The organism is Arthrobacter sp. TmT3-37, from assembly GCF_054510835.1.
The window spans coordinates 1-54,251 of sequence record NZ_JBTNDU010000017.1 but is presented as its reverse complement, the minus strand read 5'-3'; the positions used below and the strand labels follow the sequence as shown (position 1 = coordinate 54,251).

The following is a 54,251-nucleotide window of genomic DNA, read 5'->3' as shown; positions in this document are numbered from 1 at the left end:
CACCGCCTGAGTCCCGCGCCCGGTACCGGTCCGGTCGCGGGTCCGGGTGCGGTACCGGTCCCGTCGCGGGTCCGGGTGCGGGTCCGGGTCCGGGTGCGGACCGTGTACCCGCGTGCCGGCCCCCCGCCCAGGAAAAGCACGGTCCGGCGGGCGTAGGTCCGGCCGGGCGGGGTACAAAGGGTACAGACACGGTACGAGCGGGCCCTTCCGCTCGCTCCGACGACCGGAAGAGGGAACGGACCATGGGATGGAAGCCGCGGCAGAGCGACCGCATGTACCGGTTCGTGGTGTACGCGGGCAAGACCGTCTTCGCGGCCCTCCGCCTGCAGGTCCGGGTCACCGGCACCGAGAACCTGCCGGACTCCGATCCCCTCGACGGGCGTTCGCGTCAGGCGGTGCCCGGGCACGGCGCCGTCGTCGCGATCACCCACTTCGGGTACCTCGACTTCGCCTTCGCCGAACTGGTCCTGTGGAACCATGCACGCATCCAGGCGCGGTACCTGATCTCCAAGCGTGCGGCGGACCACTGGTTCGTCAGCCCCTTCGTGTTCGGCCTCGGCCACGTGGTCACGGACCGGAAGGCGGGTGCCCAGGCATACGACGACGCCCTCGCGAAGCTGCGCGCCGGCGAGTACGTCGCGGTCCTGCCGGAGGCCGGTGTGTCCCGCAGCTACACCGTCCGCGAGCTCAAGACCGGCCCCGTACGGCTCGCCGCCGAGGCCGGCGTCCCGGTCATCCCCATCTCCGTGTGGGGAGCGCACAGGCTGCTGACGCGCGGCCACGGCTTCTCCGTCCGTCGGGCCTGGAAGTCCCCCGTCCGCGTCCACATCGGCCCTGCCATCCACCATGCGCCCGGGCTCGATGTCGCCGAGGAGACGGAGAAGCTGCGCCAGGAGCTGCAGGACGGCATCACGACGTGCATCGCCGACTTCCCGCTGACCCCCGGGCCGGGTGCCTGGTGGATGCCTGCGCACCTCGGCGGCAGCGCCCTGACCGACGCCGAGCGCGAGGCGGCCGACATCGCGGACAGGAAGGCCGGCCGGCACGACCGCGGCTGACGCAGCGGGACGACGGAGGGCCGCTCCTGGTCGCCGGACCGGGAGCGGCCCTCCGTGTCGTCGAACGGTCGCGTGGCGCCCGTGGTGTCCGGCCGCTTCCGGCGCTCAGGCCGTCGCGACCACCAGTGTCTCCGGTCCGGCGAGCCGGGCCGCGCCCGTCGCCAGCAGCGGTTCGACGACGGCGACCAGCGCCTCCATGGAGTCGTCGACCTCGAGCTGGATGGGGTACTGGTGCACGAGCATGGCGATCATGGTGGCGACGGCCGCCTGCTGCTCCTGCGGCGCGAGCGTCGTGTCGTAGCCGAGCAGGACGTCCGCCGGGTCGTCGGTCCGGGCCTGCGTGTAGCTGACCGCGAAGGCCGCGATGGCCCCGCCGTCGGCCTTCGGCCGGTCACGCAGCACGATCGCTCCGCCTGCTCCGCTCACATCGCCCAGGAACAGCTGCTGCGCGCGGCCCAGGCTGATGTCCGCGCGGTCCCACGCGTGCACGGACTCGTAGAAGGTCGCGAGCGCCCGCGTCAGTTCCACGGATCCGGTGGCCGCCTCCTCGAGCTGCGGGCCGGCGGCGTCGTCGAAGGAGGGGGCAGCGAGCGCCCCCGGCCCGACGACGACGAGCCGGGAACGCTGGAGGGTGCCGAAGCCGGTCGCCCGGGCGAAGGCGGCGCCCGTGGTCCCGGGGGTCACCTTCGAGCGCAGCGCCGTGACGCCCGACGGCGAGGCGGCCGCTTCGTGCTGGAGCATCGTGAGGAGTGTCGAGCCGACGCCTGCCCTGCGGTGGTCCTCGGCGACCTCGATGTAGCACCAGAGCCGGTCCGGGTGGAGCGCCGCGCCGTAGACGCAGCCGGCCGCGACCGGGATGCCCTGGTCGACCACGGTGATGCAGCGGTTCCACGGGCTGTCCGACGGCGTGCGGAAGGATCCGCGGAACTGCTCGGCCGCCGCCGACTCGGGCCCGCCCCAGAGCTGGATGAGCTCGAGGTCGTCCCCCTCCTGCCAGGCGCGGTATTCGAGGGCCATCAGGCTCCGATCAGGCGCGCGGCGAGGTATCCCTGCACCTGGTCGAGGGACACGCGCTCCTGGGCCATGGTGTCGCGCTCGCGGATCGTCACCGCCTGGTCCTCGAGCGTGTCGAAGTCCACGGTGATGCAGAACGGCGTGCCGATCTCGTCCTGGCGGCGGTAGCGGCGGCCGATGGCCCCGGCGTCGTCGAAGTCGATGTTCCAGCCCTTGCGCAGCTGCGCCGCGAGGTCCTTCGCCTTCGGGGAGAGGTCCTCGTTGCGGCTGAGCGGCAGCACGGCGGCCTTGACGGGGGCCAGGCGCGGATCGAGCTTCAGCACGGTGCGCTTGTCCACGCCGCCCTTGGCGTTGGGCGCTTCGTCCTCGGTGTAGGAGTCCACGAGGAAGGCCATGAAGGAGCGGGTCAGGCCGGCCGCCGGCTCGATCACGTACGGCGTGTAGCGCTCGTTGGTCGCCTGGTTGAAGTACCCGAGGTCGGTGCCGGAGTGCTTCGAGTGCGTGGAGAGGTCGAAGTCGGTACGGTTGGCGATGCCCTCGAGCTCGCCCCACTCGGAGCCGGAGAAGCCGAAGCGGTACTCGATGTCCGTGGTGCCCTTGGAGTAGTGGCTGAGCTTCTCGAGCGGGTGCTCGAAGAGGCGCAGGTTGTCGGCCTTGATCCCGAGGTCCGTGTACCAGGAGAAGCGCTGGTCGATCCAGTACCGGTGCCATTCCTCGTCGGTGCCCGGCTCGACGAAGAACTCCATCTCCATCTGCTCGAACTCGCGCGTGCGGAAGATGAAGTTGCCCGGCGTGATCTCGTTGCGGAAGCTCTTGCCGATCTGGCCGATGCCGAACGGCGGCTTCTTGCGCGCGGTGGTGAGGACGTTGTTGAAGTTCACGAAGATGCCCTGCGCGGTCTCCGGGCGCAGGTAGTGCATGCCCTCCTCGGAGGCGACCGGGCCGAGGAACGTCTTGAGCAGTCCCGAGAATTCCTGGGGTTCGGTCCACTGGCCCTTGGTGCCGCAGTTGGCGCAGGTGACGTCCTTCAGGCCGTTCTCCGGTGCGCGGCCCTTCTTCTCCTCGTACTCCTCCTCGAGGTGGTCCGCGCGGTAGCGCTTGTGGCAGGACAGGCACTCCACGAGCGGATCGCTGAAGACCTCGACGTGCCCGGAGGCCTCCCAGACCTGGCGGGGAAGGATCACGGCGGAATCGAGCCCGACGACGTCCTCGCGTCCGCGCACCATGGTCTGCCACCACTGACGCTTGATGTTCTCCTTGAACTCGGCACCGAGGGGTCCGTAATCCCAGGCAGAGCGGGAACCGCCGTAGATCTCCCCCGACTGGAACACGAAGCCGCGCCGCTTGGCGAGGGAGATGATGGGGTCGAGTGCTGACTTGGCTGCTGCCATGGGTTCTTCTCCAGTTCTGAGCAGGCCGCTGGGTGCGGTCCGCAGGTGGGGGTCGCGTGCACGGGCCGTCCACCCCTGCGGGGGCCGGAAAGCCACCCTGCAAGCCTACCGGGTCCGTCCTGCTCCGCACCGGCCCGTCTCGGCCGGCCCCTGCCTGCCCCTCCGGCCGGACGGACCGGTCGTCAGGGTCGTGTCCGCCGCGGCCAGGGCAGGGTGGTGAGGATGATCGCGCCGAGGGTCAGCAGCGTCCCGGCGATCGTGGCGAACACGATGATGGTGCCGGGAGCCGGGAACACCAGGTCCAGCAGCAGGGAGCCGACGAGCTGCCCGCCGATCATGCACAGGCCCGTGAGCAGGACGCCGAGGCTGCGTACGAGCAGCGCACCGAGCGCGATGAAGATGCAGCCCATGGGCCCGCCGAGGTAGTACCACCACTCGGACGGGAGGGGGTTGCCCGGGCCCGCGACGGCGACCTTGATGAGCCAGGCCGTCAGCAGCACGGCGGTGCCGGCGATGAAGTTCATCAGGGTGGCCGCGAGCGGCGTGCCGTAGTGGAGGGCCGCCGTGCCGTTCATGGCCTGCTGGAAGCTCATCAGGACGCCTGCGGCGACAGGGAGCAGGACGGGGACGAGCCACTCCGTCACCTCTCCGGCGGCACCGAAGCGCGGGGAGACGGCCCAGACGACGGACAGGACCGTCAGCACCACGCCGATCACCCGCATGGGCGTCGCGGCGCGCTTGCCGCCGGGTCCGATCCCCGCCCGGTCGACGAGGAGGCCGCTCAGTGACTGGCCCATGACGGCAGCGACGGTGAACAGGGCGACGCCGAGGATCCCGATGGTCAGCGACTGGGAGAAGACGAAGAAGGCGCCGATCGCACCGGCGGCCACGTAGTAGGGCGGGAAGCGGCGCTCGCGCACCGACGGGAGGATCTGGCGGGCTCCGGCCCGTGCGCTCGGGAGCACCAGCGTGAGGACCACCATCACCACGAGGCCCGTGCCGAAGCTGATCAGCGCGGCGGCGATGCCGTCGTCGAGCACGGTGCCGAGCGCTCCGTTGATCCTGCCCTGGACGGGGATGGCGAGTCCTGCCGCGAGGGCGAGGGGGAAACCGACGGCTGGGGGAAGCACACGCGCATCTGACACCCGTACAGCCTAGTAGCCGCCGTCGGGCATCATGGATGCATGACCGAGAACGCAGCCACCACCGAACTGTCCATCCGCGACGACATGATCCGGCTCGGACAGCTGCTCAAGCTCGCCTCGCTCGCCGAGGACGGCGTGGAGGCGAAGGCCCTGATCGACAACGGGCTGGTGCAGGTCAACGGCGAGATCGAGGAGCGCCGGGGCCGCCAGCTCCATCCCGGTGACACCGTGAGCGTCAACGGCGAGACGGTGCGCCTGACGAAGTCCTAGTACCGCCGGCCGGCCTGCTGGCGGAGCACCGCGCGGGCTCAGCGGCGCCCGAGGACCGTCATGCTCAGGAACTCGCGGACGTGGGCGAGCTCCTGCAGGTTGATGCTGTGGAACATGTTCGAGTAGAGGATCTTCGTCAGTTTCGTGTGCGTGGTCAGCCAGGCGTGCGTGAGGTCGACCATCTCCGGCGTGATGACCTGGTCCTCCTGGTCCCGGCCCCAGAAGAACTGCACGGGCGCGGCGGCCGCGTCGTCGTCGCGGAAGAATGCGTGGCCCTCGGACGGCACGATGAACCCCGAGAGTCCGACGACGCAGGCGAAGTCGCCGGGCCGGTGGCGCAGGAGCGACGTCGCGACGGCCATGCCCTGGGAGAAGCCCAGGAGGCTGACGCTGGAGTGGGAAGCCCGGACGGTGTCGAGCCACCGGGCCACGGCGGTGACGCTCTCCACCACGCGGTCGACCGAGTAGTCGGCCCCGCGAGACAGCGGGAACCACGAGAAGCCCGGCCCTTCAGCCTGCGGGGCTCGGACGGACGCCACGGTGAAATCGGCCGGAAGGTGGTCCGTCAGCCCCATCAGGTCCTCCTCGTTGGCCATGTAGCCGTGGAACAGGACGAGCAGCGGCGTGCCTTCCCGCTCGGACTCGGGCTTCGACCAGAGGACCACCGGATCCCAGGAGCTCGTGGAGGGCGCAGTCGTGCCGGGGGCTGGTTCAGTCATGGCTCCTATTTTGGCACGGTCCGCCCGGGCCACCGGCCGCCCGATCTGCGTTGGCGCCGGCTCCCCGACAGTTGGAGAATGTCGTGGTGAGCCCTACACCTGCTGCAGTCCCCGACTCCCCCGGGACCGATTCCATTCCCAACGGGGCCGGGATCGATCCGAGCCTGAACCCCGAGCCTCATCCCTGGCACCGCTACGTGGCCCTCGGGGACTCCTTCACCGAGGGGATCGGCGACCCCAATCCCGACAGTGTCGGGGGCAATCGTGGCTGGGCCGACCGCGTGGCCGAGGAACTGGCCCGGGGACAGACCGATTTCGCCTATGCCAACCTGGCGGTGCGCGGCCGCCTGCTGCAGCAGATCGTGGACCAGCAGGTGGAGCCCGCCCTGGCGCTGCGGCCGGATCTGGTCACCATCTCGGCCGGCGGCAACGACCTGCTGCGGCCCGGCGGCGATCCGGATGAGCTTGCCGAGCGGCTCGACGCCGTCGTCGCCACGCTCTCGGCGTCCGGCGCGACCGTCGTCCTGTTCACCGGACCCGACGTCCGGGAGACCGTCCTCGGCAGCATCCGGTCGAAGACGGCCATCTACAACGAGAACCTGCGGACCGTCGCCGCCCGCCACGAAGCGGTGATCGCGGACATGTGGGCGCTGCGGCAACTGCTCAACACCCAGATGTGGTCCTCCGACCGCCTGCACTTCTCGCCGCTCGGGCACCACACCATCGCCGCGATGGTCCTCGACACCCTCGCCGTACGGCATACCCTCGAGCCGCTGCATCCGAAGGAGCTCCCGGCCCGCACGTGGCGGGAGGCGCGGGCGGAGGACTTCGTGTGGGCCCGGGAGTACTTCGTGCCGTGGGTCCTGCGCAGGCTCCGGCACCGGTCGTCGGGCGACGGCGTCCTCGCGAAGCGGCCGGACGTCGCACCGATCTTCGGGCCGGGCATGCCGCCGGGTGCTGCGGACTGACCGCCGCCGGGCGGTCAGTCCCCGCGGCGGCGCAGCCCGTCGTTCCTAGCTGTCGAGGGAGACCTCACCGTTGGCCACGGCGTCGGCGCACGCGCTGAGGTCCGGCCCCGGCTTGAAGTCGACGAATTGCGGCTGCAGCTTCTGGAAGAGGAATTCGTAGACCTCGTCGCGGGACTTGCCGTCCATCGTCTCCACGGCCTCGCGGACCGCCCCCTGCAGCGCGCGGTCCGCGTCCAGCAGGATCTTGTCGCGTGCTTCCTGGTTCCAGCCAATGGTGCTCAGTTCCATGAACAGCTCCTCTTTCGACGTCGGTGGTCCCGGGACTTCGACCCGGGACCTGCCTGCCGCGAATTCCTAAGCAGGCTTACCTCCAAGACTAGGTGCCGGTCCGTGGAAACCCAACCGGTATCTGCTACCGGGTGTAGAAGGCGGCCCGGAGGTCCGCGTCGAGCTGGTGGATCTGCGTCAGGAAGGCGTCGTGGCCCACCGGTGAGGAGATCATGTGGACGGGCACCTCGCCCGGCAGCCCGGCGGCCAGGCGCCTCGACTGCACGGGGTAGTACAGCCGGTCCGAGTCCACGGCCGCGACGAAGAACTCCGCCGTCGCGGTCCCCAGGGCGTCGTCGAGCGTACCGCGGTCGCGCGCCGCGTCGTGGCTCATCAGCGCCTCGGTCAGGATCACGTAGCTGTTGGCGTCGAACCGGCCCACGAGCTTGTCCGCCTGGTGGTCGAGGTAGCTCTCCACCTGGTAGCGCCCGCGGTCGGCGGGCAGGACGGCGCCGAACGGCTGTTCGGTGTCCTGCTCCGCGCGACCGAAGCGCGCCTCCAGCTCGTGTTCGGAGCGGTAGGTGATGTGCGCGATCCGCCGGGCGATGCCGAGGCCCGCCTCCGGAGGGGCACCGTCGTAGTAGTCGCCGCGGCGGTAGGCGGGATCGAGCCGGATCGCCTGCACCTGGGCCTGGGCGAACGCTATCTGTTCGGCCGAACTGGCGGCGGTGCAGGCGATGACGGCGCAGCGCTGAACGCGCTGCGGATACATGAGTGCCCATTCGAGGGCGCGCGCCCCGCCCATCGAGCCGCCGAGGACCGAGTGCCACCGGCCGATGCCGAGCCGGTCGGCCAGCAGGGCCTCGGCCCGGACGGAGTCCCGGATGGTGATCAGGGGGAAGCGCGAACCCCACGGCGTCCCGTCGGGCGCGAGGCTGGCCGGCCCCGTCGAGCCGTAGCAGCCTCCCAGCATGTTGATCGACACCACGAAGTACCGGTCGGTGTCCACCGTGCGGCCGGGACCCACGAGCGAATCCCACCAGCCCTCCTCCTCCGAGTCGCCGCGTGCCACGTGCGAGCTGCCGGTCAGGGCATGCTGCACGAGCACGGCGTTCGACCCGTCCCGGTTCAGCCGGCCCCAGGTCTCGAAGGCGAGCTGCACGTCCGGCAGCGTGCCGCCCGTCTCCAGGGCCAGCGGACCGATCGGCGCGATGCGCAGGAGCCCGTCCCCCGGAGGGCGTGCGCCGTCGATCCCGGGGTGCAGCGGAGCAGGAGGGTAGGTCGTCACGAAGGGCTAGGCTCCTTTGGCGGCGCGGAAGCCCGCGTCGAGGTCGGCGAGGATGTCGGTGATGTTCTCGAGGCCCACGGAGAGGCGCACGAGGCCCGGGCGCACTCCGGCGGTCAGCTGCGCCTCCGCCCCCAGCTGGCTGTGGGTCGTGGACGCCGGGTGGATCACGAGCGAGCGCACATCGCCCACGTTCGCGACGTGCGAGTGGAGTTCCAGCCCGTCGACGAAGCGCTTGCCGGCCTCGAGTCCCCCGACGATGTCGAAGCTGACGATCGCGCCCGTGCCGTTGTTCCGCCCGTACTTCCTGCCGCGTTCGTACCAGGGACTCGAGGCGAGGCCCGCATAGGAGACGCGCTCGACGTCGTCGTGCCCCTCGAGCCACTCGGCGACGGCCTGGGCGTTCTGCACGTGGCGCTCCACGCGCAGGCTGAGGGTCTCCAGGCCCTGCGCGATGAGGAAGGCGTTGAACGGCGACACGGACGAGCCGAGGTCGCGCAGCAACTGGACGCGGGCCTTGAGGATGTAGGCGAGGTTCGCGCCGAGGGCGCTGCCGACACCGAGGTCCCGCGCGTAGACGAGTCCGTGGTAGCTCTCGTCCGGGCTGTTGAAGCCCGGGAAGCGCTCGGGGTACTGGGCGAAGTCGAAGTTCCCCGAATCGACGATGACGCCGGCGATGGCATTGCCATGGCCCCCGAGGTACTTCGTCGCGGAGTGCACCACGATGTCGGCGCCCCATTCGATGGGCCGGATCAGGTACGGCGTGGACAGCGTGTTGTCCACGATCAGGGGGATCCCGCTCTCGTGGGCGACGGCGCTGATGCCCTCGATGTTCAGGACGTCCTGCCGTGGGTTGGACACGACTTCCCCGAAGAAGAGCTTGGTGTTCGGCCGGACGGCGTCGCGCCACTGCTCGAGGTCGTCGGGGTCCTCGACGAAGGTCGTCTCGATGCCGAACCTCTTCAGCGTGTGCTTGAAGAGGTTGTACGTGCCGCCGTAGAGGCTCGGGCTCGCCACGATGTGGTCACCCGCCTCGGCGATGTTCAGCACCGCGAAGGTCTCCGCCGCCTGGCCGGAGGCCAGGAGCAGCGCGCCGACGCCGCCCTCGAGGCTCGCGATCCGCGTCTCCACCGCTTCCTGCGTGGGATTGCCGATGCGCGTGTAGATGGGCGCGAGTTCCGTCAGCGAGAACCGGTTCGCGGCGCTCTCGGCACTCGGGAAGACGAATGACGACGTCTGGTAGATGGGCAGCGCACGCGCTCCCGTGGCGGTGTCCGGCACCTGGCCGGCGTGGATCTGGCGTGTCTCGAAGGACCAATCGTCGGACATGGTGCTCCCTGTAGGAAGGGGCTCGGCCGGGTTCCGATGCTCCCGTCGGTGGACGCCGTTCCAGGAGACCGGGCCCGCAGGAGCCCGCGCTTGCACGGCGCCGGTGTGGCGCCGAACCTGGTCTTCACCCGGGGCACCCCACCGCGGTTGGAGGGTTGCCGGCCAGCAAGCCGGGGCTTCGTGCTGGCACTCATGACCTGCATTCATGAAAGCCCATCGGGGCGCATCCGGCAACCCGTGTGACCCTCCGTGAAGGAGCGGCTCACCCCCTTCTGCGGTCGGTCGAACGGGTAAGGCAAGCCTTAGTCGAGACGCAGATCACTTAGTGCCAAAATATCGGCATGCGCCTGGACCACGTCTCTTATGCCTGCGAACCCGATGGACTTGCTGCGACCGCCGACCGGATCTCGGCCAGGCTCGGCATGGAACCGGTGAAGGGCGGTGTGCACCCCCGCTTCGGCACCCGCAACATGATCTTCCCGCTGGTCAACGGCCAGTACCTGGAGGTCGTCGAGGTCCTCAACCACCCCGCGTCGGACAAGGCGCCGTTCGGCCAGGCCGTGCGGGCGCGTTCCGAGGCCGGTGGAGGCTGGATGGGCTGGTGCGTCGCCGTCGACGACCTGGGACCCTTCGAGGAGCGGCTCGGCCGCGGTGCGGTTCCCGGCAACCGCAAGTTCCCGGACGGCCAGGAGCTGACCTGGCAGCAGATCGGCATCAAGGGCCTCATCGCGGATCCGCAGGTGCCCTATCTGCTCCGCTGGGACGAGGGCACCGAGTCCCTGCACCCGTCGAAGGCCCGTCCTGCAACGGTCAAGCTGGACTGCCTCACCATCGCCGGCTCGTCCGAGCGCGTCACGGAATGGCTCGGCACGGAGGTCGAGGAGACGCTCGACGGCGTCCAGGTCCAGTGGATCGCACCCAACGGAACCCCGGGCATCATGTCCGTGACCTTCGAGACCGCCGACGGCCGGATCGAGATCTGACCTCCGCCGCGGACGCAGAAGGGACCGGACATGATGTCCGGTCCCTTCTGCTGTGTCGCTGCTGTGGTGAGGAGTGATCAGGCGTGGGTGTAGGTCAGGCAGTCCGCGGCCTCGGCGCCGGGGCCCACCTTGACGGCCGGGGCGCTGCACAGCAGGTCGTGGTTGTAGCTGCACTCGGATCGCTGGCACGCTCCGACGTGCGCGAGCATCTTGGGCAGTCCGCCGCTGATGGACGTGTCGATGAACGTGGCGCAGGACGCGTGTTCCTCGCTGCCCGACACGGTGATGGCGACGGCCGTGCAGCCGTCGTGGTTGAAGGAGCAGTTGTGGACGCTGCATTCAGAGACACTGGTGACGACGCTCATGATTCCTCCTGGCTGGTCCGGTGAGGCCCCGATCGGGGCCGCCACTTCGCTGAACGGACTCACGGTAACACCGCGTCCACCGGATAATTTAGTCATGATCGGCGTGCGCAATGACCGAAGGTAAGGCTTCGCTCAGGCGGTCACCCGCCGATCCCGATGGCGGGACCGAGCAGGGTGAATCCGACGAAACCCGTGATGTCGATGAGCGCGTGTGCCAGGACGAGCGGCATCACCCGACGGCTGCGCGTGTAGAACCAGGCGAACAGCAGGCCCATGAGCACGTTGCCGAGGAAGGGCCCGAACCCCTGGTACAGGTGGTAGCTGCCCCTCACGAGGGCGCTCGTGAGGATGATGGCCGGGGTCGACCAGCCGAGCTCCCGCAGCCGGAGGAACAGGTACCCCACCACGATGACCTCCTCGAGCACGGCGTGCCGGACCGCCGAGAGGATGAGCACGGGGATCGTCCACCAGTAGGTGTCGAGCGCGGCGGGCACCAGCGCGGTGGTGATGCCGAGCGCGCGGCCGCCGGCATAGACCCCGAGCGTGCCGATACCGATGACCGCCGCCAGGCCGATCCCGAATCCGATGGTGCGCAGGGGCCTCTCGAACGTGAGGCCGAGGCGTCGGAACGCCGAGACCCCGTGGCCACTGAGCAGGAACAGGACCAGGGCCACCGGCACCAGGGCGAAGAAGATTCCCAGCAGCTGGTAGGTGAGGTCGAAGTACTGCCGGTCGTCGAGCACCGGGTTCAGCGTGGTGGTCTGCGCGGCGAGGGGGCCGCGCGTCAGCTTCTCGGCCAGGCTCACGATCGCGTACACACCGGACTGTCCGAGGGACAGGCCGAAGACGATGAGCAGCTCGGCGGTGATGCGGCGCCTCGGGACGGGTGGCTCCGGGTGGACGGCACCGCCCGGTGCTGCTGGAGCGGACGGGGAGGACTCGGCAGTCATGGCGCTATCCTTCCAGCGGCGGCTGGTGATTCCCAGTCCGCGGACATCCGCCTGCCTCCCCTACCGCACGCGGCTCCCGGCCCGCCAGACGGCATGGACGAGCGGCATGCCCGGCCGGTATGCGAGATGCGTGGCCGAGGGCGCGTCCAGCAGTTGCAGGTCTGCACGGTGCCCGACGGCCAGGGAGCCGACCGCGCGCCGGCCGTCCTCGTCGTGGCCCGCGTGGCGCCGCAGCGCGAGCGCTCCGCCGAGGGTCGCGGCGCGGACCGCCTCCTGCACGGTGAGGCCCATCTGGAGGACGGCGATGGCCACGCAGAAGGCCATCGAGCTCGTGAACGACGTACCGGGGTTGCAGTTGCTGGCGATCGCGAGCTGCACGCCGGCGTCGAGGAGCCTCCGGGCGGGCGGGAACGGCTGGCGCGTGGAGAGGTCGCAGGCGGGCAGGCAGGTGGCCACCGTGCCGGGTTCGCCCCGCGCAGCGAAGCCGGCCCAGGTACCGGCGAGCGCCTCGACGTCGTCGTCGGTCAGGTGGTTGACGTGGTCCACGCTGGCGGCGCCGAACTCGACGGCGAGCGCGACGCCGTCGCCCGGTCCCAGCTGGTTGCCGTGCACGCGCAGGCCGAGGCCGGCTGCGGCGGAGGCGGAGAGCACGCGGCGTGACTGCTCGGCGGTGAAGGCTCCCCTCTCGCAGAAGACGTCGGCCCAGCGGACGTAGGGGCGGACGGCGTCGAGCATGGGCCCGCACACCAGGTCGGTGTAGTGGTCCGCGTCCTCCCCGCGCGGCACGAGGTGCGCACCGAGGAACGTGACCTCGTCGACGACGCCTGCCGCGATGCGCGCACTGCGCGCCTCCTGCTCGACGTCGAGCCCGTAGCCCGTCTTCGTCTCCAGGTAGGTGGTCCCGCCCGCCGCGGCCTCGGCGACCCGGGCCAGCAGGAGTCGCGTGAGGTCGTAGTCGCCGGCGGCACGTGTCGCGTCGACGGTGACGGCGATACCACCCGCGGCGTAGGACTCCCCCGCCATGCGGGCCTCGAACTCGGCCGTCCGGTCGCCGGCGAACACGAGGTGCGTGTGGCTGTCGACCCAGCCCGGGAGGCCTGCACGGCCACCGGCGTCGTGGCTCTCGTCGGCGGCAGGGGCGTGCGCGGCCGGGCCGATCCAGCTGATGCGCTCGCCCTCGAACACCACGGCGGCGTCCCGCAGGGTGGTGCCGTCGGGGTCCGAGGTGAGGAGCTCACCGATGTTCGTGATGAGGACGGACATCAGTGCTGCTCCCGGCCGTGGCCCGCCGGGCTCCTGCCAGGCTCGTGCTCCCTCTGCGCCGCCTCGTCCAGCCGGGCGATGGCCGTGACCAGCAGGTCGGCGGGCCTCCCCAGCGTGGTGTGGACGCCTTCGCGCGCCACGAGGACTCCCCCGACGACGACACCCGTGACGTCCTGGCCGGTCGCGGTGTAGGCGAGCTGCTCCCGGGAGGACCCGGCCGTGCGCGCGGTGCCCGGATCGACGGCCATGAAGTCGGCGGCGCGGCCGGGCCGGAAGCCGGCGCCCGGCCGGGCCTGCGCGGCTGCCCCGCCGAGAGAGGCGATGGCGTGCAGCTGCTCCGGTCCGAAGTGACCCCGCCGCCCGGTGCGCAGGCGCTCCCCGTGCTCCAGCGCCCGCATCTCCAGCCATGGGTCCACGACGGCGTGCTGGTCGGTGCCGAGGGCGAGCGTCGCTCCCGCTGCGCGGAGGTCGCCGGCCGGGCCGATGCCGTCCGCCAGGTCCGCCTCGGTGGTGGGACAGAGGACGACGGCGGCCCCGGCACCGGCGAGGACGGCGATGTCACGCTCGCTGACGTGGGTCGCGTGGACGGCGGACAGCCGGCTCCCGACGAGTCCGTAGGAGTCGAGCAGGGCGGTCGGGGTGCGGCCGGTGGCACGGAGGCAGTCCTCGTTCTCCGCGGGCTGCTCGGAGAGGTGGACATGCAGGGGGAGCCCGTCCGGCAGGTGCTGGGCGATGACGGCCAGCTGGTCCTCGGGGACGGCGCGCACGGAGTGGATGGCGGCACCGACGGACACCTGGTGGGCCGGGTGGAGTGCGGCGACCGTGGCACGGAGGGACGCGAGCCGGTCGAGCCACTGCGCGGCGGTGCCGTCCGAGAACCGGCGCTGCCCCTCCTCGAGGGGAGCCCCGAAGCCCCCGGCGAGGTAGCAGGTGTCCAGCAGGGTCAGCCGGATGCCCGCGCGGACGGCCGCCCGCGCGAGGGCGAGCTCCATGGCGTGCGGGCCGGAGTCCCCCTGCCCGTAGGGTGTGCCGTCGGGCTGGTGGTGGACGTAGTGGAATTCGGCGACGCTGGTCCAGCCCACGGCGACCATCTCCGCATAGGCGGCGGTGGCCAGTTCCTCGTAGAGCTCCGGGGTCAGGGCCGCCGCCGCGCGGTACATGCTCTCCCGCCAGGTCCAGAAGGTGCCGCCGTGGTCGTGGGTACGGCCCCTCAGGGCACGGTGGAACGCGTGCGAATGCGCGTTCGCGGCGCCGGGGAAGGCCACACCGGACAGGACGACGTCGCCCGCCTGCGCCGGGACACCGGACGCGACGCCGACCACCGTGCCGTCGGCGTCGACCTCCACGCGGACCGCGTCCGCCACGCCGTCGCCTCCCAGCCAGGCGGACTCGCACCATACGGCACGGACCGCATCCCGCCCGCTTGCTGTCTGATCCGGCCCGTGCCAGCGCTCCGGGCCCGCGCCGCCGTTCAGCGGCGTCACAGGAGGTCTTCGAGGACGTCCGCGAGGGCGGTCGCACCCGCATCGGCGTCGTCGCGCTCCACGAACTCCTCGGGCGAGTGGCTGATGCCGGTGGGGTTGCGGACGAAGAGCATCGCCGTCGGTGCGATGCTGCCGAGGATGCCCGCGTCGTGACCGGCCCCCGTCGGCAGCGTCGGCGCGTCCGGGAAGGAGCGGCCGAGCGCGTTGCCCAGCGTGCGCTGCAGCGCGCCGTCGAAGTGCACCGTGGTGCTGCGGGATTCCTCGGTCAGCGTGGCACGGCACCCCTCGAAGGCGCAGATCTTCTGCGCCTGCCCGTGGATCCGCTCGATCAGGGCCGCGGTGACGGCGTCCTCCTCGTGGCGCACGTCGAGCCAGAGGTCCACGCGGGACGCGATGACGTTCGTGCCGCCCGGTACCGGCTGGAGGCGCCCCACCGTGGCCCGCGCGCCGTCCTGCTCGGCGGCGGTCCGCCGGGCGGCGAGGATCACCTGGGCGGCGGCGACCATCGGGTCCGCGCGGTCGGCCATGAGGGTGGTCCCCGCATGGTTCCCCTGTCCGGTGACGGACAGCCGCCAGCGGCCGTGGCCGAGCATGGTGGAGCCGACGGCGACGGCGGAGTCCAGGTCGATCAGCCCGCGCCCCTGCTCCACGTGCAGCTCGACGAAGTCGCCGATGTGCCGGATGGCCTCCTCGTCGCGGCCGAGGTGCGTCGGATCGACGCCGGACGCCCGCGCGGCCTCGGCGAAGGTGGTGCCGTCGGTGTCGGTCAGGGAGCGGACGGCGTCGGGGTCGAGCGTTCCCGTGAGCAGGCGGGAGCCGAGGCAGGACACCCCGAACCGCGAGCCCTCCTCCTCGGGGAAGACCGTGACGGCGAGCGACCGGTTCGGCTGCACGCCCCGCTCCCGCAGGAGATCGACGGCGACGAGCGCCGAGGCGACGCCGAGCGGCCCGTCGAAGGCGCCGCCGCCGGGGACGGAGTCGAGGTGGCTGCCGGTCACCAGGGCGCCGTCCCGGCTGTCCGTCGCGTCCCACCAGGCCCAGAGGATGCCGTTGCGGTCGGTCTCCACGGACAGCCCGCGGGCTTGCGCCTCGGCGGCGAACCACTCGCGCAGGGAGAGCTCGGCACCCGTGTACACGCCACGGGAGTACCCGCCGCGGGTCGCGTCGCGGCCGACGTCGCTGATGGAGTCGAGGACTGAGGAGACGGTCTGCACGGGATGCCTTCCGGTGGTGGCGGGTGGGACTTCTCAGGATTGCATGGGGATGCGCACGCCGCGTTCGGCGGCGACCTCCCGGGCACGTTCGTAGCCGGCGTCGACGTGGCGGATGACGCCCATCCCCGGATCGTTCGTCAGGAGCCGCTCGAGCTTCTGGGCGGCGAGGTCGGTCCCGTCCGCGACCGAGACCTGCCCGGCGTGGATGGAGCGACCGATCCCGACGCCGCCGCCGTGGTGGATGGACACCCAGGTGGCGCCCGACGACGTCGTCAGCAGGGCGTTCAGGAGGGGCCAGTCGGCGACGGCGTCCGAGCCGTCGGCCATCGCCTCCGTCTCGCGGTAGGGGGAGGCGACGGACCCGGAGTCGAGGTGGTCGCGGCCGATGACGATCGGCGCCGAGACCCTGCCCTCGGCGACCAGCCGGTTGAACAGCAGGCCGGCCTTCGCGCGGTCACCGTAGCCGAGCCAGCAGATGCGCGCCGGCAGGCCCTCGAACTCGACGTGCTCCGCGGCGGCGTCGAGCCAGCGGTGCAGGTGCGCGTTGTCGGGGAACAGCTCCTTGAGGGCGGCGTCGGTGACGGCGATGTCCGCCGGGTCCCCCGAGAGCGCCACCCAGCGGAACGGGCCGAGTCCCTCGCAGAACAGGGGCCGGATGTAGGCGGGCACGAAGCCGGGGAAGTCGAAGGCCCGCCCGTAGCCCCCCGTGCGGGCCTCGTCCCGAATGGAGTTGCCGTAGTCGAAGACCTCGGCGCCGGCGTCCAGGAAGCCCACCATCGCCTCGACCTGGAGGGCCATGGACACCTGCGCCTTCTTCGTGAACCCGTCGGGGTCGGCCGTCGCCTCGCGGTCCCATTCGTCGGGCGAGATGCCCTCCGGCAGGTAGCTCAGCGGATCGTGGGCGGAGGTCTGGTCGGTGACGATGTCGACGTCGAGTCCGCGCCGCAGCAGTTCGGGGAAGACGGTCGCGGCGTTGCCGACGACGCCGACGGACAGCGCGCGCCTCTCGCGTTTCGCGGCGAGGACCTGCGCGACGGCGTCGTCGAGCGTGTCCGCGACGGTGTCCAGGTACCGCTTCGCGACGCGGCGGCGCAGGCGCGCCTCGCTGACGTCGACGATGAGGACGGCCCCGCCGTTCAGGGTGACGGCGAGCGGCTGGGCGCCGCCCATGCCGCCGCAGCCGCCGGTGAGCGTCAGCGTGCCGGTGAGGCTCCCGCCGAACCGCTTGCGGGCGATCGCGGCGAACGTCTCGTACGTGCCCTGGAGGATGCCCTGCGTGCCGATGTAGATCCAGGAGCCCGCGGTCATCTGCCCGTACATCATCAGGCCCTCGGCCTCGAGGCGACGGAACTCGGGCCAGGTGGCCCAGTCCCCGACGAGATTGGAGTTGGCGAGCAGCACGCGCGGAGCCCAGGGGTTGGTGCGGAACACGCCCACGGGCTTGCCGGACTGGACGAGGAGCGTCTCGTCGTCGTCGAGCGTCTCGAGCGTGCGGACGATGGCGTCGTAGGCCTCCCAGCTGCGGGCCGCGCGGCCCGTCCCGCCGTAGACCACGAGGTCCTCGGGCCGTTCGGCGACCTCCGGGTCGAGGTTGTTCATCAGCATGCGCAGCGGTGCTTCCGTCTGCCAGCTCTTCGCCGTCAGCTGCGGGCCGCGGGCCGCGCGGATGGAGCGGGAGGGATCGTGCGTGGGGGTCGTCGTGCTGCTGGTCATGCTGGTTCTCCTGTCAGGTCCTCGGTCAGGGCGGCGGCGTCCTGCCGCGTCAGGAGCGTGGCCGCCTCCTGCGCGACGAGCTCACCGATACGGTGTGCCTCCGCCTCGGTGATGCGGTAGCTGGGGACGACCACGCTGAGGGCGGCGACGGTCCGTGCGCCGGGTGACACCGGCGCGGCGATGGCCGTGACGTCCGCCTCGACGCCGTCGCGGACGACGACGAACCCGTCGGCGGCCGGGCTGCCGGTCAGCACGGCGCCCACGGCGGTCCCGGCGAGCGGGATGCTCCGGCCCACCCAGCTGGCGTGGCGGACGGAGTGGGTGCCCTCGCGCATGGCCAGGTACACGCCCTCGCCGTCGTGCGACGGGACGCTGAGGTAGGCCGATTCGCCCGTCCGGTCCACGAGGCGCTCGAGTGCGGGTTCGGCGAGGGAGACGAGCGACTCGTGGCCCAGGGCCTGCGCTCCCAGCTGCACCACGCGGAGCCCGGGCCGGTAGGCGCCGAGCGCGTCACGGCGCACGAAGCCCGTCCCCTCGAGTGTGCGCAGCAGGCGCAGGGCCGTCGACGCCGACAGGTCCGTCTCCCGCGCGGCGTCCGCGAGCGTCAGCGACCCGGCGTCGCAGACGGCCCCGAGGAGCACGAGCGCCCGCTCGACGGTGCGGGTCGAGGATTCTGCCATGGTCGCCTCCTTGCATTCAGCCCTGCCGTATATTTCACTTATTGAAACGTCCTTTTCATTCAATGGCAAGAGCGGCCCGAGCCGCAGGAACCGAGGCACCATGTCGCACCCCTCCGTGATCGTCGGGACCGGCCCGCTGTCCCCCGCCGACGTCGTCGCAGTGGCGCGTCATGGCGCGGAGGTGGAGCTCGCGGCGGACGCCCTGTCCGCGATGGCCGCGTCCCGCGCCGTCATCGAGTCCCTCGTGGACGACGGCACACCGCACTACGGCGTCTCCACCGGATTCGGCGCGCTCGCGACCAAGCACATCCCGCTCGACCAGCGGAGCCAGCTCCAGCGCAGCCTCATCCGCAGCCACGCGGCGTCCTCGGGCGCGGAGGTGGACCGCGAAGTGGTGCGCGGCCTCATGCTCGGACGGCTCTCGACCCTCGCCACCGGACGCACGGGCGTGCGTCCGGTGGTGGCGTCCACCTACGCCGCCCTGCTGAACGCCGGCATCACGCCCGTCATCGGCGAGTACGGCTCCCTCGGCTGCTCGGGGGATCTCGCCCCGCTCTCCCACGTCGCCCTGGCGCTCATGGGCGAGGGCGACGTGCGGACCCGGTCCGGGGAGCTCGTCCCCGCCGCCGAGGCCCTCGCCGCTGCAGGCATCGCCCCGGTGGAACTGCGCGAGAAGGAGGGCCTGGCCCTCATCAACGGGACGGACGGCATGCTCGGCATGCTGGTCCTCGCCGCGGCCGACCTGCACCGCCTCCTCACGACCGCGGACCTCGCCGCGGCGATGAGCGTGGAGGGGCTCCTGGGGACCGATGCGGTCTTCGCCGAGGATCTCCATGCGCTGCGCCCGCACCCGGGCCAGGTGGCCTCCGCCGGGTCCATCCGAGCCCTCCTCGAGGGATCCCCGCTCATCGCCGAGCAGCTGACCTCGGAGACCGGGCGGCACCGCTTCACGCGCGTCCAGGACGCCTACTCCCTCCGGTGCGCTCCCCAGGTGCACGGCGCCGCGCGCGCCACCCTGGCTCACGCCGAATCCGTCGCCGCGATCGAACTGGGCTCCGCCATCGACAACCCGGTGATCACCCCGGACGGGCGCATCGAGTCGAACGGGAACTTCCACGGCGCACCCGTGGGCTATGTCCTGGACTTCCTAGCGATCGCCGTCGCCGACGTCGCCTCCATGAGCGAACGACGCACGGACCGGTTCCTCGACAAGTCCCGCAGCCACGGGCTCAATGCGTTCCTCGCCCACGACCCCGGCGTGGACTCGGGCCACATGATCGCGCAGTACACGCAGGCGGGCATCGTGTCCGAGCTGAAGCGGCTCGCCGCCCCGGCATCGGTCGATTCCATCCCCTCGTCCGCGATGCAGGAGGACCACGTGTCGATGGGCTGGGCCGCGGGCCTGAAGCTGCGCAGGGCGATCGACGGATTGACCCGGGTGCTCGCCATCGAGATCCTCACGGCCGCACGGGCCCTGGACATGCGCGACGGCGGGGCGGGCGCCGAGGGTGGCCTGCGCAGTTCCGCTCCGATCTCCGCCGTGCGGGCCCGGCTGCGCGCCGATGTCGAGGGTCCCGGCACGGACCGCTACCTCGCTCCGGAGATCGAGGCGGCCCGCCTGCTCGTGGACGACGGCGCGCTGCTCGCGGCCGCGACGGCCGTGCTCCCAGCACCCCTCCCGTGAAGCTTGTTAGGGTGGGCTAACCACTCTCCCCGGAAAGAAGCGCCGCTCCATGTCCTCGCCCGTGTCCGAACCGTTCCGCAAGCCCCCTCGCCCACAGGCCGTCCTCACGGTCCTGGAGACCCGGTGGCTGAGTCCGCACCTCGTGCGGGTTGTGGCGGGCGGACCGGGCTTCGCCGACCTGCAGGAGTGCGACGCCACGGACAAGTACGCCAAGCTGCTCTTCGCGAAGCCGGAACTCGGGCTGGTACCGCCCTACGACCTCGCGGCACTGAAGGACGCGCTGCCGGCCGAGGACCGCCCGGTGAAGCGGACCTACACCATCCGCTGGCTCGACCCCGTCGAGCAGCGGCTCGCCATCGACTTCGTGGTCCACGGCGACGAGGGCGTCGCCGGTCCGTGGGCGGCGAAGGCCTCCCCGGGGGACGCCCTCGTGCTGATGGGCCCGTCCGGCAAGTGGTCGCCGGACCAGGACGCCGACTGGCACCTCTTCGTCGGGGACGACTCCGCCCTTCCGGCGATCGCGGCCGGCATCGAGGCGCTCCACCCGCACGCGCTGGGGCACGCCTATCTCGAGGTGGACAGCGCCGCCGACATCCTCCCCCTCGTCGCGCCCGCGGGCCTCGAGCTGCACTGGCTCCAGCGGGACGGTCGGCCGGCCGGCACGACGACGCTGCTGGCGGACGCCGTCGCCGCCGGGCCGTGGCTCGAGGGCACCGTCGACGCCTTCGTGCACGGCGAGCGTAGCGCCATGAAGGCCCTCCGCGACGTCCTGTTCAAGGAGAAGGGCCTGGCGCGCTCGCAGGTCTCCCTGTCCGGGTACTGGGCCTACGGCCGCGAGGAGGACACCTTCCAGGCGGAGAAGCGGGAGCCGATCGGCAAGATCCTCGACGACTAGGACGGCGCCCTAGGCCGCCATCTCCTGCGGGCGCCTCCTCGGGCGCCGGTCCAGCAGGTCCATGGCGGGTTCCGCGAGGCGTGCCAGGACGGGTCCGAGGACGGCCATGAGCAGCACGTAGGTCGTGGCCAGGGCGGCGAGGTCGGGAAGGACGGCCCCGGACGCCACCGCGAGTCCCGCGATGACGATGGAGAACTCGCCGCGCGCCACGAGCGCTGCGCCTGCACGTGCGCGCCCGAGCCTGCCGATGCCCTGCCGTCCCGCGGCCCACCAGCCGGTCGCGATCTTCGTGACCGACGTGACGAGGGCCAGGAGCAGCGCGAAGGCGAGGACCGGAGGGATCGACGACGGATCCGTGTTCAGCCCGAACACGACGAAGAAGATGGCGGCGAACAGGTCCCGCAGGGGTTCGAGGATGCGCGCGGCGTTCTCCGCCGTCGCGCCCGAGATGGCGATGCCGAGCAGGAACGCGCCGACGGCCGCGGAGACCTGGAGGGCGGAGGCGAGGCCCGCGACGAGGAGCGCGGCGCCGATGAGGGTCAGGAGGAACACCTCCCGGTCGGTGCTGTCCACGACGGCCGAGACGACGTTGCCCCACCGCAGGGCGATGACCAGCACGAGCGTGACCACGAGCAGCGAGATGCCCACGGTGCCCAGGCCGCCGGCGAAGCTGAGGCCGGCGAGGACGGCCGTCAGGACGGGGAGGTAGATGGCCATGGCGAGGTCCTCGAAGACGAGGATCGCGAGGACGGTGGGCGTCTCCCGGTTGCCGAGCCTGCCGAGGTCGCTGATGACCTTCGCGGCGATGCCCGAGGACGAGATGTAGGTGACCCCGCCCATCACGAGCGCGGCGACGGGACCCCAGCCCAGGACGACGGCGACGAGCGCGCCCGGCGTGAAATTCAGGGCGAAGTCCACGATGCCGGCCAGCCAGGACTGGCGGAGGCCTGTCACCAGCTCCTTCGCCGTGTACTCGAGGCCGAGCATCAGCAGGAGCAGCACCACGCCGATCTCGCTGGCGACCTCGCTGAACTCGATCACTCCGTCGAGTTCGATGAACCCGCCCTGCCCGAAGAACAGGCCTCCGATGAGGTAGAGCGGGATCGGCGAGAGCCCGATCCGGCCGGCGAGCCGCCCGAGGATCCCGAGGAACAGGAGGATTGCGCCGAGTTCGATCAGGGTGAGGGCGGTCGTGTGCACAGGCGGCTCAGCCGTTGCGCAGGATGTCCGCTGCGGCGTCGAGGCCCTCGGACGTGCCCACCACCACCAGCAGGTCGCCGGCGGCGAGCGTGAAATCGGGCGTGGGTGAGGCCTGTACCTGGCCGGAGCGCAGCACGGCGACGAGCGACGCACCGGACCGTGACCGCATGCGGGTGTCCCCGAGGGGGCGGCCGTCGAACGGTGAGCCGCGCTCGATCAGGAACTGGCGCGTGGAGACGCCGGGAAGGTCGCGGTGCTCCTCCGTCAGCTGCGCGACGAGCTGGCGCGAACCGAGGAGGTTGCCGATGGTCGCCGCCTCGTCCGGGGTCAGCGGGATGGAGGCGACGCACGCGTCGGGGTCGCCGGCCTTGGAGATGATGAGGTCGAGGTCGCCGTCGCGCTGCGCGACGATCCCCACCCTCCGGCCGGAGCCCGTGACGATCTCTCGCCGCACTCCGATGCCCGGAAGGCGCGTTTCGATGACGTTCATGCGCCCATCCTAGACCTGCCCGGACGACCCGCTGTCCGGTCGGGGCGCTGCGGAGCTCCCGTTCGCTGAGGGCGTGGCGGTGGCGCGGGGAGCGTACAGATCGGGTTCGAGGTAGATGGCGGTGGCGATCGGGACAGCTGCCCGGATGCGCTGCTCCGCATCGTTGATCGCACCGGCGATCTGCGATCCGGTGTCCTGGCTCTCGACCGAGATCTTGGCGGCGACGAGCAGCTCGTCGGGACCCAGGTGGAGGGTCTTGAGATGGATGATGCGGGTGGCGCCGTCGTCGCTGATGGCTGCCTCGATCTTCGCGACGGCGTCTGCGGAGGCGCTCTCGCCGAGGAGCAGGCTCTTGGTCTCGACCGCGAGGACGGCGGCGATCGCGACGAGGAGGAGGCCGATCATGGCGGTCCCTGCCGCGTCCCACACACCGTTGTCGGTGAGCAGCGTCATGGAGACGCCGATCAGGGCGAACAGGAGACCCAGGAGCGCGCCGAAGTCCTCGAGGAGGATGACCGGCAGCTCGGGCGACTTGGCGGTGCGGACGAAGCGCACCCAGCTCATGCTCCCCCGCGTGTGGTTGGACTCCCTGATGGCGGTGCGGAACGAGAAGGACTCGGCGATGATGGCCCCGATCAGGACGGCGAGCGGGACCCACCAGAACGATCCCTCGATGGGATGGGGGTCCTGGTACTTGTGGTACGCCTCGTAGAGGGCGAAGAGCCCGCCGACGCTGAACAGGACGATCGACACGATGAAGGCGTAGATGTACCGCTCCCGGCCGTAGCCGAAGGGGTGCTCCGGGCTGGCCTGGCGTTTGGCACGCTTGCCTCCCACGAGCAGGAGGACCTGGTTGCCCGAGTCCGCCACCGAGTGGATCCCCTCGGCGAGCATGGACGACGAGCGCGTGAGCGCGTAGGCCACGAATTTGAGCGCGGCGATCGTGAGGTTCGCTGCGAGGGCCGCGATGATCGCCTTCTTGCCTCCACCTGCTGACATGGTTGGGTTCCGTTCCCTCTGCCCGCCTCCGGGCGGCTCTCCGACGATGACCAGGCCGCCCGGCACGTGCGCCGCGGAGCCTCCGGCTCCAACTCTACGAGTTCTCCCCGCGCGAGGGGCGGGCGTCCCGCACGGTGACGGACCGTTGCGGGCGACGGCGATCCCGTCGTCGGGCTCAGGCGGGGCGGAGGGCTGCCGCGGCGGCCGCGACCCGTCCGGGATCGGCGCCGAGGTCCTCGGGATCGGCTCCGGTGAGCAGGACGGCCGCGAGTTCCGCGATGCCCGACGACGTCTGGAAGCCGTAGCCGCCCTGCCCCGCGAGCCAGAAGAACGCGGGGTGGGCGGGATCGAAGCCCACGACCGGCAGACCGCTGTCCCGCTGTGTCCGAAGGCCCGTCCAGGACCGCCGGATCGACGTGATGCCGAGGGTCGTCACCCGATCGAGGTACGCGACGAGCCGCTCGACGTCCCCCGGACGGGGTTGTGCGTCGCCCGGCTCGGCGGGTTCCGCCTCGCTGGGCGAGATGAGCACGCCGTCGGCGTCGGGCCGGTAGTAGAAGGAGTCGTCGGCGGCGGCGACCATCGGCGTTCCGACCCGCGGTGCGTTCTCCGCCGCCACGATCGCGGCGGTGCGACGCAGCGGCACGAGGCCCTGCGGTGCGACCCCGCACAGCTCCGCCACGCCGTCTGCCCATGCTCCCGCCGCATCGACCACGACGCCGGCACGGATGGCCCGGTATCCCGCACGGACGCTCCAGCCGCCACCGTCGTAGCGTGCGGAGGTCACGGGTGCCCCGGTCAGGATGATGACGCCGTCGTCGCCGGCGCTCCGCCGGTGGTACTCGAGCAAGAGGTCGGTGTCGGTGCCGACGCAGTCCGTGTCGATCGCGGCGGCCTCGAACGACGCGGGACGGAGCTGGGGGCACAGCGCGAGCGCTTCCGCGTGGGACACCCCGCGCATCGATGCGTTCGCCTTCGCCGCGACGTCGGCTTCGGATCCGACGAGCAGGAAGGACCGCGGGACGGTCAGCGGCAGTCCCGTGGAGGACTGCACGCCGGCCAGCAGGTCCAGTGTGCGGCGGGTGAGGTCCACGACGGGCCCGGGGCCGTAGCTCGGGATGAGCTGGCGCGCCGAGCGGGACGACGTGTGGTACCCGAGCGAGGACTCCGCTTCGACGAGCACCACGCCGGCGAACGGCGCCAGGGCGGACGCCAGCGACAGGCCGGCGATGCCTCCGCCGATGATCAGGACGTCGCACTCGAGGGGGCTCATTCCGTCATCCTAGGATGGCGCTCCCCCATCCGGGGGGCGTCAGGTGTGCTCTCCCCGTCGATAGGGCGGACCCCGAGCCCGGGGAATACCGTCCGGGCACCGATAGTTCCGGCTAGTCGTGAAAGCAATCGTCTACTCCTCCACCGGTCCCTCCTCCGTTCTCTCTCTCGTCGACCGGGACGTCGCGACGCCCGGTCCGGGCGAAGTGCGGGTCCGCATCGTCAACTCCGGCGTGAATCCGACGGATTGGAAGGCCCGCGCCGACGGCGACCTCCCGTTCCCCGAGGTAGTCCCCAACCAGGACGGCGCCGGAGTCGTCGACGCGGTCGGGGAGGGCGTCACCGAGCCGCAGGTAGGCGACCGGGTATGGATCTACCTGGCTGCTCACGGCCGCCCGACGGGGACCGCCCAGGAGTTCACCGTGATTCCCGCCGAACGGGCTGTCCGCCTGCCGGACGGCGTCGATCTCGAGGTGGCAGCCAGCCTGGGTGTACCGGCGATGACGGCGCACCGCGCCCTGACCGTCCACGAGCAGGGGCCGTCGCGACTCGCTCCCGGCGCCCTCGAGGGACGCACGGTTCTCGTCCAGGGCGGCGCCGGAGCCGTCGGCCACGCGGCGATCCAACTCGCCGCCTGGGCGGGCGCAACCGTCATCGCAACGGTCAGCAGCGACGCGAAGGCCGAGCTCGGTCTCGCTGCGGGGGCCCACCACGTGCTCCGCTACCCCGACGATTCCCTCGCACACCACATCCGCGAGGTTGCTCCGGGCGGCGTCGACCATGTCGTGGAGGTGTCTCCCGGGCAGAACGCGGCGCTCGACGTCGAGGTGATCGCCAACCATGGCTCCATCGCGTACTACGCGAACAACAATGGTGACGACTTCACCGCCCCCGTGGTCGCGAGTTTCGCGAAGAACGTCCGCTGGCAGGGCCTGCTGCTCTACACGGTGGGTCAGGATGCGCTCGTCGCTGCGGCGGAGGACATCACGGCGGCGCTGAGCAGCGGGGTATTGCCTGTCGGGAAGGCTGCCGGACTCCCCCTCTCCTGGTTTCCGCTCGAGGAGACCGGCGCCGCTCACGACGCCGTCGAGAACGGTGTGACCGGCAAGGTCATCATTCGCGTCTCCGACGAGAACTCCTGAGCGATCGACCCTTCCCGGTCAGGAAAGGAAGCGTATGACGCTCGACGACTGCCCCTGCGGAACCGTTCTGCCGTATGGGGAATGCTGCGGGCCGCTCCACCGGGGAGGGGCAGCGTCGACGGCGTCAGCGCTGATGCGCTCACGGTTCTCGGCGTTCGCTCTCGGGCTCGAGAGGTACCTGCTCGATTCGTGGGACCCATCGACACGTCCGGATACCGTCGATCTCGACGGGGACGTCGAGTGGCGGCGCCTGCAGATCGTCGACACGGTCCTCGGCGGCGACTGCGACGACGCCGGCGTGGTGGAGTACCGAGCATCGTTCCGGAGAGCCGGGCGGTCGGGGCTGCTGCAGGAGCGCAGCCGATTCGTCCGGGTGGAAGGGCGCTGGATGTATGTCGACGGGGACGTGCGCGCCTAGGACCTGCAGCACCCCGCGAGGTGGTACCGGATTACGCGCCACCCACGTGCGCGCCCGGCGCGCCGGCGTCGGACGCCTGCCCGCCATCCTCTCCCGGACTGCCCGCGTCCACCTCGGCGCGCGCGGCGGCGAAGGCCTGCACGCAGGCCTCGATGTCCTCGCCGGTGTGCGCTGCGGAGAGCTGCACGCGGATGCGGGCGGCGCCCTTCGGCACCACGGGGTAGCTGAACGCCGTGACGAAGACGCCATGCGCGAGCATCGCGTCGGCGGTGCGGGCGGCGAGCACGGCGTCGCCGAACATGACCGGGATGATCGCGTGCTCGCCCTCGAGGAGCTCGAAGCCCTCCTCGGTCATGCGGCGGCGGAAGAGGGCCGCATTACGGGCGAGGGTCTCCCGGAGCTCCCCGCTGTTCTGCACGAGGTCCAGTGCCGTCAGGGTCGCGGCGACGATGGACGGCGCGAGGGAGTTGGAGAACAGGTACGGGCGGGCCCGCTGGCGCAGGAGGGCGACGATCTCGGCGCGGGCGGCGACATAGCCGCCGGACGCACCACCGAGCGCCTTGCCGAAGGTCCCGGTGAAGATGTCCACCCGGCTCGCGACCCCCGCGTGCTCCGGGGTCCCGGCGCCGGTCGCACCCATGAAGCCGACGGCGTGCGAGTCGTCGACCATGACCATCGCGTCGTACCGCTCTGCCAGGTCACAGATGGCCTCGAGGGGAGCCAGGTAGCCGTCCATGGAGAAGACGCCATCCGTGACGATCAGGCGCCGCCGGGCCCCCGACGCCTCCTGCAGCTTCGCCTCGAGGTCCGCCATGTCCCGGTTCGCGTAGCGGAAGCGCTGGGCCTTGGACAGGCGGATGCCGTCGATGATCGACGCGTGGTTGAGTGCGTCGGAGATCACGGCGTCCTCCGCGCCGAGGAGCGATTCGAAGACGCCGCCGTTCGCGTCGAAGCAGGAGGAGAACAGGATGGTGTCCTCGGTGCCGAGGAACTCCGAGACGCGCCGCTCGAGGTCGAGGTGCAGGTCCTGGGTGCCGCAGATGAAGCGGACCGAGGCCATGCCGAAGCCCCGCTCGTCGAGGGCCGTCTTGGCCGCCGCGATGATCTCCGGATGGTCGGCGAGGCCGAGGTAGTTGTTCGCACAGAAATTGAGCACCCGCGCGTCACCTGCGCCGAGGGCTCCCGCTGTGATGGTGCTGGACTGGGGCGAGGAGATGCGCCGCTCGTGCTTGAAGAGGCCTGCGCTTCGGATGGCGTCGAGCTCACCGGCGAGCTGGTCGCGGACTGCTGAGTACATGGTGTTCCCGTTTCCCTAGAAGGTGGTCCAGTCGAGGACCACTTTGCCGCTCGCGCCGTCGCGCGCTGTCATGAAGCCCTGCTGCCATTCGCCCGCGGGCAGGCAGTCGGTGACCACCGACGACACCGCCTCGCGCAGCGTCCGGTTGGACTGGAGCATGGCGCTCATGGCGTACCAGGTCTCGAACATCTCCCGCCCGTAGATGCCCTTGAGGGTGAGCATGTGCGTGACCACCTTGCCCCAGTCGATGGAGATGGGGCCGGACGGCAGACCGAGCATGGCGATCTTCCCGCCGTGGTTCATGTTGTCGATCATCTCGGGCAGGGCGGTCGCGTGGCCGGACATCTCCATCCCGATGTCGAAGCCCTCCTTCATGCCGAGCTCGCGCTGGGCGTCGGCGACGCGCATGCGGCTGACGTCGACGGCGATGTCCGCGCCCACGCCGCGGGCGAGCTCGAGGCGCGGGGCGGAGACGTCGGTGATCGCGATCTTCCGGGCCCCGGCGTGGCGGGCGACGGCGACGGCCATGAGCCCGATGGGGCCGGCCCCGGTGATGAGGACGTCCTCGCCGACGAGCGGGAAGCTGAGCGCGGTGTGGACGGCGTTGCCGAAGGGGTCGAAGACGGCGCCGAGCTCGGGGGTGATGGTCGCGTCGTGCACCCAGACGTTGGTCTCGGGGACGACGACGAACTCGGCGAACGCGCCGTCGCGCTGCACGCCGACGCTCGAGGTGTGGATGCACATCTGGCGGCGGCCGGCCCGGCAGTTGCGGCAGATCCCGCAGACGATGTGCCCCTCGCCGGAGACGCGATCGCCGATGCGGATGTCGCGGATACCCTCGCCGAGGGCCACGACCTCGCCGTAGAACTCGTGGCCGGGGATCAGCGGTGCGGAGATCATGCCCTGCGCCCAGGGGTCCCAGCTCTCTATATGGAGGTCGGTGCCGCAGATGCCGGTGGTCATCACGCGGATCTTGACCTCGCCCCACCCTGCCTCGGGCTCGGGTCGGTCCACGAGTTCGAAACCGGGGTGCGCCCCGGACTTGTACAGCGCCTTCACTGGACATTCCTTCCATGCCGCTCCGGGCCTCCGGCGGGATGGGCCGGGCCTGTGCGGTACGAGTGCCGGGCGGGATATGCCCGGCAGCAACACTATCAGCGGACGACGGCGGGCACGCGTGGGCTCGAGCGCACGGCGGGGCCGCCGTCAGTCCTCGAGCACCGCCGAGAGGACCTCGAGTCCGAGGGCGAGGAACTCCGGGGCGTCGTCGGACGAGGCCGCCAGGGCGCTGCCCATGCTCATCGCCCAGCCCCGCGCCCGCGCCCAGGTGGCGGCGTCGACCGGCCGCAGGGCCTCGAGCTCCGTGCGGAAGACCGACCTGCCCGCCGCGTCGAACCCGAGCCATGCGGCGGCGAGGTCGGTCGCCGGATCACCGGAGCACAGGTCCCCGAAGTCGACGACGCCGGCCAGCACGCCGTCCGGTCCGAGCACGAGATTCGCCGGGTGCAGGTCGCCGTGCAGCCAGAGGTCCGGGCCTGTCCAGGCCGGAGCGGCCAGGGCCTCGTCCCATACCCGGAGCAGCAGGGTCTCCGGGGCGTTCGGCAGCGATGCGAGCCGGCCCCGCAGGACGTCGTCGCGCGCCGCCAGCGGCCCGCCCCGGCCCACGGGGCTGACAGGGGCACCGGGCGGAGCGGGCTGCTGGAACTCCGCGAGGAACCGTGCGAGCGGGCGGGCCGCCGGCAGGCGACGGGCGCGGGGCACGGTGATGCCGGACTCCCCCTCGATCCACCGACTGACGGACCAGTGCCAGGGGTAGCCGGGACCGGGCACACCGCACCGGATCGGCGCCGACGTCGGCACGGCCAGCCGCGCCGTGATAACGGGCAGCCACTGCTGTTCGGCGACCATCAGCGCGTCGGCGACCTGCCGCCGGGGCAGCCGCACCACGAGGTCCGGTCCGAGCCGGAAGAGCTCGTTGTCCCAGCCGTGCCCCGCGGACCGCAGGGCGCGGTCCGCGAGGTCCGGGTGCTGGTCGGCCAGCAGCGATACGACGAGGGAGGGTGGGATGTCGATCTCCGCCCTCGGCAGAACCGCCATCGCACCCTCCCGGATCCTGCTGGAGCTATCCCTCGACGCCGAGGCGCTGCAGGATGAGCTCACGGACGCGGCCGGCGTCGGCCTGTCCGCGCGTCGCCTTCATGACGCCGCCCACGATCGCGCCGACGGCCTGGACCTTGCCGCCGCGGATCTTGTCGGCGACATCGGGCTGGGCCGCGAGGGCGCCGTCGATCGCCTCGAGCAGCGGCCCGTCGTCGGACACGACGGCGAGCCCGCGCTGCTCGACGACCTCCGCCGGCGTGCCCTCGCCGGCGAGGACGCCGTCGAGCACGTCGCGGGAGAGCTTGTCGTTGATCTTGCCGGACTCGATGAGCGCGTTCAGTTCCACGATCAGTTCGGGCGTCACGCCCAGTTCGGCGGGCTCGAGGTCGGCGAGCTTGGCACGGCGGGAGATCTCGCCCATCCACCACTTGCGGGCGACGGCGGCACTCACGCCGGCGGCCACGGTGTCCTCGATCGAGGACATCACGCCGGCATTGACGACGTCGCGGAACTCCGCGTCGGAGTAGCCCCAGTCGGCCTGCAGGCGCTTGCGGCGTTCGGCCGGGGGCTCGGGGAGCTCGGCGCGCAGCTTCTCGATCCAGGCATCGTTCGTCACGACGGGCACGAGGTCGGGCTCGGGGAAGTAGCGGTAGTCGTCGGCGTCGGACTTGGGGCGCCCTGATGTCGTCGAACGCGTGTCCTCGTGCCAGTGGCGCGTCTCCTGCAGGATCGGCGTGCCGGAGTCCAGGACGGCGGCGTGCCGCTGGATCTCGTAGCGCACCGCGTGCTCGACGGCGCGCAGCGAGTTCACGTTCTTGGTCTCGGTGCGGGTGCCGAACTTTTCCTGGCCGTGCGGGCGGAGGGAGACGTTGGCGTCGCAGCGGACGTTGCCGCGCTCCATGCGGGCGTCGGAGACACCGAGGTTCTTGACGATCTCGCGGATCGCGGCGACGTAGGCCTTCGCGAGCTCGGGGGCTCGCGATCCGGCCCCCTCGATCGGCTTGGTGACGATCTCGATGAGGGGCACGCCGGCGCGGTTGTAGTCCACGAGCGAGAACTCGGCGCCCTGGATGCGGCCCGTGGAGCCACCCATGTGGGTGAGCTTGCCGGCGTCCTCCTCCATGTGGGCGCGCTCGATCTCGACCGTGAAGACGGTGCCGTCGGCGAGCTCGATGTCGATGGAGCCGTCGTACGCGATGGGGTCCTCGAACTGGGAGGTCTGGAAGTTCTTCGGGGTGTCCGGGTAGAAGTAGTTCTTCCGGGCGAAGTAGCACTTCTCGGCGATCTTGCAGTTCAGCGCGAGGCCGATCTTGATCGCGGACTCCACGGCGACGCCGTTGACGACGGGCAGGACGCCGGGCAGGCCGAGGTCCACGGGCGTCACGTTGGTGTTGGGCACGTCCCCGAAGGCGTTGGGTGCGGAGGAGAACATCTTGGTCCTCGTGTTGAGCTCCACGTGGACCTCGAACCCGAGCACGGGATCGTACTTCTCCATGGCCTCGTCGAAGGTCAGGACCTCATCGGTTACAGCAGTCATTACTTCCCACCTGCGCTTCCTGGAATGGCCGGGGCCTGGGCCAGCAGCGGGCCGCCCCACGTGTGTTCGAGCAGTGATTCGAGGACGGCGCCCACCCGGTAGAGGCGCGCGTCCTGGCGGGCCGGCGCGAGGAGCTGGATGCCGACCGGCAGCCCATCCTCGTCCGCGAGGCCGCCCGGCAGCGACAGGCCGGGGATGCCCGCCATGTTCGCCGGGATGGTGGCGACGTCGTTCAGGTACATCGCCAGCGGATCGTCGAGCTTCTCCCCCAGCTTGAACGCCGTGGTCGGGGCTGTCGGGGAGATCAGCACGTCGGCCTGCTCGAAGGCTGCGGCGAAATCGCGCTGGATGAGCGTGCGGACCTTCTGCGCCGAGCCGTAGTAGGCGTCGTAGTAGCCGGCGCTCAGCGCGTAGGTGCCGAGGATGATGCGGCGCTTGACCTCGTCCCCGAAGCCTGCGGCGCGGGTGGCCCCCATGACGCGTTCGATCGTCGGGGCGCCGTCGGGCACCACACGCAACCCGAAACGCACCCCGTCGTACTTCGCGAGGTTGCTGGAGGCCTCCGACGGCATGATCAGGTAGTAGGCACCGAGCGCGTACTGGAAGTTGGGGCAGGAGACCTCGACGATCTCAGCACCCGCCGAACGCAGCAGCTCGAGCGACTCCGAGAAGCGCGTCAGGACACCGGCCTGGTAGCCCTCGCCCTGCAGCTCCCTGATGACGCCGATGCGCATGCCCTCGACCTGGCCGAGGCGGGCGGCCTCGACGAGTGCGCCGACGGGATCGGTCAGCGACGTCGAGTCGTGGGGGTCGTGGCCGCCGATGACCTCGTGCAGCAGGGCGCTGTCGAGGACCGTCCGGGACACGGGGCCGATCTGGTCGAGCGAGGAGGCCATCGCGATCGCACCGTAGCGGGAGACGCCGCCGTAGGTGGGCTTCACGCCGACCGTCCCGGTGACGGCGCCGGGCTGGCGGATGGAACCACCGGTGTCGGTGCCGAGGGCCAACGGGGCTTCGAACGCTGCGACGGCGGCAGCGGAGCCGCCACCGGACCCGCCGGGGATCCGGTCGAGGTCCCAGGGGTTGCGGGTGGGACCGAACGCCGAGTGCTCCGTGGAGGACCCCATGGCGAACTCGTCGAGGTTGGTCTTGCCGAGGATCGGCATTCTCGCGGCGCGCAGCTTGCGGACCACGGTGGCGTCGTACGGGCTCTGCCAGCCCTCGAGGATCTTCGACCCGGCCGTGGTGGGCTGGCCCTTGGTGACGATGAGGTCCTTGACCGCGATGGGCACGCCGGCCAGGGGGTGCAGGGTGTCGCCGTCGGACCTGGCCTTGTCCACCTCGGCGGCGACGAGCAGCGCCTCGTCGGTGTTGACGTGCAGGAAGGCGTTGATCGCCCCGTCCACGGCGCCGATGCGGTCGAGGTAGGCCTGCGTGGCCTCGACGGCGGAGACCTCCTTCGACGCGAGTTTCTGCGAGAGGGTGTCGGCGGAGAGGTGGATGATCTCGGTCATGGGTTACTCCCCGTCCAGGATGGCAGGCACCTTGAAGCGGCCGTCCGCGTTGTCAGGGGCGCCGAGGAGCGCCTCCTCGTTGGTGAGGGTCTCCCCCACGACGTCGTCGCGGAACACGTTGCTCAACGGGATGGGGTGGCTCGTCGCCGGGACGTCGTCGCCCGCCACCTCGCTCACGGTCTTGATGGAGTCGACGATCACCGCGAGCTCACCGGCCATGCGGTCGAGCTCGTCGTCGGTCATGTCGATGTGGGCGAGGCGCGCGAGGTGCGCGACGTCGTCCCGGTTGATCTCAGCCATGGATCTCCCCTGGAAGTCGGAAGTGGGTATCTGCCCTCCAGTCTAGTGCTGGCGCGTCCGGCACCCGGCATCCGACGGGACGTCCCGGCACGACGACGCGCCGTCCCGTGCGCTTCCTCGCCTCAGAGCGGCAGGCGGAAGACCCAGAGCAGGATGTCCTCGTTGGGGACCTCCCAGTCGCGTTTGGGGACGCGGACGAAGCCCATGGACTCGTAGAGGCGGTGCGCCCGCACCATGTCCGAACCGCTCGTCAGGCTCACCGCCTCGATCCCGGGAAGCGTCCTCGCATGCTCGATGATGCGCTCGACCATGGCCCGGCCCACGCCCCCGCGCTGGACGGCGGGGTCCACGGCCAGCATCCGGAACTCGAGCTCACCCTCGACGGCGATGTCCGTGTACCGCTGGCCCGCGAACGTCAGCGCGACCGACCCGACGACGGCGCCGTCCCGCTCGGCGACCCACACCTCGGCGTGCTGGGCGCGGTGCTCGATGTCGGACAGGACCGCCATGTAGGGGTGCGAATCGTCGGCGAAGTAGCCGGCCTCCAGGTAGGCGCCGCGCGTGATGCGACGGACGTCGTCGAAGTCCTCCGGCTGGACGGGACGGATGGTGAGGCGGGAGTCGGACACGGCGTTGCCGGACGGAGCGGAAGTCACCGGTTCATTTTGCCATGGGGCAGGGGCTCGACGACGCTCGGCCAGGTGATGTCCCGGCCCCGGGCGGAGGTTCGACCGCAGTGGCACCCGGACACCTCCGGTGGACCGCCTGCAGGCGGCAGGAGCGTGTCCGTATAAGGCACCCCGTACCTTCACCGGGCATTTTCCCGGGCGGGTGTTACGGGAATCCTTGAGTGCAGTGTCTATGCGGCCGCCTCCTTCGCCATCCACTCATATGCATCTGTCCGAGTAAGGGACCGGCTTACGGGCGCGACAAATGCTCGCCGATGGCGGAAATCCTAAGTGGGGCTCCAGCTAGACCTGTAGGCTCTGGTCGTGATTGCTCAAGTCTTAGGAGAAGGCCTTCCGCTAGTCGTGATCCACGGATTCGGCGTGGATGATCGGATCATGCTGCCGTTGGAGGACGCCATTGAAGAATCCGGGTGGCAGCGCATCTATCTAGACCTGCCGTGGACCGAAGGAAATGCTGACAGCAGCAACACCACTAGCGCAGACCATGTCGCACAAGGGGCCCTGGACGACATTCAGTAGTGTATTGGCGACCGGCCTTTTGCGGTGATGGGCAACTCCTTTGGAGGCATGATTGCACGGTATGTCGCTCACGAGCGTCGAGATCAGGTCCTTGGACTGGCCACTCTTGCGGGCGTGTACGAGCCGACCCATCAGGCGCGCATCCTTCCCCGTCGGCAGGTTGTCCGAGAGGACGCCTCCGTTCTGGCTTTGGTGGCCAGGCGAGGGATGACTACGAAGAGATGGCCGTCGTCCAGAGCCGGACCACGCTCGAAGCATTCACCCGGTATGCACTTCCGGGCCTCCGTGGCGCGAACCAAACCATTCTTGAACAGGTGGCCGAGCATCATGCGCTCTCGGTCGAACCGGAGATCGCGCACCCTGCTCCGTTCGGAGCTCCCTCGTTGCACCTTTTCGGGCGGCAGGATCACGTGACTGGCTACGAGGACGGGTGGAAACTCCGCGACCACTATGTCCGAGGAACCTACGCAGTGCTGGATTCCGCTGGCCATAATGCCCATCTTGAACGCCCGGAACTCACCGCCGCCCTAGTGAGAGACTGGCTCGCACGGACCAGCCCTGCTGCCCGCTAAAGGATCGGCCTAAGTACTTCTGCGCTCTACGACGCGATAGGAGCGCGTTGCCCTGATGTGACCGCTAGCGTTAGCGCTCAGCTTCGCGGCCGGAACTTGCGGCGCTCGGCATTCCCTTTGATCCCGCGATGACGCCACCGATCAGGAGCACAAAGCCAAGTCCGCCGATTGCGAACGGAAGGATAAAGGTTGGGGGCTCAACCCTAAGGGAGCCAGCTTCGTCGATCCAGGTTCCGTATTCGGTGCCGTAAAAGAAGATCAGCACCACAATTGCAGCCCCAATCAGAGCGCTGGCCCACGCCCACACATTTCCTCGCATGGTCCCTATCCCCTCAGCTCAATTCACTTTCGGCGGCGGATGCTTGCTGGCGCCCGTACAGGATTGCCCCTCCAGCCGCTGCAGGGCTGCGGTGGGAGTGCCCGGTGGAGGACCCTTGATCGGTACAAATTAAGTATCGTCTGTGATGATCCATCGGGACGTGATCTTAGAGCGAAAGAGACCATACCAGTGAGGGAATTTCCCCCAGTTGCATTCGTGCGGAAACTCAGGGTGAAACGTGCGGCAAGAGTCTTCTTCGTTTTGTCGATTATAGCCGTTTGGTACCCGTCGTAGTTGGGCTTTTCGGCCACAGCACAGGGATGCCAAACGGGCTGATCGTTGTATATCTGATGACGGACATAGTCATCTAGGCACGGTCGGGCCCGGCCTACGCACGAACGACATAAAATCGCTTGCAATTCCCGTAAGTAATCGGGAATTTTCCCGCCCGCTGGCATAACAATTACTAATCCCGGGCGGTACCCTTGCGGTCACTGCAGAGCGGAGAAGAACGGCACCAGCACCGCGATGCCGAACAGTAGGGCAGCAATAGCGGCACCGAGTCTCATCTGCGTCCTGCGGCGAACATCCCCTCCACTCAGTTCTACGCGCTCTTTCCGCCGGGATTCCCAGTCGAGCACCTCACGCTCATACGGGGTACCCCTGACCACTCCGGATCGGAGAAGCGCGAACCGCTCGGAGGTGTCCCACTCGTCACTGCTGCGTCGGTCGCCAAACGGCGGCAGGGTCCAGTTTGTTCGCAGGCCTTGGAGCAAAGCCAGGACTGCTTCCATCGGCTTGTTCTCGAGAAGATTGCGTTGTGTCCAAGCCACTTTTGCGCGTTCCAAAGGGAACCCAAGTTCCACCTCGTCTCCTTCGCGTCGCACCACAAACGCCACCCGGGGTGGTGATCCGGCGGCGCCCCGGGGCGCCGTCAACTTTGCGACATGCACCCAGTGGAAGGATGCGACCATTTTGGGCCTCGGGCCACGCCCGAGGAAAGTAAGGCCGTCGCGTTCAGCCATGACCGTGAAAAGCCGTGGGAGACCGGCGTGCTTCAGCCCGGCGACCTCCGGCCGGACCTTCTGCAAGGCAGCCAGGAACGTGGCGTCGCGCCGGCCCTGCAGCACGGTGTAGTGATTAAGCTCTGCGGCAGTCTGGAAGAAGCCATTTTCACGAGCATCAAGGAAAGAACAAACTGTCGCGGCGAGAAGTGCACCCAGCACGGCTTCTAGCAGAAGGAGCCGGACCGACAGATCCTGGGCCGTTATTTGGAGGAACAGCCAGTACCCCAGCATCGCGACGCTCGCACTGGCGGCCGCGAAAGTTGCCCTCCTCTCACGGAGGCGAAACGTCCAGGTTCGGCGGACCAGGCGTTGCTCGTTCGCTTCGCCGGCGGTACGCGGCACACCGGTCCGCCGCAGTACCTGGAACTCCATCCGTGCTTCATCATCGCGGCCTGCTTCGTCCGGGGGAAGCGGAACCTTACCGGTGCTTTTCGTTCCCCAGGACGAGTAGGCGCTGCTCAATTCCGGTAACAGTGCCCGCAACTTCTCCAGCTCGAGGAGGAGCCGTTCGTAATCGATCTTGGTAGGCGAGATCCCGAACCGCTCCAGCCGACCCCGGGAACCTGCCGTAGAGAGATTCCCAGGTCCGGGCTGTGATTTGAGCAGGTACCGCGCAAAGCTGGTTGTCATGAAATGGCAGTTGTCGAGTGCGTCGGCGTAGAGGTCCATCCCCTCCGGCCCTCGGACACCGGTAAGAACCACAGAAGTCCGTTCGAACTGCACTGTGGCAAAGGACGCCGCCACATCGAGCAGGAGAAAGATGTTGGATGCCCCATATCTGGCGAATCCGGTTTCTGCGAGGCTGCCGTGCTCCGGAAGGTCAAGCGCCTTCTTGACGCCCTGAACGACCCGGGTGAACATAGTGCCTCCGTGGGCGCGTTCTATGTCGCGGAACACCAGAAGATCCAATATGTCGGCTCTGATTCTCGTAACCGGTGTCGTCAGTGAATACTGCGATTTCCCGATAGATGCTGCGTATCGTTGGCCCAGGAACGCCGCGATTCCCGGGCCGTTGCGGCCGATGCCGGGATGAGTGATGACGCTGCTCTCGGTACCAAGTTCACGCTCGATTTCGCGGAGTACCCGGAGATCCAGTTCGTCAAGGAAAACGAGTGCGTGCTCAAGTTCCAGTGCGCCTTTGTCGCCGTCTCGTGCACTGGCCCGGACGGCGGCTGAAATCCGATGCACCGCTGCGGCTCGTTCGGCCCGCTCTTCAACCTTCATGCGCGTCCCCCTTAGTTTCAGACAAGACCCGATGATGAGGCCATCGGCTTGATCCGACTATTTGCTGCCTCACCCTTATAGTTCCTTCGGAATATGTGGAGAAGCCGCTCCTTACCCCGAAGGTTGCACGGCAAGCTTCTATTGTGCCTCAGAGGTAGCACTTCTTAGCTTGGTCCCGGGTACGTGCCGCTCGGCCAGCGTCGGGATATTCGTCATACCGGCCTTTTTCTGCCCCGGTCTTTGGCCTTCAGCGCTAGTGAGACTGGATGTTCGTTGAGGGATCCACCAGCGGGACGGCCAAGAAGGCAGTCATTGCCCTAATATTTGTTAGATCGTTTGCTCAGCTACGAGTTGGGTGCGCGCTTCCAATAGAACTCGCTCGTAGTTCAGTTCGTCGAAAACAAACTCAACGGCGTTCTCGATCTGCTCTGTCTCAGGATCGTAGGAGTTGTCCCAGCCGAGACGAGACCAAAGCACCTTCCCATCAGCGCGGCTGATGTCTACGGTCACCCCGCCGCAACCCTCATCCCAGCAGGCACCACAGAACAAGAGCCAGCACCGATCCCAGTACTGGTGCGCTCGGCGCCCAAGAAGCCGATCAATCTGCTCGACTGCGAGATCTGGACGAGCACGTGTCATGAGGGAGACACTCCCTGCCGCAAGGTCGTGTCCTTCCCACTCCTGAATCCAAGTAGACAACGGCTTACTGTCGACGAGGAAGTCCAAGTGCACCGACACTGTGTGCTCAGTATGACCACGACGAAAAAGACCCCGCCTTCTCCAAACAGTGCCGGGGACACGTCGCTCGGTAAGGGTTAGTACATTCGTCATCGCCCCATTCTTCCCGAAGCCCTTGAGGTAACCACACTCAGCGTCCGTTGGACGATCCTGCAATGGACCCCTTTGTCCGAGCTAAGTGATGTCCGGCTACGTCCTCGCGCTGACGAGCTACGAGAGACTGGTCAAGAGCACGTTCGACTACAGCAAGGAGTCCGACGCCGTGGCTAAACCCAAGAACTCTGAAAAACCGAAGTTTGGACTGAGTCAGATTTTGTTGCTGGCGATGACACCGATACTGGTTCTGGTCGCCATCCCCTTGAACGTGTTCGTCGGTCGAGCCGCTGCGCTCATTCTCGTCGCAATCGCGCTGCCCCTGATTATTGTGGCGGTGCTGTTGCTCAGCCGAGCTGAAAAGAAGAGATGGGCTCAGCATGACTAGGATGCACATGTACTAGCCAGTGAGCAGGGCGTCCCGTTCGACGATCCCTCCCCGCTCAGGCTGGTACCTTCACCATATGAGCGCTTTAGTGAAAGCAAGGTGAAGCGCGTGGGCGCTGGTTTTGTAATGATCTTGCTCGCGGTTGCTGCATTCCGCGGAAGAAAGGTCATTGGGCGTTTCCAGGCAAACGTGCTGCTCCAAGCCTTCAACATCGGCGAGGACCGGCAGCCCGAAATTGCTGCTGGCCTGGCTACGGTATGGGTAGCTGTGTCGGTGATGCTCTTCGCAGGCGGGCTCATGATCGTTGCGGCTGATCTTCTAACTCGATGACACTCAGCAGTCGTCGAGCACGGAACCTAGGGCATAGGTTCGCAGAAGGATCCTCGAGCGGACACATCGCTGAGCGTCTAGAGCGATCGACCTCGTCGTTCCCAGTCAGCCCGTCGTTCCTCTTCAGCTCTCCAGAAGTGCTCGTCACGACGACGGACACGAAGGAAGTATCCAAGAGCGGCCAACCCTAAGATCAGCATGATCACGTTGAGGTACTCCCCGAACGCCCAGTGCTCGCCGCCTAGCACGTTGTTCGTGATGGCTAATAATTGAAGAGCAGTCCACACCGACCAGATGGTGAACTGCAGCCGAAAACTTCCACGGTTCATCTTCGGGTTCACCCTCTTAGCAGGGCCCTCCTCACTCATGGCTCGAGACTATAGGAGGCCGTTAATTCGGCAAGCAATCAACTCGTTGATGTTCGCTATCGGATCCCATTATGAAATGCATTGACAGGTGGATCACTGCCTGACTGACTAGCGACATGGTCAATGACGCCGTCCTCGATAAGGTCTTGTTCGTGACGCGTGAAGCGGTCAACAGTGATCTGCTCTCTGACGCCGATTCTATGGCCGCCGGTATTGAAGCTGCGGGCTGGGTGCGCGCGGTGGACGGCGGGCACTGGTACTGCCCTGACGAGCCCTCCTGGTCGCTGCTGTCGTCGGGCTACGCACCGAATCTGGCCGTGTTCCAGACCGAGGAGGACGCTTCGGTGGTCTTCACCACGGGCCTGGACCTCGCGCGGCGGCTTGACCAGAGCGAGGACCTGCACCAGCACGAGTCCGGCCCAGGGTGGCCAACGTGGTCACGTGATGATGCGCGCTGGGCGGAATGGACGGGACTCGGACCCGACTGGGTGATGTGGGACGGAGGCCCTACCCGAATCTCTTTGAACGTACAGCCGGCCTACCAGCCAAGCCGTCATCGCTCGCCACCGCACCTCCACTTCCAGATCGAGCGGCTCGACACCCCAACGGACGGATTCCCACGGACCCCGATCGTGCACGCCATGTCGCCGCCTCAGGATCACCTGTCGCACGCTGGTATCTCGCAGGAGAAGTCGACCTGCCCGAAGACGTCATTGATGTTCTTCGCCGTGACTCAGACCCTGCTGTCGTCGCAGCCATCGAGTCGGGAGAAAAGTACCGCAGGATGCACGCTGCCGCGCAGGAACACATGAGGCGGCACGACGAACCCTGATCCGGCCAACCACTATTCCCTACTGAGGAATCAGTCCACGGACGCTCTCTCAGCCGCCTGCGGAGGTGTTCAAGGAGCTAAGGCTTACGCAGAAGCGGGTCACCGCCTCAGAACCGACGACTTCGCTCAGAGGTTCCTCAAACCACTCCAGCCAGATCGCGTCCACTTCCTCACTGCCGAGTGATCCATGGTTGATCAATAAACCGGCTATGGGGCTAGCTTCGGGTTCGTACTCATCTTGGGGTGCACCTTCTGCCGAGCCCGATTCCAGACCGTACGGATCCAGGTCGTTGAGCAACGCCACAACTGACGTGACAGTGTTTTTCCACTTTCGTGTGCCGGATCGCATCTCACCAGAATGTACTAGCGGTGACCCGGGCAAGGACCCGCTCTTATGCAATCTGTGTGTGGCGCAGCATCGAAGAAGCATTTGGCCAGGGGCTTTGTCTGGTGGACCTAGGCGGGGACGACGTCCACGAGGGCGAACTGCTTCGTTGCTTCAACACCCGGACCGGGTTCCACCCCGTCCCTCACCAGAGCGAGGACAGCATAGGCGCCGGGCGCGAGGTCGGGAGCGACGGTTATCGGGAGGCTGAAGGACCCCGTGCCGTCGGCGACGACTGACTGCTCCTCCATCACCATGAAATCGGACTGGGAGGCACCCATGCTCACGAGCACGTTCTGGCCGGGCTGGTATCCGGTGCCGGTGACCGTGAACATGGAGCCCTGGCTGACGGAGACGCGCGATGCTTCGTCCCACGAGTGGTTGGTGGCGATGATGAGCTGCTCCTCGACCGGAGCGTTGACCGAGGGCTCAGGCGCCGGAGATTTGACCGGCGTCTCGACGACCACAGGCGGCGCTTCTGCTGGCGCAGTCTCTTCCTGCGTCGGCTCTGCCGCTGGCGGGCTCGACGGGGTAGCAGCCGCCGCGGGAGACGGCGTTGCGGAAGCGGTGGCGGATGCAGATGCACTGGCAGATGGCGTCGGAGTGGCATTCACCTCAGAGTCGGCGGCAGGAGTGGTGGCGCAGCCGGTGAGGACCACGGCGATGGCAGCGAGGGAGAGGATGGAGGGCAGCTTGGTCACGGGCTTCTTGTCCTGAGGCAGAGGTCGAACGGGAGGCGAATATCGCCCGGCATAAGCCCTGCAGTGCTGCATCCCCCGGAGCCGACGTTACTAATGAAAAGCTTGCATGGAAAGCCCGGAATTGCCCCCGGTCCAAACCGTTATCAACGGTGCTGGAAACGTGCTCACACCTGCTGCGCGGGGCCCTGCAACGCCTGCTCGGAGGCCATTTGCCGCGCTTTGTCGACGACGGCAGCCGGGTCGATTCTGAGGACCGCGCAGACCTCTTCGAGCTGGGCCAGATCGAAGACGTTGTTGCCCTTGAGGAGCCGGCTCACCGTCGACTGGGACATCGACGTGCCGCGCACGACGTCGGCCTGTGTCACCTCGAGGGCGCCCATCTGGGCGCGGATGACGGCTGCAGCCGCGCGCGTCATCGGGGTCGGTTCGGAGTTCTCGCCTCGTGCCACCGGATCAGGCTATCGCGGCCGAACCGTGACCGACTCGATACGTGTCGTCAGGCGCCTTCGGACTCTCCAACCGGACACTTGGAGCATGGCACTCATGGGGATTCAGGCAGCTCGGCCGGCGCGGTGGTTGACGGACAACAGGACGGCCCTGCCGTCGATGGCGGTGCTGCTCTCGGTGGCCGGATTCTGGGTCGTCGGAGCGGTCGGAGGGATCGGCTTCCTGTCCGAAGCGAGCTCACCGATGGCGATGCTCACAGGGCTCTACATCGGCCTTGCCGCGACCGCACTATCGATCATCGTCGCCACCCTGGCGCTGACTGACCTCGCGTCCCGGTACTCCCGGAAGCGCTCACGGCCTTCAATCTAGACTCGGCGAATGGAGCCTTTCGAGGTCATCGTCGACGGTGAGTTGTTTCGCATTAGCGAGAGGCGTCAACCCAGCGGTGCGCTCAACTACGACATCTCGTGGCTGAACGGACCAGCTGATGGGACCTACGGTTTCAACGCAAGTCGATTCATCGCTAGTTCGACCGACGAGCCCTTAACCCCCGTGCTCTCCATGACGCGCGACGAACTCGTGGCGGAAATGCGGAGTTTTGTGAGGGGCTTCTACGAGCGAGGTGGGATCGGCGAGGGTTTCCCCGATCATGAGCTGGCCTCATCGCGTCGGCGGAATGCGCGCTGAAGGATCGGCTTGCGGAAGGGCTGAAACCTAATGGTGTTACTACCCTGCCCAAGGGAAGCGCCCGCCACACCGAGTAGCATGGCCCCAATTGACCAGCAACGGGAGGATCTCATTCAATGCCGCACTACGTCGTCTTACAGGTAATCCTCAAAGAAAAGCTGCTTGGAACTGGATCGGGCAACCTGACTTCGCTGGAGAAGTCCATCAACGATCAAGCCGCAAAGGGCTACCGGCTCCACACCATCACCACCTCGAGCAGCGGGAGCAAAGGACTTGGTGGCGGTGACCGCATTCAAGCGACGATGGTGTTCGAGAGTCTTGCATAGAGCGCTTTATCTGGTCCCTCGGCGGGACGCTCTTTGAGGGATCCTCAACGGGATAAAGGCATTGAGGCTTGTCCTCAGTAGGTCCGAGGGAGACGCCAGGCAAGGGGGCAGCATGACTGACGAGATTCAGATTCGGCAGTGTGTCGACGGCGACTTGGACGCATTGGAAGCGATAGAGCCGCCGGGATCGGGCATCGCCCGCAATCTCCTGAAGCACCAGGCCGCCAGCACCGTTGTCTACGCAGCGGCCTGGTGCAAGCACCAACCTGTCTGTCGGGACCGTCGTGCTGGATCTCGTTTCCGATCACGTTCCGGAGCTGAAGCATCTTTATGTGCAGGAGTCCGCTCGAGGCACCGGTGTAGGGACAGCCCTGTGCGCCTGGACAGAGACCTACGTCGAGCAGTCAGGATTCGACAAGCTCTACCTCAACGTCAGCACCGAAAACGACAGTGCACGCCGGCTTTATGAGCGCTTGGGCTTCACTTCTACGGGACGATCAACAACGACGACCTACCAGTACGTCGACGACGACGGGCAGAAGCAGTCAACGACCGAGACCGACGAAGTCTTCGAAAAAGCACTCGTCGACTGAGCTCCCTCGCCCCGCGGCACGATACTGAGCGGTTGAGGATCGGTATCTGAGACGGTTGCACCGGCCACACTCACACTGCTGAGAACTTGGACGATCAGGTAAGCACTCGAAGAAGGTTGCCTGGCCTACTGTGAAGCATGCGTCTGACCCATGATCCCGTTCGAACTGATAAGCAGCAGGTCGCCCTAGTCCTCCTGATCGGAGTCTTAACAGCAGGGCTGTGGTACGGCTGGTTCGGCTGGGACACCGAGTATCAGTACGACCGATCGACGGGCCGTCTGGGCGGGCCCTATGCCGTGTGGCAGGGTGTCGGGGCCTTCCTTTGCAGCATCCCAGTGTTTTGGTTGGCGCAACGCCTGCTGCGTTTCACTGTTGCCTTCTTGGTGATGCCGGCTAGCTTCACTTTCGCCTGGATCACCACAGCTGCCGCAGCAGACGTCACCGGGCTCTGGATGATTGGTGCGATTCTCGTTGGTTTCGGTTCCGCCGCCGGTTCGGCTGTGATGCTCGGCCTGATAGCTGCCGTCGACGCTGATCTGAGAAATGACACTCGCTCCACCACGACTCCTAGCTGACGACTTTTACATTGAACTAAGCCAGCGATGGAAGGTCGACTCCTCACCTCTAACTGACTAGCAACTTCGATCACGACAGACGCTGTCCCGGTAGCCGATCCCTTAGCGGGACGTCTAGTTGGTGCCGCTGGTCCTGCGTCTAGATGCGAACTGCCCTGAGATAGCAGTAAGGGCGCAGCTGAGGAGGAAACTCAGTGCGAGCACCAAGAGCCCACAAACCGCAGCCACGAAGTAGCTGTCGGGCTGAGCGACTGAGTCGACGACTGGCTCTTGGAAGTACCAGATTGTTCGTGTCGCGGTGACTCCCAGGACTGCAACGAGCGCGGTGACGATCCAAGAAACTACGGCTAAGTGCCAGACCTTCACGATGCCCCCTGTAGTCGTTCCACGTGAGCCTAGCGTGGGTACGCACACTTTCTTTGCTTGCCCAGGAGACGAATGGCAGAGGATCCTCCTGCGGGATTCCTAATCAGTCGAGTCGCTGGAGCGAGGTTCCTGAGGTCGCCCCTTCCGCCTTGCAAGCCATCTCTCGCGGTAAGCGTCGACCTTCGCCGCCTCTGCGTTGCCTGCTGCAACACCGTTGTCCCACGGGAAAAAGTAGAGTGCGGCAAGGAGGACCAACGCTCCAAGAGCTTGCTCAAACCCAAGAAGGAAGTAGACCACTGCGCAGACGACGATGATGGCGCCGATACCCAGCCAGATAGGTATGCCCTTGAGCTTCATAGCGCCATTCTTCCTCGTATTGCAGGCCGATCGGTCAACGGGACGTCGGCGGGATCCGATTACCGCCGTTGTCGACGGATCATCGCGCCAAGGACGAGACTGAAGATGCCTATGCCTAGCAGAAGCGTCTCGAAGACAATCCCGTTGTTCGGGCTAAAGGTAAACACAGCCACGGCTCCACCAATACAGATGACGGCCATGACTACTGAGACGACCGTGGCGACTTTCGGCGAAACCTCAAACATCAGTTATGCCTTGCCAGCGAACGATCGCAGACGAAGCACTCGCGTTCACGAGCGGCGGTTCCGGTAGAGACCGTAGATCAAGCAGCCGGTGAGGATGAGGGGGAGACCGAGAGCTGGCCAGATGCCATCACTCGGAGCGATGAAGAAAAAGAGCGCCCACGCGCCGATGCAGAGAACGATCACGAACCACATCGAGGCTCGAACTGCCTCCGGTGAGTAGGCCTTTGGTTCCTTAGAAATGAACATGTACTGATTGACGGTCGGTTCAAGCAGGGAAGGAAGCCGAAGTAGTCCCATAGGCCGATCCCTCTTTGAACTCACATGTGCTTCGCGCGATCGGCCTGACACTGCCCTCTCCCGGCGAGGAATGAACTGTGCGCCAAGATCCTAAGCTAGGGCTGACAGACTGTAGATCTGCAACTGATGGGACCGGTTTTCTTGGCCAGTAGCTCCTCAACAAGCCGGTCCCGGCGTAGATCAAATTGGATGTATTTCCTGGTCCTCGCAACTTTGTACGTGCTGCTCCTGCTTGGCATGGACCTGCTCAGCGGTGAAGCACTGGAACCGGCTGACGTCGCGGTAGCTGTGGTCACTGGATTGGTTATTTCCGGTGCCATCTTGCTTGTCAGTCGATGGAAGAGTTCGAGAGAGCGGAGGGAACCGTCGGGTTCGCTCACCAGATCTAACTTCGAGCGAGCCATGTCCGCCGGCCGACCGCCACTGGATGCGTCGCCTGCACAGTGGGTCCCCGAGTTGCACAGGGCTATCCGTCGAGATCGGTGGATGGCTTGGGCTGGCCCACTTCTGTTCGCTGGATTTACAGCGCTAGGTATCTACCTCATCACCGAGAACCGCGAGCACCCCTGGTTTTGGGTTCTCGCTACTGCCTTCTTTGCCGGAACTGCGATCTGGTACCCAATCTGGACTCACCGTCGCAGACCTAAGCTACAGCGCCTCATAGACCAGTTCTCTACCGACGATTATCAGGGTCGTCCCAACCGCTGACCGATCCCGGTAGAGGATCGTCTACCGGACGGCCGCGACGGGCGGCTGGCCGGGGGTGAGCGCGCCGGACACGAGGGCTTGTACGAGCTGATCAGCGTCGTAGTCGGAGTCGCTCGCGGCTCCGATGCAGAGGTTGCCGACACCTTTCAAGAGGCTGTACCCGTTCAGGGCCGGTTTTTGTTCAGTAGGACCTTGATCTGCGCGGGCCGCGTCAAGCAGAGAGCCGCAGACCGGCACAAGGCGATCCACGAAGTACGCGTGCAGCGCATCCGATCCGGCGTCGTCGCCGTGAAGAGCCCCGGCGAGACCGTGCTTCGTCACCAGGAAGTCCACGAACAGCGCCACCCACTCACGGAGCGCTATCTCTGGGGTCGCACTCTTGGCGAGGAGCCTTGGGCCTGCCTCTGCGCACGCTTCGACCTGGTGACGGTAGACCGCAACGACCAACTCCGGCCTGGTTGGGAAGTGGCGGTAGATGGTGCCCGTCCCAACGCCAGCTCTCGCCGCAATCTCGCGCACCGGTGCATCAATGCCGGATTCCACGAACACCGCCGCGGCCGCATCCAGCAGAGCCTGTCGGCTCCGACGGGGACGGCCGACCGGACGCACGGCTGCCTGGTCGTCGTTCTGCGTGTCAATCACGGACACTCCTCACCGATTCAGCGTTCCGCTTGCGTATCGGAGCGCCGTTCCGTAATGTTGCGGAACGACGCTCCGATAACCAGTATGGCAGAGCGCAGCTCCTTGAAAAGGAAACCCACATGCCCTCACCAATCGTTGCGACGCTGGACGGCATCATCGGCGCCGGCGGCCCGGTCGTGTCCGTTGCGCCTGTCACACTGTCCGCTCCGGGGCGGCCGGTCCCGCTCGAGGTCCGCGTGTCGGCACCCGCAGCGGGCGTGGACCTGCCCGTCGTTGTGTTCTCCCACGGCAACGGGTGGAACCTCGACGGGTACGCCCCCCTGACGGCGTTCTGGGCCTCGCGGGGCTTCGTCATCATCCAGCCCACGCACCTGGACTCCCGCCGGAACGGGATCGGGTTCGACCACCCGGTCTTCCCCACCATCTGGACCGAGCGGATCATGGACCTAACCCGCATCCTCGATCAGCTCGACACCATCGAAGCGGCTCTCCCGGGCCTCGCCGGACGCGTCAACCGCAGCCGCATCGCCGCCACCGGTCACTCCTGGGGCGGCCAGACGGCGCAGTCACTCCTCGGCGCGCGGATCCTCGACGAGGACGGTCACGTCGGTGAGGACATGTCCGACAGCCGCGTCACCGCGGGCATCCTCTTTGCCGCCACTGGTCTCGGCGGGGACGACCTGCACCCGTTCGCGCAGGCGAACTTCCCGTTCATGCGCCCCTCGTTCAACGAGTTGACCACCCCGACACTGGTCATCGCCGGCGACCACGACCAGTCAAAGATGTCCAGCCGCGGACCGGACTGGTTCACCGACGCGTACACCCACAGCCCCGGCGCCACCGACATCCTAACCTTCTACGGTGCCGGGCACGCCTTAGGCGGGATCGTGGGATACGAAGTCGCCGAGACCACTGACGAGAACCCGGAACGAGTCGCCGTCATCCAGCGGTTGAGCACCGCCTACCTCCGCACCGCCCTGCGCGTCGACGAAAACAGCTGGGCCACTGCCCGGGAAGCATTCCGCAACAGCACCGACCCGATCGGCCGCGCCGACAGCAAGTAACACCGCGGCCCCGCAGTAGTGGGCTCTGTATTCCTGCTGCTCATAGTGATCCGCCGCAGGAAGTCCTCGCTCAACCCGCGGTGCAGTGACCGCTAGCGGATCCCGTTGCGTGCAGGCTTTTAGCGGGGTGATTGATAGAGGTTTGCGAGAAGCGTGATGACCTCCCGCAGGATCGCCGGCGGGTCAGTTCTTTCCCAACCAACATAGATGGGCACGGGTGGTGCGTCGCGGACGCGCCGGTAGGTGAGGCCTTGGCGGCGGTATTGGTGTGCTGTTGATTCTGCGGTGACGCCGCGGGCTGCGCCGCTGCTGATGAGGGTGAGCCAGTCGTCGACGTCGTTGGTGGGGATAGTGCGGTGTGGCCGGCCGTCCTCGGGCCAGAGGTCGAGTTGGGTGCTTCCGGTTCGATGATCGACCGCCAACGCTGACTCCGCTACCGAGGCGAGGGTGACGGTGCGTTTGGTGACCAGTGGGTCATCGACGGACATCGCGCAGTAGCGTTTTTCCGCACCGATCAGGGCCAGCTCGAGATTCACTGCTTCGGGGACGCGGCGCAGGATCACCAGGTCACTGGTGCCCTCATTCAGTCCTGCGGTCGGGGTGTTCGTCCGGACCAGACGCAGCTCATGGTGCGGGAGGGCTGCAGCCCATCGACGTTGGAACTCAGGGGTGTGCTTGCCCAGGGCGGACCACGCGTACCCGATCCGGATCGTGCTCACACCGGTGAGTGCTTCCTGGCGTAGATCAGCGACGACAGCCAGGGCCCGGCGGGCATGGCGCAGGACTCGTTCCCCGGCCGGAGTCAGTTCCACGCGGCGGGTGGTGCGGTGCAGGATCCGGACACCCAGGACGGATTCCAGGGCTGCGATATTGCGTGAGACAGCGGTCTGGGAGATCCCGAGCTCGATCCCCGCATCGGTGAACGTCCCCGAATCGACGACACTCGCGAGGGATCGAAGGTGACGCAGTTCCATATCCACACCTCCAGCCTATCCATGCGTCCAGCGCATCAACGCGAGCATTCATGCATTATGTGCAGGCAGTCAATGGTGGTCAGACTTCCACAATGACGACAACTGGACACACGGGCAGCGGCCGGGCAAGGGGTATCGGCGTTGCATTGGGAGGGGCGCTCTCGAACCAGCTCGGAGCCACCAGCGGGTCCCTGGCCTTCCCGGTCATCGGGCCGGTCGGCGTCGTCGCCGTCCGGCAGGTCATCGCCGCGCTGATCCTGCTCCCGATCGTTCGGCCGCGGGTGTGGGAGTTGACCCGGGCGCAGTGGTGGCCGGTGGTGCTCCTGGCACTGGTCTTCGGGACCATGAACCTCACCCTGTACCTGGCCATCGAACGCATCGGCCTCGGGTTGGCGGTGACCCTGGAGTTCTGCGGGCCCCTCGCGGTGGCCCTGCTGAGTTCCCGGACCCGGACCAGCGCACTCTGCGCTGTCATCGCCGGTGCCGGCGTCATGGCGATCACGCGGCCCCAACCCACCACCGATTACCTGGGCCTCGGGCTCGGGCTCATCGCCGCGTGCAGTTGGGCCGCGTACATCCTGCTCAACAGGACCATCGGACACCGCATCCCAGGGGTCCAGGGCACCGCCACGGCCACAGGGATCTCCGCCGCGTTGTTCCTGCCCATCGGCGCCTGGATACTCGTCACCACCCGCCCGGAAGCGCTCACTGTGCTCTACGCCGTCGGCTCCGGTGTCCTGGCCTCCACGATCCCGTTCGTGGCAGACCTCATCGCACTACGCAGGGTCTCAGCAAACCTCTTCGGGATCCTCATGAGCATCAACCCCGTCCTGGCCGCCCTCATCGGCGCGACACTGCTCCATGAGCACCTCGGCACCCCCGAATGGGTAGGCATAGCCCTCATCGTCACCGCGAACACCACAGCCCTCCTCCTCCCCGGCAACCCACCACAGCCCGGATAGGAACCACGCGACCCTCGAAGATGTGACTGGTCACAGGCGTTGCTGACCATCCCCGTGACCGATCAGTGCACGTGCTGCCACGGCGTCGCACCAACCACCTGTGGTCGACCTTCGGCGGGACGTCCGCCGGTCAGCGATCCTCTACCATCTCGGGCACGCCCCACCGACGGGGGTTGTGGCCCTAGTCCTGTCCAGGGTGCAGCGTCGCATCTGCATCGGTTCCGACCCATCGGGTGAAGGTGGTCGTGAGGTTGGCCCGCGTGGGAGAGGCGCAGAACGGGCCGGCTTCAGCACGCGCGGATTCGTCAAGAGGGGCGACGCGGACGAGCCGGAAGGGCTCATCCCCAGCGCGGGCTCTGATAGTGACGGCGTTACCGGCCCTGCTGAGGCGCACTGTGATTTCCCGGCCGATCCACTCAGGGACAGGTGCTACGGACCAGTCAGAGACCCCATGTGTGACGACGGCCCCCACCTGGGGGATTCCGTCGGACACCTCGACACCGGCTTTGATCCACACGGATTCCGAAACGTGAAGATAGATCCCTGCCTGGTCGAACTGCTCGGTGTAATCCAACAGAAATGAGACCTCCATCGCCCCTTCTGCAGGTAGCGGTGCCAGCAAGGCATGCGCGCTGTCATGGACGAAGCCATACGAGGTGTGCCTCCACGCGTCACTTTTCTCCGCTGCGGTCACCTGCAGAGTCCCACCATCAGCGACCACACCTACGGGCGGGTTGCGCCATGTCCCCCGACCCCAGTCATCGTGAGCTTCTCTGGTTGCTGGTGTCACGTCATATCCCCTCGCTCGATCGCTCGATTCGCAAGCTCTATTCAAGCAGTGTCACATCCGACACCATGGCGAGGGTCCGCTGACCGACCGGCATACGGGCAATCACGGCAGGCGCCGACAGCTTCGAGGTCTCTATCGTGTACACATGACCGAGGTGAAGTACGTGCGAGACGTGAAGCGACTCCTCGAGCCCATTTTCGAATCGCTGCTCAGCGCTGCAGAGCTGGAATCGTCGACGTTCCGGCTGGAGCGGGTCGCCGACGGTGGGAATGGCGGAGAGCTTCCTGGCGACACCATCATCACGACGAACGACACGTGGGTCAGGTGGCAGGTGCTTGGCGAAGAGGGCGGATCCGGCAGTCTCCGCCCTGAGGATGGCGAAGATGCGCTCATTCGTTTCGTGCAGAGTGAGCTTCAAGACTTCATTGCCGAGAGTCGTTTCGGGTGGGGACAGCTTCGTGTCCCCCGCGACCTGCCCTGGCCAGCTACGTCCTGACAGCACGCAGATCATTACTGGCGACGTGGCGGATGGCTCTGGCTAGACTCGAGGGCATGGCAAGGGGGACGAACGATCAACACCAGCAGCACGCAGAAGGAAGAACTCGCGCTGTGACACGTGACGCTGCGGTGCAGGGCATCCAGGGCGCTGTATTCGCCCTCATCGCAGTGATGTCCTTTCAGAACGCCACCTGGTATCTGCGTGTCTGAGGAGTCCGTCGCACTCGCCATCCTGCTCCTCACCATGGTCCTCCTGCCGGCCGTCTGCCTGTTCGTCGTGCGCCAAGCCGCTGAGGGATTGATCAGTCGGAACGCAGCAGCGGGAATCCGCACCAGGTACACGCAGGCATCCGACGAAGCATGGGTCGCCGGTCATCAGGCCGCCCTCCCAGCACTGAAGAAAATGAGGCTCGTCGCTGTCATCGGAATAGTCTCCGCGGTGGGCGCACAACTCCTGGCCGGCGGACAGGCCGGACCTCTGACGGCCTTCGCGGCGCTCATCGCGCAGACCGTGGTCCTCTTCCGGGCGACCGCGGCCGCCAATCGTGCTGCACGCACGGCACCCAGGTGATCGGGTGTGGCAGCCCTCAGCGGGCGATCTGATTCGATGAATGCAGCCTGCCGGCCGGTCTCACCATGCATGCCCAGTCGCCTGCGGAGCTGCTGGGCTGCCGGCCCACCGGCAGGACGCCGAGGGCCGGGGCGATCGGATCGGACCGCAATAGTAGGGTGCCGATCGACTCGGCTTGGAAGGATGGCTGGTGAAGGGAGAGCCGTGATCGCTGCACTCAACAGACTCGTCGAGTTGCTCGAGGACCGTCTGACGGGCGACCTGGACGTCAATGCTCTGGCAACCGGACTCGGGACGACGGAATACCACCTCCGGCGGATGTTCTCGTCGCTGGCCGGCATGCCGCTGTCCGAGTACATCCGGCGCCGCAGGATGACACTCGCCGCGGCAGAGGTACTCGGCGACGAAGACCTGCTGAGCATCGCGGTGCGCCATGGCTACGGATCGGTTGAAGCATTCGGCCGAGCGTTCCGCTCCGTCCACGGCGTCGGGCCCAGCGCTGTCCGCCGAGACGGTGGTCCCCTTCGCACTCAGTCACAGCTCAGGTTCCGCCTGACCGTCGAAGGGAACATCACCATGGACACCCGCGTCACAGAGCGGCCGGCGTTCAATCTCGTGGGCCACGCCATGCGCGTGCCCCTCATCCATCAGGGCGCCAATCCCCACATCCAGGCGCACATCGCTTCCGTGCCTGCCGCAGAACACGCCCGGCTCAAGGAGTTGAGCAACACCGAGCCGGCCGGGCTGCTCCAGGTGAGCCTCGACGTCGACCCTGACTACGTCGAGGGCAGCGAGCTGACCTACGTGCACGGCGTCGCCGTCACCGACACGACCCGGACCCCCGACGATCTGTGGACGGCCGATGTTCCTGCCGGCACATGGGCCGTATTCCGCACCGACGGTGAATACCCGGCTACCTTGCAGGCGGTCTGGGCGGCCACAGCCACGGACTGGTTCCCTTCCAACCCGTGGCGCCTCCGCCCCGGACCATCGATCGTCGCGGTCCTCGATCACGCCGAGGATTTCAGCACGGCCACCTGCGAACTATGGCTGCCGGTAGAACACGCAGACTGAACCGACCGCCGGCGCTGATGCGCCGGGGCTGCATGTCCGCACAGGGATCGGGGGTCCTGTGGGACGGAATCGCCCGTTCTGAGGGCGGGCAGCGTTACTGCCTGGGTCCGATGCCGACCGGAAGACTCACGCCGGGAGGGGTGACGTCTCGTCGCGGAGAGCGGGACAGTGCTCCGGGTCGGGGTGCAGGGATATCTCGATGACTCGGTCGAGCTGGGCACGCGCCTTCTCCAGCTCGGCGATGCTCTCGGTGATCCGGTTGCGCTCACGCTGGAGCAGGGCCAGTGCCTCGTCGCTCGCCTCACCCCTGTCGACGCACGGAAGCAGGTCCACGATCGTGCGACTGGCAAGTCCTGCAGAGAAGAGCTGCTGGATCAGCTGGACCCGCTCCACGGCTGCCTCCTCGTACACGCGCTGGCCCCGCGCCGTCCGATCCGCCGGCAGGAGTCCCTGCTCCTCGTAGTAGCGCAGAGCCCGGGTGCTGACTCCGGTCCGCTCGGCGATGTCTCCGATGCGCACAAGCGCTCCTTTCCTCCGACGTCCGGGCCGGACTTGCCCTTGACGTCAACGTGAAGTCCTACTGTAACCGAGCAGGCAGGGCACGAGGCCCGGCCGCGAGAATGGAGAACGCCACACATGGACATCACCGACCAGATCGCCCTCGTCACCGGATCCAACCGAGGCATCGGGCGCCGTTTCGTCGACGAACTCCTTGCACGGGGAGCCCGGAAGGTCTACGCCACGACACGACGCACCGACACCCCCGAGGCCCGTGATCTCGCGGCCCTGGACCGCGTCGAGGTGCTCCGGCTCGACATCACCGATCACGCCGCGGTGGTGGCAGCGGCACGGACGGCGTCGGACGTCACGCTGCTGATCAACAATGCCGGCATCGCCACCTCGACGCCCCTCGTCACGGGCGACCTCGACGCGCTCCGCCGCGAGATGGACACGCATTTCTGGGGCACGCTGGACATGATCCGCGAGTTCGCTCCGACCCTTGCGGCGAACGGCGGAGGGGGAATCGTCAATGTGCTGTCGGCGCTGTCCTGGTTCTCCTATCCCGGGAACGGAGGCTATGCGTCCGCGAAGGCTGCCGAGTGGAACATGACCAACGGCGTGCGGCAGGACCTCGCGGCGCAGGGCACGCTCGTTCAGGGCGTCCACCTCGGTGCGGCGGACACCGACATCATGGCCGGTTACGACGGACCGATGATCGACCCGGCACTCGTACCCCGTGCGTCCTTCGACGGACTGGCCGTGGGCGCGATCGAGGTGGTCGTCGACGAGTGGAGCGCGATGGTCAAGGCGTCACTTGCCCACGACCCCGCCGCTCTCTACGCGCAGCTCCCAGGGCACTGACAGCAGGGCACTGACAGCAGGTACTGGCCGGCAGGCAGCAGCAGGCACGTCGGCCAGTACCGTCCTAGCGCGACCCCGGATGCGGTAGGACAGGTCACCACCCGCGGATGGCGGGCAGCTGTGTCGCGCGTCACCTCGGTCCGGCACCCATCTGCCCGGAAGGTGTCACCGAAGGACCAGTAAGACATCGGCGAAGAGTGCAGCGTCGGGAAGTCGGACACAGAGGGCGGCGATCAGTTCCCGCCCACCTATCAAGGAGAAGCATGGAACTCACCAAGCGCAGGAACCTCTCGATCCTCGGGATCGCAGCAGTCTCGATGTTCGGTCTCGCAGCGTGTGGCGGCACCGATGCGACCGAGACCACCTCGGGCAGCATGGCCAGTGAGAGCAGCACGGCGGGCCCCGAGAGCGCGTCCGCTTCCCCTGAAGCCAGCATGGCCCCCTCCGCCTCGGCCGACGCCATGATGGACCCCGCCGCGAACCTCGTCGGCCCCGGCTGCGCCGGCTACGCCGAGACCGTCCCCGACGGCGCAGGATCCGTC

Annotated in this window: 61 protein-coding genes, 1 pseudogene and 1 riboswitch (1 of these 63 running past the window's edge); of the genes and pseudogenes, 25 read left to right on the top strand and 37 right to left on the bottom strand. The window is 67.8% G+C overall.

All coding sequences use genetic code 11. From position 1 onward, the window contains the following. Together ACX80U_RS16640 and ACX80U_RS16635 are read left to right on the top strand one after the other, a co-directional pair. Positions 1–10: the end of an alpha/beta hydrolase gene (locus ACX80U_RS16640; RefSeq protein WP_459269231.1), read on the top strand. The gene continues 746 nt to the left of window position 1, outside the view; only the last 10 of its 756 coding nucleotides appear in the window; the start codon falls outside the window, past its left edge; the stop codon is at positions 8–10. Positions 11–242: 232 nt separating this feature from the next. Further along, positions 243–1,058 (top strand): lysophospholipid acyltransferase family protein, encoded by an 816-nt coding sequence (locus ACX80U_RS16635; RefSeq protein ID WP_208740745.1) that lies wholly within the window; start codon positions 243–245, stop codon positions 1,056–1,058. 105 nt (positions 1,059–1,163) lie between these two features. Here ACX80U_RS16635 and ACX80U_RS16630 read toward each other — a convergent pair whose 3' ends face one another. From ACX80U_RS16630 to ACX80U_RS16620, 3 genes are all read right to left on the bottom strand, one after another. Then, positions 1,164–2,075 carry a GNAT family N-acetyltransferase gene (locus tag ACX80U_RS16630; RefSeq protein ID WP_208740743.1) on the bottom strand — a complete coding sequence of 304 codons (912 nt, stop codon included), beginning with the start codon at positions 2,073–2,075 and terminating at the stop codon, positions 1,164–1,166. Continuing rightward, on the bottom strand, positions 2,075–3,463 hold the full coding sequence (locus ACX80U_RS16625; RefSeq protein ID WP_459269230.1) for a glycine--tRNA ligase: 1,389 nt from the start codon (positions 3,461–3,463) through the stop codon (positions 2,075–2,077). Before ACX80U_RS16625 ends, ACX80U_RS16630 begins: the two co-directional genes overlap by 1 nt. Before the next feature lie 182 nt (positions 3,464–3,645). Next, entirely contained in the window at positions 3,646–4,608 is a 963-nt protein-coding gene (locus ACX80U_RS16620) for a DMT family transporter (protein WP_133082149.1), read from the bottom strand. Between the two features lie 39 nt (positions 4,609–4,647). Between ACX80U_RS16620 and ACX80U_RS16615 the strand changes: the two genes are divergently transcribed. After that, positions 4,648–4,878: an RNA-binding S4 domain-containing protein gene (locus tag ACX80U_RS16615; RefSeq protein ID WP_133082148.1), complete on the top strand. Its 231-nt coding sequence runs from the start codon at positions 4,648–4,650 to the stop codon at positions 4,876–4,878. A gap of 38 nt (positions 4,879–4,916) precedes the next feature. On the opposite strand, the gene ACX80U_RS16610 is transcribed toward ACX80U_RS16615, so the two are convergent. Beyond that, the gene (locus tag ACX80U_RS16610; protein ID WP_459269229.1) at positions 4,917–5,597 is read right to left on the bottom strand and encodes an alpha/beta hydrolase; all 681 of its coding nucleotides are present in this window, start codon (positions 5,595–5,597) and stop codon (positions 4,917–4,919) included. Between the two features lie 134 nt (positions 5,598–5,731). Here ACX80U_RS16610 and ACX80U_RS16605 point away from each other — a divergent pair, with 134 nt between their 5' ends. Next, the gene (locus tag ACX80U_RS16605) at positions 5,732–6,565 is read left to right on the top strand and encodes an SGNH/GDSL hydrolase family protein (RefSeq protein ID WP_459269244.1); all 834 of its coding nucleotides are present in this window, start codon (positions 5,732–5,734) and stop codon (positions 6,563–6,565) included. 45 nt (positions 6,566–6,610) lie between these two features. Here the strand turns inward: ACX80U_RS16605 and ACX80U_RS16600 are convergent, their stop codons facing one another. The 3 genes from ACX80U_RS16600 to ACX80U_RS16590 all read right to left on the bottom strand — a co-directional run bounded on the left by ACX80U_RS16600 (position 6,611) and on the right by ACX80U_RS16590 (position 9,446). Next, on the bottom strand, positions 6,611–6,853 hold the full coding sequence (locus tag ACX80U_RS16600) for a hypothetical protein (protein WP_133082146.1): 243 nt from the start codon (positions 6,851–6,853) through the stop codon (positions 6,611–6,613). A gap of 124 nt (positions 6,854–6,977) precedes the next feature. Beyond that, a complete protein-coding gene (metX, locus tag ACX80U_RS16595; RefSeq protein ID WP_432206116.1) occupies positions 6,978–8,120 on the bottom strand; it encodes a homoserine O-acetyltransferase MetX in 1,143 nt (380 codons plus the stop codon). Positions 8,121–8,126: 6 nt separating this feature from the next. Further along, on the bottom strand, positions 8,127–9,446 hold the full coding sequence (locus tag ACX80U_RS16590) for a bifunctional o-acetylhomoserine/o-acetylserine sulfhydrylase (protein ID WP_208740454.1): 1,320 nt from the start codon (positions 9,444–9,446) through the stop codon (positions 8,127–8,129). Between the two features lie 81 nt (positions 9,447–9,527). Beyond that, positions 9,528–9,644: riboswitch (SAM riboswitch) on the bottom strand. 143 nt (positions 9,645–9,787) lie between these two features. Here ACX80U_RS16590 and ACX80U_RS16585 point away from each other — a divergent pair. Next, positions 9,788–10,429 (top strand): VOC family protein, encoded by a 642-nt coding sequence (locus tag ACX80U_RS16585; protein ID WP_133082144.1) that lies wholly within the window; start codon positions 9,788–9,790, stop codon positions 10,427–10,429. Between the two features lie 77 nt (positions 10,430–10,506). On the opposite strand, the gene ACX80U_RS16580 is transcribed toward ACX80U_RS16585, so the two are convergent. The 7 genes from ACX80U_RS16580 to ACX80U_RS16550 all read right to left on the bottom strand — a co-directional run bounded on the left by ACX80U_RS16580 (position 10,507) and on the right by ACX80U_RS16550 (position 18,098). Continuing rightward, positions 10,507–10,794 carry a DUF1540 domain-containing protein gene (locus tag ACX80U_RS16580; RefSeq protein WP_133082143.1) on the bottom strand — a complete coding sequence of 96 codons (288 nt, stop codon included), beginning with the start codon at positions 10,792–10,794 and terminating at the stop codon, positions 10,507–10,509. Between the two features lie 140 nt (positions 10,795–10,934). Further along, positions 10,935–11,744, bottom strand: coding sequence for a CPBP family intramembrane glutamic endopeptidase (locus ACX80U_RS16575; protein ID WP_208740453.1), 810 nt, complete (start codon positions 11,742–11,744; stop codon positions 10,935–10,937). Positions 11,745–11,804: 60 nt separating this feature from the next. Next, the gene (gene hutI / locus ACX80U_RS16570; protein WP_459269228.1) at positions 11,805–13,007 is read right to left on the bottom strand and encodes an imidazolonepropionase; all 1,203 of its coding nucleotides are present in this window, start codon (positions 13,005–13,007) and stop codon (positions 11,805–11,807) included. Beyond that, positions 13,007–14,371, bottom strand: a complete 1,365-nt coding sequence (locus ACX80U_RS16565) for a formimidoylglutamate deiminase (protein ID WP_459269227.1) — start codon at positions 14,369–14,371, stop codon at positions 13,007–13,009. The genes hutI and ACX80U_RS16565 overlap by 1 nt, the downstream gene beginning before the upstream one ends. Before the next feature lie 116 nt (positions 14,372–14,487). Then, on the bottom strand, positions 14,488–15,705 hold the full coding sequence (locus ACX80U_RS16560; protein ID WP_459269226.1) for an allantoate amidohydrolase: 1,218 nt from the start codon (positions 15,703–15,705) through the stop codon (positions 14,488–14,490). Between the two features lie 33 nt (positions 15,706–15,738). After that, the gene (hutU, locus tag ACX80U_RS16555) at positions 15,739–17,418 is read right to left on the bottom strand and encodes a urocanate hydratase (protein ID WP_459269225.1); all 1,680 of its coding nucleotides are present in this window, start codon (positions 17,416–17,418) and stop codon (positions 15,739–15,741) included. Continuing rightward, the gene (locus ACX80U_RS16550; RefSeq protein ID WP_208740739.1) at positions 17,415–18,098 is read right to left on the bottom strand and encodes an IclR family transcriptional regulator; all 684 of its coding nucleotides are present in this window, start codon (positions 18,096–18,098) and stop codon (positions 17,415–17,417) included. The genes hutU and ACX80U_RS16550 overlap by 4 nt, the downstream gene beginning before the upstream one ends. A 100-nt stretch (positions 18,099–18,198) precedes the next feature. Here ACX80U_RS16550 and hutH point away from each other — a divergent pair, with 100 nt between their 5' ends. Together hutH and ACX80U_RS16540 are read left to right on the top strand one after the other, a co-directional pair. Next, positions 18,199–19,782, top strand: coding sequence for a histidine ammonia-lyase (gene hutH / locus ACX80U_RS16545; RefSeq protein WP_459269224.1), 1,584 nt, complete (start codon positions 18,199–18,201; stop codon positions 19,780–19,782). A 49-nt stretch (positions 19,783–19,831) separates the two neighbouring features. Further along, on the top strand, positions 19,832–20,677 hold the full coding sequence (locus ACX80U_RS16540) for a siderophore-interacting protein (RefSeq protein WP_459269223.1): 846 nt from the start codon (positions 19,832–19,834) through the stop codon (positions 20,675–20,677). Between the two features lie 9 nt (positions 20,678–20,686). Here ACX80U_RS16540 and ACX80U_RS16535 read toward each other — a convergent pair whose 3' ends face one another. From ACX80U_RS16535 to ACX80U_RS16520, 4 genes are all read right to left on the bottom strand, one after another. Next, positions 20,687–21,877, bottom strand: a complete 1,191-nt coding sequence (locus ACX80U_RS16535) for a cation:proton antiporter (RefSeq protein WP_459269222.1) — start codon at positions 21,875–21,877, stop codon at positions 20,687–20,689. 7 nt (positions 21,878–21,884) lie between these two features. Beyond that, entirely contained in the window at positions 21,885–22,367 is a 483-nt protein-coding gene (locus tag ACX80U_RS16530; RefSeq protein WP_133082134.1) for a cation:proton antiporter regulatory subunit, read from the bottom strand. Between the two features lie 9 nt (positions 22,368–22,376). Further along, positions 22,377–23,366 carry a cation diffusion facilitator family transporter gene (locus tag ACX80U_RS16525; RefSeq protein WP_459269221.1) on the bottom strand — a complete coding sequence of 330 codons (990 nt, stop codon included), beginning with the start codon at positions 23,364–23,366 and terminating at the stop codon, positions 22,377–22,379. Positions 23,367–23,541: 175 nt separating this feature from the next. Beyond that, positions 23,542–24,639 (bottom strand): NAD(P)/FAD-dependent oxidoreductase, encoded by a 1,098-nt coding sequence (locus ACX80U_RS16520; protein ID WP_208740730.1) that lies wholly within the window; start codon positions 24,637–24,639, stop codon positions 23,542–23,544. Between the two features lie 118 nt (positions 24,640–24,757). Here ACX80U_RS16520 and ACX80U_RS16515 point away from each other — a divergent pair, with 118 nt between their 5' ends. Together ACX80U_RS16515 and ACX80U_RS16510 are read left to right on the top strand one after the other, a co-directional pair. Then, positions 24,758–25,780: an NADPH:quinone reductase gene (locus ACX80U_RS16515; protein ID WP_459269220.1), complete on the top strand. Its 1,023-nt coding sequence runs from the start codon at positions 24,758–24,760 to the stop codon at positions 25,778–25,780. A 34-nt stretch (positions 25,781–25,814) separates the two neighbouring features. Then, positions 25,815–26,198: a YchJ family protein gene (locus tag ACX80U_RS16510; protein ID WP_133082130.1), complete on the top strand. Its 384-nt coding sequence runs from the start codon at positions 25,815–25,817 to the stop codon at positions 26,196–26,198. A gap of 31 nt (positions 26,199–26,229) precedes the next feature. Here the strand turns inward: ACX80U_RS16510 and ACX80U_RS16505 are convergent, their stop codons facing one another. From ACX80U_RS16505 to ACX80U_RS16475, 7 genes are all read right to left on the bottom strand, one after another. Beyond that, positions 26,230–27,495 carry a glycine C-acetyltransferase gene (locus ACX80U_RS16505; RefSeq protein ID WP_459269219.1) on the bottom strand — a complete coding sequence of 422 codons (1,266 nt, stop codon included), beginning with the start codon at positions 27,493–27,495 and terminating at the stop codon, positions 26,230–26,232. 15 nt (positions 27,496–27,510) lie between these two features. Then, positions 27,511–28,554, bottom strand: coding sequence for an L-threonine 3-dehydrogenase (gene tdh, locus ACX80U_RS16500; RefSeq protein WP_459269218.1), 1,044 nt, complete (start codon positions 28,552–28,554; stop codon positions 27,511–27,513). A gap of 147 nt (positions 28,555–28,701) precedes the next feature. Next, positions 28,702–29,592 (bottom strand): aminoglycoside phosphotransferase family protein, encoded by an 891-nt coding sequence (locus ACX80U_RS16495; RefSeq protein WP_459269217.1) that lies wholly within the window; start codon positions 29,590–29,592, stop codon positions 28,702–28,704. Positions 29,593–29,617: 25 nt separating this feature from the next. Continuing rightward, entirely contained in the window at positions 29,618–31,132 is a 1,515-nt protein-coding gene (gene gatB / locus ACX80U_RS16490) for an Asp-tRNA(Asn)/Glu-tRNA(Gln) amidotransferase subunit GatB (protein ID WP_133082126.1), read from the bottom strand. After that, a complete protein-coding gene (gene gatA / locus ACX80U_RS16485; protein WP_459269216.1) occupies positions 31,132–32,646 on the bottom strand; it encodes an Asp-tRNA(Asn)/Glu-tRNA(Gln) amidotransferase subunit GatA in 1,515 nt (504 codons plus the stop codon). Before gatA ends, gatB begins: the two co-directional genes overlap by 1 nt. 3 nt (positions 32,647–32,649) lie before the next feature. Beyond that, complete coding sequence (gene gatC / locus ACX80U_RS16480; protein ID WP_459269215.1) at positions 32,650–32,946, bottom strand: Asp-tRNA(Asn)/Glu-tRNA(Gln) amidotransferase subunit GatC; 297 nt, start codon at positions 32,944–32,946, stop codon at positions 32,650–32,652. A gap of 122 nt (positions 32,947–33,068) precedes the next feature. After that, the gene (locus tag ACX80U_RS16475; protein WP_459269214.1) at positions 33,069–33,602 is read right to left on the bottom strand and encodes a GNAT family N-acetyltransferase; all 534 of its coding nucleotides are present in this window, start codon (positions 33,600–33,602) and stop codon (positions 33,069–33,071) included. Between the two features lie 336 nt (positions 33,603–33,938). Here ACX80U_RS16475 and ACX80U_RS16470 point away from each other — a divergent pair, with 336 nt between their 5' ends. Beyond that, positions 33,939–34,154 (top strand): lipase family protein, encoded by a 216-nt coding sequence (locus tag ACX80U_RS16470; RefSeq protein ID WP_459269213.1) that lies wholly within the window; start codon positions 33,939–33,941, stop codon positions 34,152–34,154. Between the two features lie 642 nt (positions 34,155–34,796). Here the strand turns inward: ACX80U_RS16470 and ACX80U_RS16465 are convergent. The 3 genes from ACX80U_RS16465 to ACX80U_RS16455 all read right to left on the bottom strand — a co-directional run bounded on the left by ACX80U_RS16465 (position 34,797) and on the right by ACX80U_RS16455 (position 37,846). Continuing rightward, the gene (locus ACX80U_RS16465; RefSeq protein ID WP_459269212.1) at positions 34,797–34,994 is read right to left on the bottom strand and encodes a hypothetical protein; all 198 of its coding nucleotides are present in this window, start codon (positions 34,992–34,994) and stop codon (positions 34,797–34,799) included. Between the two features lie 542 nt (positions 34,995–35,536). Next, positions 35,537–37,336: a hypothetical protein gene (locus tag ACX80U_RS16460; protein ID WP_459269211.1), complete on the bottom strand. Its 1,800-nt coding sequence runs from the start codon at positions 37,334–37,336 to the stop codon at positions 35,537–35,539. Between the two features lie 327 nt (positions 37,337–37,663). After that, complete coding sequence (locus ACX80U_RS16455; RefSeq protein WP_459269210.1) at positions 37,664–37,846, bottom strand: hypothetical protein; 183 nt, start codon at positions 37,844–37,846, stop codon at positions 37,664–37,666. A 409-nt stretch (positions 37,847–38,255) separates the two neighbouring features. Here ACX80U_RS16455 and ACX80U_RS16450 point away from each other — a divergent pair, with 409 nt between their 5' ends. Together ACX80U_RS16450 and ACX80U_RS16445 are read left to right on the top strand one after the other, a co-directional pair. Continuing rightward, positions 38,256–38,555 carry a hypothetical protein gene (locus ACX80U_RS16450; protein ID WP_459269209.1) on the top strand — a complete coding sequence of 100 codons (300 nt, stop codon included), beginning with the start codon at positions 38,256–38,258 and terminating at the stop codon, positions 38,553–38,555. Positions 38,556–38,663: 108 nt separating this feature from the next. Next, positions 38,664–38,885, top strand: coding sequence for a hypothetical protein (locus tag ACX80U_RS16445; RefSeq protein ID WP_459269208.1), 222 nt, complete (start codon positions 38,664–38,666; stop codon positions 38,883–38,885). 77 nt (positions 38,886–38,962) lie between these two features. Here ACX80U_RS16445 and ACX80U_RS16440 read toward each other — a convergent pair whose 3' ends face one another. Then, on the bottom strand, positions 38,963–39,253 hold the full coding sequence (locus ACX80U_RS16440) for a hypothetical protein (RefSeq protein ID WP_459269207.1): 291 nt from the start codon (positions 39,251–39,253) through the stop codon (positions 38,963–38,965). A 116-nt stretch (positions 39,254–39,369) separates the two neighbouring features. Between ACX80U_RS16440 and ACX80U_RS16435 the strand changes: the two genes are divergently transcribed. Then, positions 39,370–40,065 (top strand): hypothetical protein, encoded by a 696-nt coding sequence (locus ACX80U_RS16435; protein WP_459269206.1) that lies wholly within the window; start codon positions 39,370–39,372, stop codon positions 40,063–40,065. Between the two features lie 69 nt (positions 40,066–40,134). Here the strand turns inward: ACX80U_RS16435 and ACX80U_RS16430 are convergent, their stop codons facing one another. The 3 genes from ACX80U_RS16430 to ACX80U_RS16420 form a co-directional block, all read right to left on the bottom strand. Continuing rightward, positions 40,135–40,389, bottom strand: coding sequence for a hypothetical protein (locus tag ACX80U_RS16430; RefSeq protein ID WP_459269205.1), 255 nt, complete (start codon positions 40,387–40,389; stop codon positions 40,135–40,137). Between the two features lie 152 nt (positions 40,390–40,541). Continuing rightward, the gene (locus tag ACX80U_RS16425; protein WP_459269204.1) at positions 40,542–41,171 is read right to left on the bottom strand and encodes a hypothetical protein; all 630 of its coding nucleotides are present in this window, start codon (positions 41,169–41,171) and stop codon (positions 40,542–40,544) included. Between the two features lie 164 nt (positions 41,172–41,335). Further along, the gene (locus ACX80U_RS16420; protein ID WP_459269203.1) at positions 41,336–41,620 is read right to left on the bottom strand and encodes a helix-turn-helix domain-containing protein; all 285 of its coding nucleotides are present in this window, start codon (positions 41,618–41,620) and stop codon (positions 41,336–41,338) included. Positions 41,621–41,705: 85 nt separating this feature from the next. Here ACX80U_RS16420 and ACX80U_RS16415 point away from each other — a divergent pair, with 85 nt between their 5' ends. The 5 genes from ACX80U_RS16415 (at position 41,706) to ACX80U_RS16395 (ending at position 43,799) form a co-directional block, all read left to right on the top strand. Continuing rightward, positions 41,706–41,987, top strand: coding sequence for a hypothetical protein (locus tag ACX80U_RS16415; protein ID WP_459269202.1), 282 nt, complete (start codon positions 41,706–41,708; stop codon positions 41,985–41,987). A 9-nt stretch (positions 41,988–41,996) separates the two neighbouring features. After that, on the top strand, positions 41,997–42,305 hold the full coding sequence (locus tag ACX80U_RS16410; RefSeq protein ID WP_459269201.1) for a hypothetical protein: 309 nt from the start codon (positions 41,997–41,999) through the stop codon (positions 42,303–42,305). Between the two features lie 116 nt (positions 42,306–42,421). Continuing rightward, the gene (locus tag ACX80U_RS16405; RefSeq protein WP_459269200.1) at positions 42,422–42,631 is read left to right on the top strand and encodes a DUF4177 domain-containing protein; all 210 of its coding nucleotides are present in this window, start codon (positions 42,422–42,424) and stop codon (positions 42,629–42,631) included. A gap of 233 nt (positions 42,632–42,864) precedes the next feature. Then, positions 42,865–43,224, top strand: coding sequence for a GNAT family N-acetyltransferase (locus ACX80U_RS16400; RefSeq protein WP_459269199.1), 360 nt, complete (start codon positions 42,865–42,867; stop codon positions 43,222–43,224). 137 nt (positions 43,225–43,361) lie between these two features. Next, entirely contained in the window at positions 43,362–43,799 is a 438-nt protein-coding gene (locus ACX80U_RS16395) for a hypothetical protein (protein ID WP_459269198.1), read from the top strand. Between the two features lie 465 nt (positions 43,800–44,264). Here ACX80U_RS16395 and ACX80U_RS16390 read toward each other — a convergent pair whose 3' ends face one another. Continuing rightward, positions 44,265–44,522 (bottom strand): hypothetical protein, encoded by a 258-nt coding sequence (locus tag ACX80U_RS16390; protein WP_459269197.1) that lies wholly within the window; start codon positions 44,520–44,522, stop codon positions 44,265–44,267. A 1,271-nt stretch (positions 44,523–45,793) separates the two neighbouring features. Then, positions 45,794–46,414 carry a TetR/AcrR family transcriptional regulator gene (locus tag ACX80U_RS16385; RefSeq protein ID WP_459269196.1) on the bottom strand — a complete coding sequence of 207 codons (621 nt, stop codon included), beginning with the start codon at positions 46,412–46,414 and terminating at the stop codon, positions 45,794–45,796. Positions 46,415–46,533: 119 nt separating this feature from the next. Here ACX80U_RS16385 and ACX80U_RS16380 point away from each other — a divergent pair, with 119 nt between their 5' ends. Then, positions 46,534–47,478 (top strand): alpha/beta hydrolase family protein, encoded by a 945-nt coding sequence (locus ACX80U_RS16380; RefSeq protein ID WP_459269195.1) that lies wholly within the window; start codon positions 46,534–46,536, stop codon positions 47,476–47,478. Between the two features lie 119 nt (positions 47,479–47,597). Here the strand turns inward: ACX80U_RS16380 and ACX80U_RS16375 are convergent, their stop codons facing one another. Further along, positions 47,598–48,452 (bottom strand): LysR family transcriptional regulator, encoded by an 855-nt coding sequence (locus tag ACX80U_RS16375; protein ID WP_459269243.1) that lies wholly within the window; start codon positions 48,450–48,452, stop codon positions 47,598–47,600. A 92-nt stretch (positions 48,453–48,544) separates the two neighbouring features. On the opposite strand from ACX80U_RS16375, the gene ACX80U_RS16370 reads away from it, so the two are divergent. Further along, on the top strand, positions 48,545–49,414 hold the full coding sequence (locus tag ACX80U_RS16370) for an EamA family transporter (RefSeq protein ID WP_459269194.1): 870 nt from the start codon (positions 48,545–48,547) through the stop codon (positions 49,412–49,414). A 181-nt stretch (positions 49,415–49,595) separates the two neighbouring features. Here the strand turns inward: ACX80U_RS16370 and ACX80U_RS16365 are convergent, their stop codons facing one another. Then, positions 49,596–50,204, bottom strand: coding sequence for a DUF1349 domain-containing protein (locus ACX80U_RS16365; protein ID WP_459269193.1), 609 nt, complete (start codon positions 50,202–50,204; stop codon positions 49,596–49,598). 145 nt (positions 50,205–50,349) lie between these two features. Here ACX80U_RS16365 and ACX80U_RS16360 point away from each other — a divergent pair, with 145 nt between their 5' ends. The 3 genes from ACX80U_RS16360 to ACX80U_RS16350 all read left to right on the top strand — a co-directional run bounded on the left by ACX80U_RS16360 (position 50,350) and on the right by ACX80U_RS16350 (position 52,347). Continuing rightward, positions 50,350–50,700, top strand: a complete 351-nt coding sequence (locus tag ACX80U_RS16360; RefSeq protein ID WP_459269192.1) for a hypothetical protein — start codon at positions 50,350–50,352, stop codon at positions 50,698–50,700. Positions 50,701–50,904: 204 nt separating this feature from the next. Further along, positions 50,905–51,273: an SdpI family protein gene (locus ACX80U_RS16355; protein WP_459269191.1), complete on the top strand. Its 369-nt coding sequence runs from the start codon at positions 50,905–50,907 to the stop codon at positions 51,271–51,273. Between the two features lie 204 nt (positions 51,274–51,477). Continuing rightward, positions 51,478–52,347: an AraC family transcriptional regulator gene (locus tag ACX80U_RS16350; RefSeq protein ID WP_459269190.1), complete on the top strand. Its 870-nt coding sequence runs from the start codon at positions 51,478–51,480 to the stop codon at positions 52,345–52,347. Positions 52,348–52,473: 126 nt separating this feature from the next. Here the strand turns inward: ACX80U_RS16350 and ACX80U_RS16345 are convergent, their stop codons facing one another. Continuing rightward, positions 52,474–52,866, bottom strand: coding sequence for a MerR family transcriptional regulator (locus ACX80U_RS16345; RefSeq protein WP_208740618.1), 393 nt, complete (start codon positions 52,864–52,866; stop codon positions 52,474–52,476). A gap of 117 nt (positions 52,867–52,983) precedes the next feature. Here ACX80U_RS16345 and ACX80U_RS16340 point away from each other — a divergent pair, with 117 nt between their 5' ends. Next, the gene (locus tag ACX80U_RS16340; protein WP_459269189.1) at positions 52,984–53,709 is read left to right on the top strand and encodes an SDR family oxidoreductase; all 726 of its coding nucleotides are present in this window, start codon (positions 52,984–52,986) and stop codon (positions 53,707–53,709) included. 263 nt (positions 53,710–53,972) lie between these two features. Further along, positions 53,973–54,251 (top strand): annotated as a pseudogene (locus ACX80U_RS16335) (fasciclin domain-containing protein); the annotation flags it as partial.

What these genes read in the sequence shown, in the direction of transcription:
- ACX80U_RS16635 (WP_208740745.1), top strand. Translation starts at nt 243, where the DNA reads ATGGGATGGAAGCCGCGGCAGAGCGACCGCATGTACCGGTTCGTGGTG.
- ACX80U_RS16630 (WP_208740743.1), bottom strand. Translation starts at nt 2,075, where the DNA reads ATGGCCCTCGAATACCGCGCCTGGCAGGAGGGGGACGACCTCGAGCTC.
- ACX80U_RS16625 (WP_459269230.1), bottom strand. Translation starts at nt 3,463, where the DNA reads ATGGCAGCAGCCAAGTCAGCACTCGACCCCATCATCTCCCTCGCCAAG.
- ACX80U_RS16615 (WP_133082148.1), top strand. Translation starts at nt 4,648, where the DNA reads ATGACCGAGAACGCAGCCACCACCGAACTGTCCATCCGCGACGACATG.
- ACX80U_RS16610 (WP_459269229.1), bottom strand. Translation starts at nt 5,597, where the DNA reads ATGACTGAACCAGCCCCCGGCACGACTGCGCCCTCCACGAGCTCCTGG.
- ACX80U_RS16600 (WP_133082146.1), bottom strand. Translation starts at nt 6,853, where the DNA reads ATGGAACTGAGCACCATTGGCTGGAACCAGGAAGCACGCGACAAGATC.
- ACX80U_RS16590 (WP_208740454.1), bottom strand. Translation starts at nt 9,446, where the DNA reads ATGTCCGACGATTGGTCCTTCGAGACACGCCAGATCCACGCCGGCCAG.
- ACX80U_RS16585 (WP_133082144.1), top strand. Translation starts at nt 9,788, where the DNA reads ATGCGCCTGGACCACGTCTCTTATGCCTGCGAACCCGATGGACTTGCT.
- ACX80U_RS16580 (WP_133082143.1), bottom strand. Translation starts at nt 10,794, where the DNA reads ATGAGCGTCGTCACCAGTGTCTCTGAATGCAGCGTCCACAACTGCTCC.
- ACX80U_RS16575 (WP_208740453.1), bottom strand. Translation starts at nt 11,744, where the DNA reads ATGACTGCCGAGTCCTCCCCGTCCGCTCCAGCAGCACCGGGCGGTGCC.
- hutI (WP_459269228.1), bottom strand. Translation starts at nt 13,007, where the DNA reads ATGTCCGTCCTCATCACGAACATCGGTGAGCTCCTCACCTCGGACCCC.
- hutU (WP_459269225.1), bottom strand. Translation starts at nt 17,418, where the DNA reads ATGACCAGCAGCACGACGACCCCCACGCACGATCCCTCCCGCTCCATC.
- ACX80U_RS16550 (WP_208740739.1), bottom strand. Translation starts at nt 18,098, where the DNA reads ATGGCAGAATCCTCGACCCGCACCGTCGAGCGGGCGCTCGTGCTCCTC.
- hutH (WP_459269224.1), top strand. Translation starts at nt 18,199, where the DNA reads ATGTCGCACCCCTCCGTGATCGTCGGGACCGGCCCGCTGTCCCCCGCC.
- ACX80U_RS16540 (WP_459269223.1), top strand. Translation starts at nt 19,832, where the DNA reads ATGTCCTCGCCCGTGTCCGAACCGTTCCGCAAGCCCCCTCGCCCACAG.
- ACX80U_RS16530 (WP_133082134.1), bottom strand. Translation starts at nt 22,367, where the DNA reads ATGAACGTCATCGAAACGCGCCTTCCGGGCATCGGAGTGCGGCGAGAG.
- ACX80U_RS16525 (WP_459269221.1), bottom strand. Translation starts at nt 23,366, where the DNA reads ATGTCAGCAGGTGGAGGCAAGAAGGCGATCATCGCGGCCCTCGCAGCG.
- ACX80U_RS16520 (WP_208740730.1), bottom strand. Translation starts at nt 24,639, where the DNA reads ATGAGCCCCCTCGAGTGCGACGTCCTGATCATCGGCGGAGGCATCGCC.
- ACX80U_RS16510 (WP_133082130.1), top strand. Translation starts at nt 25,815, where the DNA reads ATGACGCTCGACGACTGCCCCTGCGGAACCGTTCTGCCGTATGGGGAA.
- ACX80U_RS16505 (WP_459269219.1), bottom strand. Translation starts at nt 27,495, where the DNA reads ATGTACTCAGCAGTCCGCGACCAGCTCGCCGGTGAGCTCGACGCCATC.
- ACX80U_RS16495 (WP_459269217.1), bottom strand. Translation starts at nt 29,592, where the DNA reads ATGGCGGTTCTGCCGAGGGCGGAGATCGACATCCCACCCTCCCTCGTC.
- gatB (WP_133082126.1), bottom strand. Translation starts at nt 31,132, where the DNA reads ATGACTGCTGTAACCGATGAGGTCCTGACCTTCGACGAGGCCATGGAG.
- gatA (WP_459269216.1), bottom strand. Translation starts at nt 32,646, where the DNA reads ATGACCGAGATCATCCACCTCTCCGCCGACACCCTCTCGCAGAAACTC.
- gatC (WP_459269215.1), bottom strand. Translation starts at nt 32,946, where the DNA reads ATGGCTGAGATCAACCGGGACGACGTCGCGCACCTCGCGCGCCTCGCC.
- ACX80U_RS16460 (WP_459269211.1), bottom strand. Translation starts at nt 37,336, where the DNA reads ATGAAGGTTGAAGAGCGGGCCGAACGAGCCGCAGCGGTGCATCGGATT.
- ACX80U_RS16450 (WP_459269209.1), top strand. Translation starts at nt 38,256, where the DNA reads ATGTCCGGCTACGTCCTCGCGCTGACGAGCTACGAGAGACTGGTCAAG.
- ACX80U_RS16440 (WP_459269207.1), bottom strand. Translation starts at nt 39,253, where the DNA reads ATGAGTGAGGAGGGCCCTGCTAAGAGGGTGAACCCGAAGATGAACCGT.
- ACX80U_RS16435 (WP_459269206.1), top strand. Translation starts at nt 39,370, where the DNA reads ATGGTCAATGACGCCGTCCTCGATAAGGTCTTGTTCGTGACGCGTGAA.
- ACX80U_RS16415 (WP_459269202.1), top strand. Translation starts at nt 41,706, where the DNA reads ATGGCACTCATGGGGATTCAGGCAGCTCGGCCGGCGCGGTGGTTGACG.
- ACX80U_RS16410 (WP_459269201.1), top strand. Translation starts at nt 41,997, where the DNA reads ATGGAGCCTTTCGAGGTCATCGTCGACGGTGAGTTGTTTCGCATTAGC.
- ACX80U_RS16405 (WP_459269200.1), top strand. Translation starts at nt 42,422, where the DNA reads ATGCCGCACTACGTCGTCTTACAGGTAATCCTCAAAGAAAAGCTGCTT.
- ACX80U_RS16395 (WP_459269198.1), top strand. Translation starts at nt 43,362, where the DNA reads ATGCGTCTGACCCATGATCCCGTTCGAACTGATAAGCAGCAGGTCGCC.
- ACX80U_RS16390 (WP_459269197.1), bottom strand. Translation starts at nt 44,522, where the DNA reads ATGAAGCTCAAGGGCATACCTATCTGGCTGGGTATCGGCGCCATCATC.
- ACX80U_RS16380 (WP_459269195.1), top strand. Translation starts at nt 46,534, where the DNA reads ATGCCCTCACCAATCGTTGCGACGCTGGACGGCATCATCGGCGCCGGC.
- ACX80U_RS16375 (WP_459269243.1), bottom strand. Translation starts at nt 48,452, where the DNA reads ATGGAACTGCGTCACCTTCGATCCCTCGCGAGTGTCGTCGATTCGGGG.
- ACX80U_RS16370 (WP_459269194.1), top strand. Translation starts at nt 48,545, where the DNA reads ATGACGACAACTGGACACACGGGCAGCGGCCGGGCAAGGGGTATCGGC.
- ACX80U_RS16360 (WP_459269192.1), top strand. Translation starts at nt 50,350, where the DNA reads ATGACCGAGGTGAAGTACGTGCGAGACGTGAAGCGACTCCTCGAGCCC.
- ACX80U_RS16340 (WP_459269189.1), top strand. Translation starts at nt 52,984, where the DNA reads ATGGACATCACCGACCAGATCGCCCTCGTCACCGGATCCAACCGAGGC.